Origin of the sequence: Paenibacillus sp., assembly GCF_035645235.1 — a bacterium.
In the GTDB taxonomy this organism is placed as follows: domain Bacteria; phylum Bacillota; class Bacilli; order Paenibacillales; family YIM-B00363; genus Paenibacillus_AE.
Map to the genome: position 1 here is coordinate 1 of NZ_DASQMZ010000075.1, position 57,671 is coordinate 57,671.

The 57,671-nt window shown below is 60.7% G+C and carries 51 protein-coding genes; 9 read left to right on the plus strand and 42 right to left on the minus strand.

The features are described from left to right. Nucleotides 1-1,293: DEAD/DEAH box helicase (locus tag VEZ38_RS06940; protein ID WP_324892618.1), on the minus strand; the 1,293-nt coding region annotated here is incomplete at its 3' end. Nucleotides 1,294-1,420: 127 nt separating this feature from the next. Here VEZ38_RS06940 and VEZ38_RS06945 point away from each other — a divergent pair. Continuing rightward, a complete protein-coding gene (locus VEZ38_RS06945; RefSeq protein ID WP_324892619.1) occupies nucleotides 1,421-1,804 on the plus strand; it encodes a hypothetical protein in 384 nt (127 codons plus the stop codon). Nucleotides 1,805-1,884: 80 nt separating this feature from the next. Here VEZ38_RS06945 and VEZ38_RS06950 read toward each other — a convergent pair whose 3' ends face one another. From VEZ38_RS06950 to VEZ38_RS06980, 7 genes are all read right to left on the minus strand, one after another. Further along, nucleotides 1,885-3,201: an ATP-binding protein gene (locus VEZ38_RS06950; RefSeq protein WP_324892620.1), complete on the minus strand. Its 1,317-nt coding sequence runs from the start codon at nucleotides 3,199-3,201 to the stop codon at nucleotides 1,885-1,887. Nucleotides 3,202-3,354: 153 nt separating this feature from the next. Beyond that, a complete protein-coding gene (locus VEZ38_RS06955; protein ID WP_138197935.1) occupies nucleotides 3,355-3,555 on the minus strand; it encodes a cold-shock protein in 201 nt (66 codons plus the stop codon). 206 nt (nucleotides 3,556-3,761) lie between these two features. Then, on the minus strand, nucleotides 3,762-4,670 hold the full coding sequence (hprK, locus tag VEZ38_RS06960) for an HPr(Ser) kinase/phosphatase (protein WP_324892664.1): 909 nt from the start codon (nucleotides 4,668-4,670) through the stop codon (nucleotides 3,762-3,764). Nucleotides 4,671-4,726: 56 nt separating this feature from the next. Continuing rightward, nucleotides 4,727-5,332, minus strand: coding sequence for a hypothetical protein (locus VEZ38_RS06965; protein ID WP_324892621.1), 606 nt, complete (start codon nucleotides 5,330-5,332; stop codon nucleotides 4,727-4,729). Nucleotides 5,333-5,424: 92 nt separating this feature from the next. Then, nucleotides 5,425-6,111: a queuosine precursor transporter gene (locus tag VEZ38_RS06970; RefSeq protein ID WP_324892622.1), complete on the minus strand. Its 687-nt coding sequence runs from the start codon at nucleotides 6,109-6,111 to the stop codon at nucleotides 5,425-5,427. Between the two features lie 198 nt (nucleotides 6,112-6,309). Then, complete coding sequence (locus VEZ38_RS06975) at nucleotides 6,310-6,534, minus strand: cold-shock protein (RefSeq protein ID WP_324892623.1); 225 nt, start codon at nucleotides 6,532-6,534, stop codon at nucleotides 6,310-6,312. 198 nt (nucleotides 6,535-6,732) lie between these two features. Then, the gene (locus tag VEZ38_RS06980) at nucleotides 6,733-7,704 is read right to left on the minus strand and encodes a YafY family protein (RefSeq protein WP_324892624.1); all 972 of its coding nucleotides are present in this window, start codon (nucleotides 7,702-7,704) and stop codon (nucleotides 6,733-6,735) included. 129 nt (nucleotides 7,705-7,833) lie between these two features. Between VEZ38_RS06980 and VEZ38_RS06985 the strand changes: the two genes are divergently transcribed. Next, nucleotides 7,834-8,454 carry a hypothetical protein gene (locus VEZ38_RS06985; RefSeq protein ID WP_324892625.1) on the plus strand — a complete coding sequence of 207 codons (621 nt, stop codon included), beginning with the start codon at nucleotides 7,834-7,836 and terminating at the stop codon, nucleotides 8,452-8,454. Nucleotides 8,455-8,523: 69 nt separating this feature from the next. Here the strand turns inward: VEZ38_RS06985 and VEZ38_RS06990 are convergent, their stop codons facing one another. The 3 genes from VEZ38_RS06990 to VEZ38_RS07000 all read right to left on the minus strand — a co-directional run bounded on the left by VEZ38_RS06990 (nucleotide 8,524) and on the right by VEZ38_RS07000 (nucleotide 10,861). Beyond that, entirely contained in the window at nucleotides 8,524-8,739 is a 216-nt protein-coding gene (locus VEZ38_RS06990) for a hypothetical protein (RefSeq protein WP_324892626.1), read from the minus strand. A 67-nt stretch (nucleotides 8,740-8,806) separates the two neighbouring features. Beyond that, nucleotides 8,807-9,517, minus strand: a complete 711-nt coding sequence (locus tag VEZ38_RS06995) for a DUF554 domain-containing protein (RefSeq protein WP_324892627.1) — start codon at nucleotides 9,515-9,517, stop codon at nucleotides 8,807-8,809. A 27-nt stretch (nucleotides 9,518-9,544) separates the two neighbouring features. After that, complete coding sequence (locus VEZ38_RS07000; RefSeq protein ID WP_324892628.1) at nucleotides 9,545-10,861, minus strand: MEDS domain-containing protein; 1,317 nt, start codon at nucleotides 10,859-10,861, stop codon at nucleotides 9,545-9,547. Nucleotides 10,862-11,021: 160 nt separating this feature from the next. On the opposite strand from VEZ38_RS07000, the gene VEZ38_RS07005 reads away from it, so the two are divergent. Beyond that, on the plus strand, nucleotides 11,022-12,005 hold the full coding sequence (locus tag VEZ38_RS07005) for a D-2-hydroxyacid dehydrogenase (protein ID WP_324892629.1): 984 nt from the start codon (nucleotides 11,022-11,024) through the stop codon (nucleotides 12,003-12,005). On the opposite strand, the gene VEZ38_RS07010 is transcribed toward VEZ38_RS07005, so the two are convergent. The 23 genes from VEZ38_RS07010 to VEZ38_RS07120 all read right to left on the minus strand — a co-directional run bounded on the left by VEZ38_RS07010 (nucleotide 12,002) and on the right by VEZ38_RS07120 (nucleotide 44,016). Further along, complete coding sequence (locus VEZ38_RS07010) at nucleotides 12,002-13,429, minus strand: DUF4832 domain-containing protein (protein ID WP_324892630.1); 1,428 nt, start codon at nucleotides 13,427-13,429, stop codon at nucleotides 12,002-12,004. The two genes, VEZ38_RS07005 and VEZ38_RS07010, sit on opposite strands and share 4 nt — an antisense overlap. A gap of 195 nt (nucleotides 13,430-13,624) precedes the next feature. Continuing rightward, nucleotides 13,625-15,778 (minus strand): heparinase II/III domain-containing protein, encoded by a 2,154-nt coding sequence (locus VEZ38_RS07015; RefSeq protein WP_324892631.1) that lies wholly within the window; start codon nucleotides 15,776-15,778, stop codon nucleotides 13,625-13,627. A gap of 17 nt (nucleotides 15,779-15,795) precedes the next feature. Next, nucleotides 15,796-16,584 (minus strand): carbohydrate ABC transporter permease, encoded by a 789-nt coding sequence (locus tag VEZ38_RS07020; protein WP_324892665.1) that lies wholly within the window; start codon nucleotides 16,582-16,584, stop codon nucleotides 15,796-15,798. Between the two features lie 135 nt (nucleotides 16,585-16,719). Further along, a complete protein-coding gene (locus VEZ38_RS07025; RefSeq protein WP_324892666.1) occupies nucleotides 16,720-17,604 on the minus strand; it encodes a sugar ABC transporter permease in 885 nt (294 codons plus the stop codon). A 182-nt stretch (nucleotides 17,605-17,786) separates the two neighbouring features. After that, the gene (locus VEZ38_RS07030) at nucleotides 17,787-19,211 is read right to left on the minus strand and encodes a sugar ABC transporter substrate-binding protein (protein ID WP_324892632.1); all 1,425 of its coding nucleotides are present in this window, start codon (nucleotides 19,209-19,211) and stop codon (nucleotides 17,787-17,789) included. Between the two features lie 159 nt (nucleotides 19,212-19,370). Beyond that, on the minus strand, nucleotides 19,371-20,993 hold the full coding sequence (locus VEZ38_RS07035; RefSeq protein ID WP_324892633.1) for a response regulator: 1,623 nt from the start codon (nucleotides 20,991-20,993) through the stop codon (nucleotides 19,371-19,373). Beyond that, nucleotides 20,974-22,761 (minus strand): sensor histidine kinase, encoded by a 1,788-nt coding sequence (locus VEZ38_RS07040; protein ID WP_324892634.1) that lies wholly within the window; start codon nucleotides 22,759-22,761, stop codon nucleotides 20,974-20,976. Before VEZ38_RS07040 ends, VEZ38_RS07035 begins: the two co-directional genes overlap by 20 nt. A gap of 30 nt (nucleotides 22,762-22,791) precedes the next feature. Continuing rightward, nucleotides 22,792-23,763, minus strand: coding sequence for a mannonate dehydratase (locus VEZ38_RS07045; RefSeq protein WP_324892635.1), 972 nt, complete (start codon nucleotides 23,761-23,763; stop codon nucleotides 22,792-22,794). 19 nt (nucleotides 23,764-23,782) lie between these two features. Continuing rightward, a complete protein-coding gene (locus tag VEZ38_RS07050; protein WP_324892636.1) occupies nucleotides 23,783-24,691 on the minus strand; it encodes an MBL fold metallo-hydrolase in 909 nt (302 codons plus the stop codon). A gap of 14 nt (nucleotides 24,692-24,705) precedes the next feature. Then, the gene (locus tag VEZ38_RS07055; RefSeq protein WP_324892637.1) at nucleotides 24,706-25,134 is read right to left on the minus strand and encodes a hypothetical protein; all 429 of its coding nucleotides are present in this window, start codon (nucleotides 25,132-25,134) and stop codon (nucleotides 24,706-24,708) included. Continuing rightward, a complete protein-coding gene (locus VEZ38_RS07060; protein WP_324892638.1) occupies nucleotides 25,131-25,907 on the minus strand; it encodes an HpcH/HpaI aldolase family protein in 777 nt (258 codons plus the stop codon). Before VEZ38_RS07060 ends, VEZ38_RS07055 begins: the two co-directional genes overlap by 4 nt. Continuing rightward, the gene (locus tag VEZ38_RS07065) at nucleotides 25,904-26,806 is read right to left on the minus strand and encodes a 2-hydroxy-3-oxopropionate reductase (RefSeq protein ID WP_324892639.1); all 903 of its coding nucleotides are present in this window, start codon (nucleotides 26,804-26,806) and stop codon (nucleotides 25,904-25,906) included. The genes VEZ38_RS07060 and VEZ38_RS07065 overlap by 4 nt, the downstream gene beginning before the upstream one ends. Nucleotides 26,807-26,853: 47 nt before the next feature. Continuing rightward, nucleotides 26,854-27,546: an SDR family oxidoreductase gene (locus tag VEZ38_RS07070; protein ID WP_324892640.1), complete on the minus strand. Its 693-nt coding sequence runs from the start codon at nucleotides 27,544-27,546 to the stop codon at nucleotides 26,854-26,856. A gap of 27 nt (nucleotides 27,547-27,573) precedes the next feature. After that, nucleotides 27,574-28,893, minus strand: coding sequence for an FAD-dependent oxidoreductase (locus VEZ38_RS07075; protein ID WP_324892641.1), 1,320 nt, complete (start codon nucleotides 28,891-28,893; stop codon nucleotides 27,574-27,576). A gap of 23 nt (nucleotides 28,894-28,916) precedes the next feature. Further along, nucleotides 28,917-29,693, minus strand: coding sequence for an SDR family oxidoreductase (locus tag VEZ38_RS07080; RefSeq protein WP_324892642.1), 777 nt, complete (start codon nucleotides 29,691-29,693; stop codon nucleotides 28,917-28,919). Nucleotides 29,694-29,703: 10 nt separating this feature from the next. Further along, nucleotides 29,704-31,398, minus strand: a complete 1,695-nt coding sequence (locus tag VEZ38_RS07085; protein ID WP_324892643.1) for a dihydroxy-acid dehydratase — start codon at nucleotides 31,396-31,398, stop codon at nucleotides 29,704-29,706. A 62-nt stretch (nucleotides 31,399-31,460) separates the two neighbouring features. Then, a complete protein-coding gene (locus tag VEZ38_RS07090; RefSeq protein WP_324892644.1) occupies nucleotides 31,461-32,351 on the minus strand; it encodes an AraC family transcriptional regulator in 891 nt (296 codons plus the stop codon). A 61-nt stretch (nucleotides 32,352-32,412) separates the two neighbouring features. Next, nucleotides 32,413-33,174, minus strand: coding sequence for a phytanoyl-CoA dioxygenase family protein (locus VEZ38_RS07095; RefSeq protein WP_324892645.1), 762 nt, complete (start codon nucleotides 33,172-33,174; stop codon nucleotides 32,413-32,415). 324 nt (nucleotides 33,175-33,498) lie between these two features. Then, the gene (locus VEZ38_RS07100; RefSeq protein WP_324892646.1) at nucleotides 33,499-33,810 is read right to left on the minus strand and encodes a TfoX/Sxy family protein; all 312 of its coding nucleotides are present in this window, start codon (nucleotides 33,808-33,810) and stop codon (nucleotides 33,499-33,501) included. A gap of 5 nt (nucleotides 33,811-33,815) precedes the next feature. After that, nucleotides 33,816-34,238 (minus strand): zinc ribbon domain-containing protein, encoded by a 423-nt coding sequence (locus VEZ38_RS07105; protein ID WP_324892647.1) that lies wholly within the window; start codon nucleotides 34,236-34,238, stop codon nucleotides 33,816-33,818. A gap of 242 nt (nucleotides 34,239-34,480) precedes the next feature. Then, on the minus strand, nucleotides 34,481-34,762 hold the full coding sequence (locus VEZ38_RS07110) for a hypothetical protein (protein WP_324892648.1): 282 nt from the start codon (nucleotides 34,760-34,762) through the stop codon (nucleotides 34,481-34,483). Nucleotides 34,763-35,237: 475 nt separating this feature from the next. Further along, the gene (locus VEZ38_RS07115; RefSeq protein ID WP_324892649.1) at nucleotides 35,238-43,532 is read right to left on the minus strand and encodes a GH36-type glycosyl hydrolase domain-containing protein; all 8,295 of its coding nucleotides are present in this window, start codon (nucleotides 43,530-43,532) and stop codon (nucleotides 35,238-35,240) included. A gap of 112 nt (nucleotides 43,533-43,644) precedes the next feature. Beyond that, complete coding sequence (locus tag VEZ38_RS07120) at nucleotides 43,645-44,016, minus strand: winged helix-turn-helix transcriptional regulator (protein ID WP_324892650.1); 372 nt, start codon at nucleotides 44,014-44,016, stop codon at nucleotides 43,645-43,647. A 179-nt stretch (nucleotides 44,017-44,195) separates the two neighbouring features. Here VEZ38_RS07120 and VEZ38_RS07125 point away from each other — a divergent pair, with 179 nt between their 5' ends. Further along, nucleotides 44,196-45,659, plus strand: coding sequence for an MFS transporter (locus VEZ38_RS07125; RefSeq protein WP_324892651.1), 1,464 nt, complete (start codon nucleotides 44,196-44,198; stop codon nucleotides 45,657-45,659). Nucleotides 45,660-45,745: 86 nt separating this feature from the next. Here VEZ38_RS07125 and wrbA read toward each other — a convergent pair whose 3' ends face one another. Further along, on the minus strand, nucleotides 45,746-46,360 hold the full coding sequence (gene wrbA / locus VEZ38_RS07130) for an NAD(P)H:quinone oxidoreductase (protein WP_324892652.1): 615 nt from the start codon (nucleotides 46,358-46,360) through the stop codon (nucleotides 45,746-45,748). A gap of 141 nt (nucleotides 46,361-46,501) precedes the next feature. On the opposite strand from wrbA, the gene VEZ38_RS07135 reads away from it, so the two are divergent. Then, complete coding sequence (locus VEZ38_RS07135) at nucleotides 46,502-46,831, plus strand: helix-turn-helix domain-containing protein (protein ID WP_324892653.1); 330 nt, start codon at nucleotides 46,502-46,504, stop codon at nucleotides 46,829-46,831. Between the two features lie 62 nt (nucleotides 46,832-46,893). Here VEZ38_RS07135 and VEZ38_RS07140 read toward each other — a convergent pair whose 3' ends face one another. After that, a complete protein-coding gene (locus tag VEZ38_RS07140) occupies nucleotides 46,894-48,921 on the minus strand; it encodes a LuxR family transcriptional regulator (RefSeq protein ID WP_324892654.1) in 2,028 nt (675 codons plus the stop codon). 142 nt (nucleotides 48,922-49,063) lie between these two features. Between VEZ38_RS07140 and VEZ38_RS07145 the strand changes: the two genes are divergently transcribed. The 3 genes from VEZ38_RS07145 to VEZ38_RS07155 are packed head-to-tail and all read left to right on the plus strand — an operon-like array spanning nucleotide 49,064 to nucleotide 50,774. Next, entirely contained in the window at nucleotides 49,064-49,525 is a 462-nt protein-coding gene (locus VEZ38_RS07145; RefSeq protein ID WP_324892655.1) for a cupin domain-containing protein, read from the plus strand. Between the two features lie 28 nt (nucleotides 49,526-49,553). Continuing rightward, nucleotides 49,554-50,267 carry a hypothetical protein gene (locus tag VEZ38_RS07150; RefSeq protein WP_324892656.1) on the plus strand — a complete coding sequence of 238 codons (714 nt, stop codon included), beginning with the start codon at nucleotides 49,554-49,556 and terminating at the stop codon, nucleotides 50,265-50,267. Nucleotides 50,268-50,294: 27 nt separating this feature from the next. Next, nucleotides 50,295-50,774, plus strand: coding sequence for a DUF2269 family protein (locus tag VEZ38_RS07155; protein ID WP_324892657.1), 480 nt, complete (start codon nucleotides 50,295-50,297; stop codon nucleotides 50,772-50,774). 63 nt (nucleotides 50,775-50,837) lie between these two features. Here VEZ38_RS07155 and VEZ38_RS07160 read toward each other — a convergent pair whose 3' ends face one another. From VEZ38_RS07160 to VEZ38_RS07175, 4 genes are all read right to left on the minus strand, one after another. After that, the gene (locus tag VEZ38_RS07160; RefSeq protein WP_324892658.1) at nucleotides 50,838-51,377 is read right to left on the minus strand and encodes a DUF1697 domain-containing protein; all 540 of its coding nucleotides are present in this window, start codon (nucleotides 51,375-51,377) and stop codon (nucleotides 50,838-50,840) included. 31 nt (nucleotides 51,378-51,408) lie between these two features. Next, nucleotides 51,409-52,380, minus strand: coding sequence for an ABC transporter permease (locus VEZ38_RS07165; protein ID WP_324892659.1), 972 nt, complete (start codon nucleotides 52,378-52,380; stop codon nucleotides 51,409-51,411). Continuing rightward, nucleotides 52,377-53,870 carry a sugar ABC transporter ATP-binding protein gene (locus VEZ38_RS07170; RefSeq protein ID WP_324892667.1) on the minus strand — a complete coding sequence of 498 codons (1,494 nt, stop codon included), beginning with the start codon at nucleotides 53,868-53,870 and terminating at the stop codon, nucleotides 52,377-52,379. Before VEZ38_RS07170 ends, VEZ38_RS07165 begins: the two co-directional genes overlap by 4 nt. A 128-nt stretch (nucleotides 53,871-53,998) precedes the next feature. Beyond that, entirely contained in the window at nucleotides 53,999-55,123 is a 1,125-nt protein-coding gene (locus tag VEZ38_RS07175) for a sugar ABC transporter substrate-binding protein (RefSeq protein WP_324892660.1), read from the minus strand. Nucleotides 55,124-55,399: 276 nt separating this feature from the next. Between VEZ38_RS07175 and VEZ38_RS07180 the strand changes: the two genes are divergently transcribed. Then, nucleotides 55,400-55,585 carry a DUF2524 domain-containing protein gene (locus tag VEZ38_RS07180; protein WP_324892661.1) on the plus strand — a complete coding sequence of 62 codons (186 nt, stop codon included), beginning with the start codon at nucleotides 55,400-55,402 and terminating at the stop codon, nucleotides 55,583-55,585. 168 nt (nucleotides 55,586-55,753) lie between these two features. Here the strand turns inward: VEZ38_RS07180 and VEZ38_RS07185 are convergent, their stop codons facing one another. Both VEZ38_RS07185 and VEZ38_RS07190 read right to left on the minus strand, forming a co-directional pair. After that, nucleotides 55,754-56,938, minus strand: coding sequence for an NAD(P)/FAD-dependent oxidoreductase (locus tag VEZ38_RS07185; protein WP_324892662.1), 1,185 nt, complete (start codon nucleotides 56,936-56,938; stop codon nucleotides 55,754-55,756). 14 nt (nucleotides 56,939-56,952) lie between these two features. After that, nucleotides 56,953-57,390 carry a DUF1641 domain-containing protein gene (locus VEZ38_RS07190; protein ID WP_324892663.1) on the minus strand — a complete coding sequence of 146 codons (438 nt, stop codon included), beginning with the start codon at nucleotides 57,388-57,390 and terminating at the stop codon, nucleotides 56,953-56,955. Between the last annotated feature and the right edge of the window lie 281 nt (nucleotides 57,391-57,671).

Consider the following 57,671-nt stretch of genomic DNA (forward strand, 5'->3'; position numbering starts at 1 on the left):
TGCGCCCCCGCGGTCCGCCGCCCCGCCGGGGCGGCTCGCGACGCGCGCCGGACGGCTGCCGACGTAGCCGTACGTCTTCGCCGACCGATTCGGCCCGCGCTCCTCGTCGCCGTCTTCCCCGTCGAAGTCGGCGTCGACGTCGGCGTCGCGATCCGCCAAGAGCGACACGTTGACGCCGAACTCCTCCATGCGCCGCCGCTCGAGCCGCTGCCCGATCGACTGCTCGATGCGAGCGATCGAATTCCGATCCCTCGACGACAGCAGCGTCACCGCGACGCCGGACTGCCCGGCGCGGCCCGTGCGGCCGATGCGGTGGATGTACGTCTCCGTGTCGATCGGCACGTCGTAGTTGAACACATGCGTCACGCCCTCGACGTCAAGCCCCCGCGCGGCGACGTCCGTCGCCACGAGCACTTGCAGCTTCGCCTCGCGGAACCGCTTCATGACCGCTTCCCGTTTCGCCTGCGTCAAGTCGCCGTGCAGCTCGTCCGATTCGAAGCCGTTCGCCAGCAGCGCCTCGTTCAGCTTCTTCGCCCGGATTTTCGTCCGGCAAAACACGACCGCCAAATACGGCCGATACGTCTCGATCAGCCGGAACAGCGTCGCCTGACGCGCGCGGTCGGTCGTCTCCACGGCGATCTGCCGGATGTCGTCGAGCGTCACGTTCGCCGTCTTGATGCGGATGTCGACCGGCTTCCTCATATACGTCGCCGCCAGCTGCTTCACCGGCCCCGGCATCGTCGCCGAAAACAGCATCGTCTGCCGCTGCGAAGCGCATTGGCGGATTATGTCCTCCACTTCGCTCAAGAAGCCCATCGTCAGCATCTGATCCGCCTCGTCGAGCACAAGCATCGAAATATGCCCGAGATGCAGCGTCTCCCGGCGCAGATGGTCGAGCAGCCGACCCGGCGTCGCGACGACGATATGGCTGTCGCCGCCCAGCTTGTGCACCTGCGCGGCGACGTCCTGACCGCCGTAGATGGCAAGGACGCCGGCGCCGACGACGGACGCCAGCTTCTTCGCCTCCGCGGTAATTTGGATCGCAAGCTCCCGCGTCGGCGTCAAGACGAGCGCCTGCACGGACGCTCTTCGCGGGTCGACGACCTCCAATATCGGCAACATGAACGCCAGCGTCTTCCCCGTACCCGTCTGCGCCTGCACGATCGCGTCGTGGCCCGACAGCAGCGCCGGAATGGCTTGCTCCTGCACCGGCGTCGGCGACGTGATGCCGCCCTTCCGCAATGCTTCCGCTAGGACGCTGCGTACGCCCAGCGCCTCAAATCGATTCGTCACATTCGTTCCTCGATTCCATAAATGAAAGATTTATCTCTAGTGTACCCGATTCTACGCCGATAATGAAACTTTTCCCAAGCAGCGGCGTTAGATGAACGGAGGGAATTCGGAAAAGGGAGGTCTCGTCATGGCTGCGATCGTAAGACATGAACCGACCGGACGCAACTTCGTCCTGCTCGGCACGGGGTACGGGGCGTATCAATCAACGATGCCGGGTCTTCTGGGAGGCGCGCTCTTCCCGGACGTCCAAGAAGGAGAAATTCCGCTCGCGGCCGTGTGCGACGCCCGCGGGGCGATCCATTGGCTGCTGACCGAGGAGCTGACCGTGCTCGAAATCGACGGCGTTCCGGTCGAGCGTTACCGGGACCGGCTCGAGCCTTCGGCGTTGCGGCAGGGCGATGCCGGCGAGACGGCGGAGGAGGAGGCTTGTCCCGCCTGCGGCGCGCCGACGGGCGCGGCCGACCGGGAATGTCCGTCCTGCGGGCTGACGCTCATCCTCGAGGAAAGCTGAAGACATGCTCGAACGCGCAAGAAGAGGCCGCCGGCGGCGCATGTACATGCCCGCCGGCGGCCTCGCCGCTTCTTACATCCTTAAAGCATCCGAATCGGGAACGAGATTCGAACGGTCGTGCCGACGCCCGGCGCGCTCTCGAGCGCGATGTCGCCTTCGAAGTGGTCGAGCAGCCGCTTCGCCATATATAAGCCGATCCCCTGCCCGCCCCGCTCCTCGTTCATCTTCTCGTACTTGCGGAACAAGCGGGACAGTTGATGCTCCGTCATGCCGACGCCCTCGTCCCGGATTTCGACATGCAAGCGGTCCTCACGAACGTCCGCGAGGCACGCCACGCGCCCTCCTTCCTCGCTGTATTTAATGGCATTGCCGAGCAGATTGGAGATAATCATCCGGAAACCGATCGCATTCGCAAACAGCGTCTCCCGACCGGTTAACGAAGAGACGTACGTCAAGGAGATCCCTTGCGTCCGAGCTTTCACTTCCATAATATCGACGACGTCCCGCAGCAGCTCCTGCGCCGAGACGAGCCGGCGATGCCAAAGCGCCTCGGACGACAGCAGCTCCTCCGTATTAATGATGTGAGAAATTTCATTGTCGATCAGATCGACGTAATCGACGATCGCCTGCAGCCGCTCCCGGTCCCGTTCCGCCTCGACGTTGGCGCCGACCATACGGGCGTACGCTTTAATGACGGTGAGCGGATTGCGCACTTCATGCGAGACGACGTGCACGAAGTCGAGCTTCTGCTTGTACAGATCCGCCTCCGTCTCGATCTCGGATTGCGCGGACAGCGTCGGAAACACAAGGCCGGCATTGCGCTTATGCCGATATAAATTCGAAAGCACGAGCGCATCGTCGGTCATTAAGTATTCATGCGATTTCATGAGTTCGTTCTGAATGGCCGCCGGCACCTCGAGCGCATCGTAAGCGCATACAGTCAAATAACCGAGCTCGTTGAGCGCGAGATCCGCCTTGCACTCGTATTCATACAGCCGCTTCGCGATATCTTGTTGCCCGCGCCGCCAATCGACATGCCCCCATAGACGAAGATCGAGTTGGGTACGCAGATGGGGCCGAATCAACTGGTCCAAGCTTTCTAACACATGCTCGAAGCGAAAATCCTCGGACGTGCGGTAAAATTCGTCGCGATCGATGAAGTGCAGCAGCGATTCCAGCCTCTCTTCGCCGCAAGCCTCGGTCACCCGGGCGCGGATCGGACCGAAATCCTCCTCCCGCTCGATGAACAATACGACCTGACCGAGCTCCAAGCCTTTGCTTATGAATGCCGCCGCATTATCGGCGTAACTTTGCTTCTCTGTATGAAAATATAAAATATGCGAACCCGACGGAACCGACCATTGGCTCGTCAGCGATATGCTCCTTTTCGCGCTCATGTTGTCAACTCGCCTCCAAGTCTCTCTCGTATCGGGGGTGTCGTCTAACCATTGTACCTTATCTTAAACAGGTTGAATACGGGGAGAACAGACCGGAAAGCAAAAAAACCGCCCGGCCGAGAAACGGCCGAACGGTTCCTGTCGAAACGAATATTACAATTTTACAACGTTCTCGGCTTGCGGTCCGCGGTTGCCTTGAACGACATTGAATTCTACGCGCTGGCCTTCGTCCAAGCTCTTGTAGCCGTCGCCGACGATTGCGCTGAAGTGAACGAATACGTCATTGCCGCCTTCCACTTCGATGAAGCCGTAGCCCTTCTCTGCGTTGAACCACTTTACTGTACCTGTTTGCATGTGCTGTACCTCCAAAATTGGTTTACCCTTAACTCTTATTTCATTCCTTGGAAAGAATAAAAAAATCACATTCCGATAGGGAGTCGTGCAACAATGATCCCCATACCGAAATGTGAATTAAGGTCTCATGTTTGACGTAATTCAATGTATCACATTTGTGAACAGAAAGCAACCATATTTTTGTAAGCGCTACCGATCGAGGGACGCTACCCGTTTTCCAACCGTTTCATGAAGTCCTCTACGGCGCTGTACCCTTGCTGACGTAAGTACCAATTGTTCGCCGCCGCCTCGACGAGGCCCGCGACGTCGCGCCCCGGCTGAAGCTGAATTTCGATATGCGGAATTTTCACGTCCATGTATTCGGTGAATTTCGGCTCCAGCTCCAGCTCGTTATGCAATGCGTCATGCTCCCACTTCTTCAGCTCGATGTCGAGCACGATGCGGGTCTCGTCCTGGAATGCGCTGCGCCCGTATAAACGGGATACGTTAATCAGTCCGATGCTGCGAAGGGCGAGAAATTCTTTCGTCTTTCCGTTGTGCGTACCTAGAATCGTCTCCGGATTAATGCGCTTGAGCACGACGAGATCGTCGGCGACCAGCCGATGGCCGCGCCGAATGAGCGTATGAGCGGTTTCGCTCTTGCCGACGCCGGACTTGCCGCGCAGCAGGACGCCGATGCCCGATACGTTCACGCACACGCCATGGATCGCGATTTCCTCCGCGAGCGCCTTGGACAAATACCCGTCGAGCAGCTCCTGAAACTTGGTCGTCGCGAGCGGGGTGCGCAGCAACGGTATGCCTTCTTCCTCGCAATATTTCGTCAAATATTTAAGCCCCTCTTGATTTCGAGTGACGATAAAGCATGGCGGATGATACTTCACGATATTGCCGATGTGCAAATTCCGCTCCTCTTCCGTGAGCCGGTGCAAATAGGTAATCTCGCGGCGCCCGAGCAGCTGCACGTGCGCTTGCGGGAAATACTCGAAGAACCCGACGAACTCGAGCCCCGGTCGGTGCACCCGATTTTTCGTGATCGCGCGATCCAGCTGCGCGCCCCCCGCCAACACCTCCAAAGTGAACCGATCCGCCAACTCCTTGACCGTTACCGACTTCAGCTTCGCCAACTCCCTTGGGAACGATTTCATCTTCCTCCAAGGTAAGCGGAAACCCGTTATTCGTCAACACGGTTCACAGAATATCCGACTTTGCCGCCGGCCGCGCGGTCCTTCGGGGCGTCCCCCGCCTCCAGACGTTTGAGTCCGTCGACGGCCCCTTTCGCGATCGCGCCCATCGCAAGCAAGCTCAGCATCGAGAAGTGCGCGTTCCATTCCTTCGTTAAGTAGATGCCCGCCCATTCCGCCAGCGGAAGCACCGCGTAGGAGACTATGGCGGAGAAGGCGGCCAGCCCCGCCAAGTAACCGCGCCAGCGGGGCAGACGCTGGTAAAGAATCGTCAAGGCGATCGGCACCGCGAACAGATTGGCGGGGAGCATCGTCGGGATGATCGGCTCGAGCTGCATGCGGTAATCGTACCAATCCATCGCCGTCGCCCAATCGTCCAAATTTTTATTTAGGACATAGATGGCGCCGTAATAGGCGACCGCCGAGACGAGCCCGCGGCGGCGAAGCAGGACGACGGCGAGCGCCGCGAACAGGACGCATACGGCAAGGAAGCACCACCATTGCCAAGTGAACAGCGTGTGCTTCTCCCAAAACTCCCACCGCAGCGCCGTCAGCTCGTTCGACAGCTTGTCGATTTCCTTGCCCATCTTCTCCATTCAAATCGCTCCTTGCCCGAAAATAAAAAAAATACCCTTGCCGACGATTGGCAAAGGTAGTATTCGTATCCATGCGGTTTTATACTCGCCCGTTACGTGTCGGGGGCCCGCAAGCCGCGAGCCCAATAGATGATCGGCGTCGAGGCGACGGAGACGATCAGCTTAATTCCATATGTCGTCAGCACGATTTGCCACCAGACGTCGAGCGGAAAGCCGGCGGCGCCGAGGAACGCGATCGAGCAGAAGACCAGCGTATCTAAGAGCTGGCTGATCGCCGTACTGCCGTTGTTCCGAATCCAAAGCTGACCGGGCTTCGGGAACGCCTTCTTGAGCATCGTGAAAATTTTGACGTCCAGCAGCTGGCTGACGAAGTAGGCGGCCAGGCTGCCCAGCGCGAGCCGCGGCAGCAAGCCGAAAATCGCCTCGAGCGAAGGCTGCGCCAAATTGGAGGCGTGCGGCTCGAAGACGAGCGCCATCTGCATGATAACCGTCGAGGCAATCAAAGTGAAAATTCCGACCCACACGGCTTTCTTCGCCGCCCGTTCGCCGAATTTTTCGTTCAGCAGATCGGTCGCGAGGAAGATTGTCGCGTAGATCGTGTTGCCTAGCGTCATGACGATTCCCCCGAATTCGATCGTCTTGACGACTTGCACGTTGGCTAGGATCGTCGCGACTCCCACCCATGCGTATAGTCCGCTTCGACCGAACAACCGATAGCACAGCAGAAACAACGCGAAGTTGACGACGACGAAGGCGCCGCCCCAGAGCACATTAAACATTCATACCGTTCCTCCCCTAGTTTTGTTGACGCGGGATGGTCTCGAACCGCGGCGCCTCGAAACGGCGCAAGCCCATTATACGGGAGGAACGGCGATCGCGCCAGCTTTGCTTCGCATCGCGAGGCGTATAGTGAAGGTCGTACCGCGAATCGCCGCCTTGTCGTAAAAAAAGAGCGCCTTGGCAGGCGCTCGTCGTCTTTAGGTGATGCTCTTCTTGCCGTACTTATGGTCGGACGTATAGTTCGACAGCTGCGGCAGCATCTTCGACCCCCGCTCCATCGTCGCGCCGCATTGGGCGCAGGCCGGTTCGTCCTGGAACGCGAAATTGTCTCTCATCCAACAGTTGCAGCCGTCGTTCGAGCACGTCCAGACGTCCGTCATTTCCTCCGGAATTTCGACCGGCTGCGGCTTGCGCGAATACATAGGACCCCTCCTTGGAACGCGATGCGTCTCGTTAGAAACAAAAATCACATACCGGGACGCAATCGGGTGCACCGATGGCCTTCGCGGTATGTGAATCGCGTGTGTGTTGGTTTCTTGTCATGTCTTTACATTAACATACTGCGCAGGGAAGATCAAGGAAGAAGGCGTCTCGGGCCGTCGCCTTCCAGGCGGCGAAGCTCACGAATAACGGCGATGCAGTTCGGTTAAGACGCGCCGCATCTCGCCGCGAAGCGCCTCGGGACCGTCGACGCGGACGTCCGCGCCGTAGCCGAGAAAGAACGCCGCCGCCCACGGCACGTAAGACGCCGGCAACGGCAGCCGAACCGTCGCCGCTCCGTCGGGACGCGCGACGAGCGCCTCGGACAGCCAAGGGTCGGAGGCCGCTCGGCGGGCGCCCGCGGGCGTAAATTCGGCTTCGAGCCACGGCGCGCCCGGATCGGCTTCGCCGGCGAGCGGCCACGGCTCGAACGGCAGGTCGACGTCGGGTTTGGACGACGCCGCCGAGGAAGGCGGACCGTCTGCGGGCGCCTCGACAATTCGCGCCGACATCACCCGATCCGCCCGGAAGACGCGATGCTGCTCGCTCCGCTCGCAATACGCCTGCACGTACCACAACCCGTTCATCGCATAGACGCCGCCCGGACGAATGCGCCGCACGGCGCGCCCCGACGCGCCGTCATACTCGATTTCGATCGCCCGATCGTCGAGCGCCGCCTGCAGCAGCGCGCGAAGATGCGGCGCTTCCGCGCGGCGCGGCGGCACCCAGAACGTCAACCGCCGCTTCAACCGCTCCAGCCGATCCCGAACGTCGCGGGGCAGCTTCGAAGTAAATTTCCGAAGCGCCGAGGCCGTCTCGAGCTCGAACGGAAGCGACGCGTACCGCTGCAGCGATTGGGCGGCGAAGAAGATCGCGAGCGCCTCGTTTTCCGTAAAGTAAATCGGAGGCAGCATCTTGTCGTGCAGCACCCGGTACCCGCCGGCCGCTCCGACTTCCGAATAGAGCGGTACGCCGAGCTGCTCGAGCTCGCCCAAATCCCGCAGCATCGTGCGTCTCGATACGCCCATCGCTTCCGCCAGCTCTCGAACCGTAAACCGTCGGCGCTCGTTGACCAGCATCATCAGCTGGACGAGCCGCTGCGCCTTTTGCATCCGAATCCCCCTATTCGAATTTATATAAAATCAGTGTGCCTTCAAATTACGCCAGAAGTTGTCACTATTATGAGATACGATCGGGTTGCAAGCAAATGATTTCGTCAGCGAAAAAAGGAGAATGATCGTATGTCCGCATCCCCCGTCCTTGAACTTTGCTTCTGTACTCCAAAGCCCGGCGTTACGGACTCCGATTTCGCCGCGGCGCTGCGTGCCGCCGATGCGTATTTGGCCGGCTGCGCCGGCTTCGACCTGCGCAGAACTTTACACGCGAGCGAACCGGCGCAATGGATCGATCTCGTCTACTGGCGTTCGATCGAGACGGCCCAGGCAGCGCTGGCCGGCAGCGAGAAGGCCGAAGCGATGGCGCCGCTCGGCGCCGCGCTGGGCGACGTCTCGATGGGGCTGTACCGCCGCATCGACGAGTTGTCCGTCGGGAACGCCGCCGTACACGACGACCTTCAGCGATACGAGATTTTGACGTATCGCCTGAAGCCGACGGCATCGCCGGTCGCATACCGCGGCTTGCTTGCGCGTTACGGCGAGGAGGCCGCCGGCCTTGACGGATTCCTCGGCCGGGAGGTATACCTCGACGAGACCGAAGGCACTTGGGTGGAAATTCTACGTTTCAAGGATTCGGAAGCGATGGAGCGGCTCGCCCCGATCGTCATGGCGCTCCCGGTCGTATCGGAGATGCTGGCCGCCATCGACGAGTCCAGCGTCGTCCTGCGGGTCGGCTCGGCGGTATAACGCAAAGCAAGAAAAGGCCGTTCCCGGTCGCTTGTCGCTACCGGGAACGGCCCTTCTTCGCGTTCCGTCCTACATCTCCTTCACGGCTTGCAGCTTGCCGACCTCGAACAAGCCGATCGCTTCCGTGTACAGCATATCCGTCCATCCGGACGTAATCAGGCCGTCCTTCGTCCGCGCCACGTACGCGACGGACTCGATGCCTTCCTCCGAAATCGCGGACAGCAAATTTTTCACCAAGTATTCCGGGGTGACCGGATGATCGATTTCTACCGGATGCTTGCTCACGACGCCGCCTCCTTCCGCCGATTTCCACCGTTAATATGAGTGGACGGCGGCGGATTTATGCATGAGATCAGCTTCCGAACGCCAGCAGCGCCGACATCGCCGCGCCCATCACGACGACGGCCGGCAGCAGATTGGCGACGCGAATGCGCTGCAGCTCGAGCAGGTTGATGCCGATCCCCACGATCAGCACGCCGCCGACCGCCGACACTTCCGCCGTGACGGCCTCGATCGCCGCGGGCGCGAACTGCCCGGCGAAGCCGGCGGCGCCGAGGGCGATCGCCCCTTGGTACAGCAAGACGGGCACCGCCGAGAACAACACCCCGATGCCAAGCGTCGACGCGAAGGCGATCGAAAGAAAGCCGTCCATGATCGATTTCGCGTATAAGACGTCATGATCGTGCCGCACCCCGCTGTCGATCGAGCCGAGAATGGCCATCGCGCCGACGCAATAGACGAGGGACGCCGTCACGAACGCTTTCCCGACCGGCGACGCGCCGGGGCGCGTCGGCACGCGGCGCTCCAGCCAAGCGCCGACCTGCTCGAACCGCCGCTCGATCTGCAGCCACTCCCCGATCGCTCCGCCGGCGACGAGGCTGACGACCATCCAAACATAATGCGTCGTCTTCATCGCCATCGACAGCCCCAACACGCAAAGCGCGATCGCCATTCCCTGCACGACCGTCCGCTGAAACCGTTCGTTCATCGAAGGCAGCAGGACGCCTAAGACGGCGCCTCCGACGATCGCCGCGGCGTTGACGAAACTTCCCAAAAGCACCATCGCGTTCTTCCTCTCGTTTCCCGGCGGCTAAGCGCTCGCGGCGGCGTCGCACAGCGGCAGGGAAACCGTAACGGTCGTGCCGCGATTCGGCTCGCTGCGCACGTCGATTTCGCCCTCGAAGTAATCCGTCAGTTTCTTTACCATAAACAGACCGATGCCCTGCCCGCTCTTCTCATCGTTCATCTTCTCGTATTTTCGGAACAGCTTGCCGGTCTGCTCCGCCGTCATGCCGATGCCTTCGTCCCGCACGACGAACGTCAGCCGCCCTTCGCTCGCCTCGGCGCGCACCTCGACGCGCCCGGCCTCGCGGCTGTATTTAATCGCGTTGCTCACGAGGTTCGACAAAATCAGCTTCATCCCGACGGCGTTGGCGAACACCGTTTCATCGTTCAGCGCGATCCGTCCTACGCATTCGATGCCTTGCGTACGCGCTTTCGTGCTCATCATTTCCATCGTCTCGTCCACGACCGGACGCGCCGCCACGACGGACTTCGCCCATAGCGCATCCGTAGAGAGCATCTGCTCGGTGTTGATAATATGCGCCATCTCGTGATCGATGACGTCGACGTAATCGACGATGGACCGGAGCTTGCTCTTGCCGTCCTCGTCCAGCGCCTTCTTGCCGAGCAGCAGCGCCGCGTACGCCCGGATGACCGTGAGCGGATTGCGCACCTCGTGCGAGATGACGTGGGCGAAGTCGAGCTTTTGCTTGTACCAATCGACCTCCGATTGCAGCGCCGCGTGGACGGACAGCGACGGAAAGACGACCTTGCGCTCCTTCTTCTCGTAAAACATGGACTTGGTCAGCGTCGTATCGGTCATAAAATACTCGTGCGTTCGCAGCATCTCGTTTTGGATCGAAGCGGGCACCCTGCGCCCGTCGTAAACGCACACCCCGAGGATGCCGATCTCGTTCACGGCCGTATCGCAACGACGCTCGTATTGCTCCAATTGCTCGTAGATATCGGCCTGCGACTCCCAATGCACATGTCCCCAGGACCGCACCGTCGCCCCCGCCTCCATCAACGGAGCGAATACGCCGTCGAAGCTGCGCAGCACGTCTTTGACGTGCAGGGTGCCATGCTCGCAATAAAATGCTTTCGAATCGAAAGCGCGGACGCGCTCGAACGCCTCGGACGGCACGCGCTCGGCCAGCCGCTCGAGAATTTCGCGACGGTGCGACTCCCGCTCGATCAGCACGACATGCTGCCCTTGCATCAGCCCGGCGTACGCGAAAGCGACCGCGTTCGCGATATACCCCTCTTCGGAGTTATAAAAATATAAAATATGAGCGCCGTTCGTCACATCGATTTGATCCGTCAAGGATATTGTGTTTATCGCCATGCTGCAGCATCCTCTTTTTCCTCTGACTTCGCATATTTATATATTCAACGAAAATCGAAGGAATCCTTTGTATTTGAACGAAAAGGGCGCCTTCGCCGCGCGCGCGATTTCGCGTTATAATGGGGCAAACCGGATTGCCATGAGAAAGAGGGGCTGGGGAATGATTCGTTCGCGAAGCAACATCGTCGTCTTGGACGGGTATGCGCTCAATCCCGGAGATTTGTCTTGGGACGAGCTGCGCCGCATAGGAAAGGTCGACATCCATGACCGTACGCCGCCGGAGCTCGTCGTAGAGCGGGCGCGCGGCGCGGAGATCGTGCTGACGAATAAGACGCCGCTGCCCGCGGCGACGCTGGAGATGCTGCCGGAACTGCGATACGTCGGCGTGCTTGCGACCGGCTACGACGTGGTCGACGTCGACGCGGCGGCTTCCCGGGGCGTCGCCGTGGCGAACGTGCCCTCGTACGGCACCGCCTCGGTCGCGCAATACACGATCGGCTTGCTGCTCGAGCTGTGCCATCGCGTCGGCGCGCACGCCGAATCGACCCGCTCCGGCGATTGGTCCCGTTCGCCGGATTGGACCTATTGGCGCCATCCGCAGACGGAGCTCGAGGGCAAGACGCTCGGGCTGATCGGCGCGGGCCGCATCGGCGTGCAGGTGGGGCGCATCGCCTCGGCGCTCGGCATGAACGTCCTCGCTTATCATTATCGAAGAGAGCCCGGCGGGAGGTCGGAGGACGGATTCGAATGGGCGTCGCTCGAGGATCTGCTGCGCCGCGCCGACGTCGTCAGCCTGCATTGTCCCTTGACCGCCGACACGCGGGAGCTGATCGATCGGGAGCGGCTGGCGCTCATGAAGCCGTCCGCCTTCCTGATCAACACGGCCCGCGGCAAGCTGCTGAACGAACGGGACGTCGCGGACGCGCTCAACGAAGGGCGGCTGGCGGGCGCGGCGCTCGACGTGCTGTCCGAAGAGCCGCCCGCACCCGACCATCCGCTGCTCTCGGCGCGCCATTGCCTCGTCACGCCGCATCTCGCGTGGGCGTCGGTCGAAGCGCGGCGGCGGCTGCTCGATGCGGCCGTCGCCAACGTCCGCGCCTTCTTGTCGGGCCGTCCGACGAACCTCGTGAACCGGCCGCGTTAAGGCGCGGCGGCGCCGCCGACCGCGAGGACCGTCCCGAGCGAATACCGGCCGTCGCCCCGCCGCCCCGCCATCGCCCAGTCGACGCCGGGCCGGTCGGTCGCCGGATCGAGTATCGCAATCGTCAGCGTGTAGGCGCCCGTCGGAAGGCCAGCCGGCACGGCGAGCCGCTCCCGGAACGAACGGCTGCCCGGCATCCACTCCCGGATGTCCTCCGACGCGAGATGACGGTGGGCGATTCGTCCCTGCGCGTCGACGAGCGCCAGCTCGAGCGGCCAATCGTAATAAAACGGCGCGATGCCGTCGTTCCGGACGTCGATCTCGACCTCGGCTTCGCCGCCCGGGGTCCAAAGCGCCGGGTACGCGGCGGCTGCGACGGCGAACCGGTAGCCGATCGTCTTCAGGAAGACGTCGAGGTTGCGTCGCTCGGCGGCGTCCAGCTCCTCGATGTCGGTGCTCGGGCCGATCCAGCTCAGGTGGCTGCGCCGCGCCATGTCCAGCGTCCCGGCGAACCGGCTCGGGTCGAAATACATCCGGTCTTCGTTCGCGTAGCCGAATTCGCCGCCGCTCGGCCCGCGCCGCCAAAACTCGGGCATCGCCGGTATGAAGGCGTCCGCGAGTTGGGAGCGGTAGCCGTTTTCGAACCAATCGATAAAATCGTACGTTCCCCGCTCCGCGCCGAAGACGTCGTTATAGAGCCCTATGCCCCGCTCCGCCGCGATCGGATACGGCCTTCGCATCAGCAGCTTCTTGTCCGGGAACGCCGCGAGGTAATGCTCGACGTAAATATCCGACTCCGGCAAGGCCGGGAACGGAATTTGGAGTTCTTCGTCCATATAGGTGTGCCATTCGCCCCAATGGCCGAGGCTGCCCAGGGCGACGAACGCGACCCGCGGGTCGTCGTTGTAGCGGTCGCCCAGCGCGCGCAGCAGCCGCTCGTGGTGCCGCTGCAGCGTGACGTTCGAGTAGTTCGGGCTGAAGCCCTTGCCTACGTCCGCGTCGTACCAGACGCCGTCCCCGCCGATCTCGTCGTACAGCCAGTCCGGAATGTCCATATGGCGCTCGTCCGTACCGTAATCGAGCACGACGCGCAGGATGAAACGGACGCCCTTCGACGCGAATTCATCCATGCGGTACTTGCGCTCGACCTCTTCGAAGGCGTACGCGCCCCGTTCCGGCTCCAGCTCGCGCCACGTCAGCACCTTGTAGACCAAGCGGTGCGGCATCGGGAAATCCCCGTAGCCCGCGCTCGGGGCGAGACCCATGAACGGATTGTTCAGCACTTCGTCGCTCGCCTTCGGCGCGACGCGGATGACGGCGTCCGCGGACGCGGACAGCGTCGTCATGAGCGAACCCGAGGCTCCCGGCGACCCGAACAGCATCATCGACAAGACTAGGAGCCAAGGCAGCGAAAATAACCCTTGCACGTACGATCGCACCCTTTCCGTAACGGTTCCCGCTCATTATATCACCCGGCGCGCTTCGCCGCCGCTAGGGTTTCCCGGTCCGGGGCTCGATTTTCTCCCGCGACGACGTTCGCGAGCGACCGAAAACCATGTCATGCCCCCGGCAAAAGAAAAAAAGCCGACGCCTCATGCGCGGCTTCCTCTCGAGCGATCATCTTACGGACGGATCGAACGTACGACGGTATGGCCCGAAGCTTTCCCTCCTTCATGGAACCGGCACTTTACAAGCTTCGCGGCTTCAGCCCGCAAGTCGAGCGAATAGGTGCCGCTTGCGCCGGAGCCATCGATCCGAATGTCGTATAATCCGTCACTTCTATCGTTTACTTCCAATGCCCCTTCCGGTTCGATTTCTCCATCTGCGGAAACATACGTAAATGCCTGGATGAAAAGGACGTCGGTCCGGGAAGGCACGCGGAAGATCACGGTTTGACGATCGGATGTCGGCGGGTTGTCCGGCGTACGGGCAGAATAGGCTGTCGCGGGCTGCGAACACCAGATTCGATGCACGAGACGGCCTTGCCGAAGTTTGTAGCTCATGGCGGAAGGCCGGTCCGCAAGGATCCGTTTGTCGTTGAACCATCTCTGATCCAGCCTGCCGAACATGTCATTCGTAGGCTGCCAGTATGCATTGCCGCCCAAGCTCAACTCCCCGCTGATATGGGAAGCAAGCTCGATGTCCCGGCTTTCGGGCAATCGTACTTCGAAAATATCAAGAAGAAGCTCCTCCGTCAGCAGGTTGATGCGTCGATACGAAGCGCCATGATAGGCGGCATGATCCCATGGGCACATCTCCGGCGGAAGCGCGATGCGATCCTGCATTTTGTAATTGCCGCTCTTCCAGTCAACGGCCGTCTCCGACCAGATGCCCCAGTCCCGTTCATGGAATTGCACCAGCACGCCATCCCGGGGAGGCTGATCGGCTCCGTTCAATACGATCGTATTATGGGAATAGGTATGCTTAAACCATCCGTAATGCGCAGGCACGCCGTACGCCACCGTTCCCGGATCCTCAAGCACCGGTACGGCGCCGCAGCGGAACGATAAGCCCAGCCTGTCCATATGGTCGTGCTCGCCTCCGAAGATGCTGTGCTTAATGATCGCCTGCCACCCTTTGCGATTGGTAAGCTTCGTATAACCGCTGGCAGGAAATGAACGGCTCGCGGATGCCTTCGCCGCAAGCTGTCCCGCCGTATCGCCACCCTCGGCGAGGTCCTTCCCATACAGCAAAGCGTACAGGGAATCCCGGCTCGCAGCCGTCGTATCGTACGGGTACGCCGCTCCCCTCTCCATTCCGTACGCCGATCGAAGAAGGGCGCGATACGACTCGTCGCCGAAGCGGTCAAGCGCTATTTCATAAAAGGGAGCGTATGTGCCGATGGCTGTCGCGCTGCTTGCATCGTTCCACATCGGAAAGGAGCCATCCGGCTGAATGAAGTTCAGCGGAAAATCGAACATGCGCTTCAACACATTTCGTTGCCACAGGTCCGAAGCCGTTCCTTCGACCAGATAAGCATAATGCAGCAGAGCCTCGAGGGCATAAAAATGATAGTGAATATTCCCCTCGTACCATAAGCCTTCCTCCGAGACGCCGCGCAAAAGCTGGTCATACAAGCCGTACTCCTCCGTCAAACCGGCCGTCTGGATCGCCGGATCCTCCAGTATTACGCCAAGCGAAGCGATCGCGGACGTAATCAGAACGGCATGGTTATGAATCTGCTTTTCTTTCCGTTCGATCAGAAACCGCGCGCACGGCAAAAACAAGCCGGTTCGGATGTCCGAATCCTGTTCGGGCGTTAGATTCTTCCGAAGCAGGCTGTAGCCGACAGCCAAATCCATGATCCAATGCGCTTCGTCGAGCGTTTGGGCAAACAGCTTGCCCGGTCCATTATAAGGGATGCCGCCATGCTCCTTGTATCCTTCGTAATGCCGCGCGTACGCAAGCAAAACGCGTACGGCCTTTTCCAAACGCGCATGATCGGGATCGATCGCGTGAAGATAAGCCGTATAATAAACGCCGCGACCGATTTGGGTGTGAGCAAAGGTGACCCAGGCGCCGTTATACGGGCTGCCGGTCCACTCGGCGCTGCAGCACGAACAGCGATGCGACCGCGGCGCGCTCCAGTCGAAGCTCAATTTAGTCCCGTCATGCGGACAATAGTAGTAATGTCCCCAATCCCCTTCTTCTTGCGGACCTATCGCATAGGGGATGGCTTCCGCCTCTGCCGCTTGCCGGTACAGCCGATCGAGCGCTTCTTTGAATTGCGGGAGACCGGCGTTGCGGATGAACCTATCTTTTCTGTCCGTATTCATGAACCGTGTTCCGCCTCCTACCCTTTAATCGACCCTGCCGTCATCTGCATGAAAGATTTATTGGCAAATACGTAAATGACCAGAATCGGCAGAATGGACAGGCACGCGCCGGCCATCATGTAGTGGGTTTGCGCCGCCGCCGAGGCGCCGTAACGCAGGTTGGCAAGGCCCACCGTCAGCGTCTGAAGATCGACCTGGCTCATGGTAAATACCAGCGGAAGAATATATTCGTTCCAAGCCGCCCGGAAGGTAAATAAAGCTGCTACCCCAAGACCGGGCGCCAGAAGCGGCAGAATGATTCGCCAGTAGGTGCCGAACAGCGAGCTCCCGTCGATTTTGGCGGCTTCATCCATTTCTCTTGGAATCGTGCTGAAAAAGGCCAAGAGGATGAAAAAAATATAAGCATGCCCGCTGACAAGCAAGATCACGACGCCCCAAAGCGACGTTTGGAGGTTCAGGGACACCATCAGCTTGAATTGGGGATGCAGGACCAAGGGACCGACCGAGATAAACATCGTAGATGCCTGAATCGCGACAAATAGCTTTTTACCGGGGAAACTCAATCGGTTCACGGCGTATGCGGCCATCGAGGCTACCAGCAATGTGCCGAACGTCGTCGCCAGGCTGACGAAAAGACTGTTCCAGGTGAAACGGGAAAAGCCCGCCTGCTTCCATGCCTCTACGTAATTCGATACATGCCAGGTCGACGGAAGAATCGTAGCTCCCGCCGTAAGCTCGGCATTCGATTTAAAGGAACCCAGTAACGCGATCAGAACCGGAAAAATCGTAAATAGAACCAGAACCATCAGGAATATCCAAAGGATCAGCCTGCCCGGGCGAAATGATCCGGACAGGAATGACGCCGGTTTTTTCGTTGTTGCCAATGCCCATTCTCTCATCCCGTCTTCCTCCTATTCGTGGCGCCGCCGAGTAGCCGATCCTCAATAGATACGGTTCAGCCTCCTGGACAGATAGAAATAGCCGAACGTAATGGCTCCTACGATCAAGCCGGAGACGAAGCCGACTGCGCTCCCGTATCCGATTTGCTGCAGCAGAACCGTGCTTGCGGAAGGTGTAGGGAACAACAAACGGTATAGGTAGAGGAACATGACCTCGGTTTTCCCGATGGGTCCGCCGTCCGTCAACAGCATGATGCTTTCGTAACTTTTTAAGGAATTGATAATCAAAAGCATAATAACCATCTGAAGAACAGGTCCAAGCATTGGAATGGTGATGTACCAGAATCGCTGAATCGCATTTGCGCCGTCCAATGAAGCGCTTTCGTTCACTTCGTTCGAAATGCCCTGGAGCCCGGCAAGAAACAACAGCATATAATTGCCGAGCGCACCCCACACCGCAATGATGATAGCGGTCAACATGGCATAATCCGGTCCGAGCCAATTTATACCTTTGGAAACGATATGAAATTTGAGAAGAAACTGATTCAAAATCCCGTTATACGAGTTGAAAATAATGAAGAATACTACGGCAATCACGGAGGAACTTATGATCGTGGGCATAAAATAGATGGCCCGGAGCAATTGTCTGCCCTTCAGCGCTTGATTCAGGATCACGGCCATGATGAGCGAAAGCGGCAAGGTGACGATCATTTTCCCGCCCGCATAAACGAAGGTGTTGCTTACCGAATGCCAGAATAACTGATCCGAAGCCAACGTGCGGAAGTTGTCCAAGCCGATAAACCGGGGCACGCCGAAGCCTTTGTAATCGTAAAACATGTAGCGCATCACCCAGAATAACGGATATACCGTAAACATAAGGGTGAGCAGCAGGCTTGGGAACGCGAAGAGCGTCCCGGACAACTTCATTTTCCATTGCTTCAAATTAATCCACCTTTCCCTCATGCGACGTTAGTACCTTCATTGTAATCCAGTTATCCTTTCGGGATAATGCGGCAAGCCCAACTTGAAGGGCAACTATTATGCGTTATTTGCATCGGAACGGGGAAAGGGCCAGGAGTTGCTCCTGACCCTTCCCCCGCCGAATCGGCTTACTTGACATACATCTTTTGTAGATTTTTCGGATCGAAGGTCGGATCGGCCTTAATCTTGACTTCTCCCGATGCGATCGCCGCGTCGAGCGCCTCGTTGTAACGCTTATTGAGATCCTCGACAATTTTGTCCAGGTCTCCGCCCTCAAGCATGTATCGGAAGAAGGCTTCCTGATAAGTCGTGCCTTGTACGGCGACGGTCGGCTGGATCGGCCAAGTTCCGTCGTACTGCGTCGGGAGGAAGCCTTCGATCCCGTAAATATCCGCGGATTTGGCCTTCTCCAGAATGGAAGGGACCATAGAGAAACCGAAACCGTTCTCCTGGAAATCTTGCAGTATCTGGTCTCCGTAAATAAAGTTCAGAAATTTCCAGGCCTCTTCCTTGTGTTTGCTTTCGCTGCTGATACCGAGCCATTGACCGCCTAGGAAACCGGTTGCGCCTTTAACCGTGCCGTCCGTTGTCGGAACCGGTGCGGCAGCCCACTCGATTTTGGCGGGGAATTGGTTCTTGTAAACGCCCGGCTCGGCGGAATAGGAAATGTACATCCCTATTTTTCCTTCCGCGAATTGTGCGCGCAGCGGGTCGATATCGAGCGACTCCATGCCGGGCAGCGTGCTGCCGTCGTCCACCATTTGCTTGAAGGCTTCGATCGCCGGCTTGAAACCGCTTACGTCGAATCGGCCGGTTTTAAAATCAAAACCGTAACCGCCGTATCCGTTCGCTTCAGTGATAACGCGCGCCGAGCGGTCGATCGCACTGGCCGGACTTTTAAAGTTAAGCGCAAACCCGTAAGCTCCGCTATCCTTGCCCGCCTCGGTCAGTTTCTTCGCTACCTCGACCATTTCATCCAGCGTGGCAGGGGGCTTGCTGATGCCCGCTTTCTCAAACAGGTCTTTGTTATAAACCAATCTCATGGTAGAACCGTAATTCGGAAGGCTGTAAATCTTACCGTCAAACCGATTCAGATTGTCCAAGATCGGGAACTTTGCCTTCTGCTCCTCGCTCAAATACCCGTCGAGCGACTCGAGATACCCTTTCTTGTAGAACGTCTGGATCGTATTTTCCTTTACCCGAAGAATGTCGGGGGATTGGGCGCTGGCAAAGGAAAGGTCGATCGCTTGGTTATAATCTTCCGTCTTGACCACGTACTCCACTTCGATATCAGGGTTGGCCGCATTGAACTCCGCGATCTTCCCCTTCATGTAATCGGCATCCGGACGATCGTTCGTCCAGAAGACCAGCTTCGTCTTCTCTTTCGGCTCCTTCGCGTCGGTTGCAGCCGTATCCGTATTCTTGCCGCCTTCGTTATTTGCCGGCGCGGCATTGTCCTTCCCGTCATCTCCGCCGCTGCCCGAATTGCCGCAGGCGGACAGGACGATCGCGAGAGTGATGCATAACCAGAGAATTCCATACTTTCTCAACATGCTTAGTACCCTCCTCTATAATGTCTATCGGCTCTTGATCGATGAACCGAACGGGATCGCATAGCCGTCTTTCGGTTCATGCCCCCAGTATGAGGGATGCGGCCCGACCTGTACATGCGGCAACACGAAGAATAAGGGCAACTATTCGCTTCACTTTCGTTACCGCCCGGCCTTGCCCAGGAAGGATTCCTTGAACTCCGACGGCGTCATGCCCGTCTGCTTCTTAAAAACCTCGCTGAAATAACGGCGGTGCTCATAGCTTAACTCCTCGGCGATTTCCTGGACCTGATAGTTTTCGACGAGCATCACTTTGGCCCTCTCGATGCGCTCCTGGGTGACGTATTGTTGGAATGTCGTGCCCGTCACCTTCTTGAACAAATTCGAAAAGTAGCCGATGCTCAGATTTACTTGCTTCGCGCAGATTTCGACAGTCAATGCCTTGCCCAAATTCGACTGGATATAGGCGATTGCTTGACGAATTACTTGCTTCGACTCGCTGACTCGCTCTTTCTCCATCCACTCGCAGCCCTGTCGGCACAAATCGACCAGCAGCTCCCTGAGCTCCTGCATGGAGAGTTCTCCGTTCCTTCCTTCCCGAAGCCTATGTTCGAGCTCGGAAAGACGGGTGTCGGACAGCTGCTCCAACAGTACCCGGTACATCATGAAAGCCAATTCCTGGCATACGCTTCTCACATATTCCGGTTTATGATAAGACGAACCGAACAGATCGCCGATCAGCTGCTCTAACAGCGCCATACTTTTCTCCCGATTCCCCGATCGCATGGCGAAAAGCAGCTCGCGTTCCGTTTCCAAGGAATATTTGGGGAGCCCCTTCGCGTCCTTGGCGGTCTGATCGAAGCTAAGGACGCCGTTGCCTCCCGTGTAGAAATGGTAGGAGAGCGCGTTTAAAGCCTGCAGGAAGGAATCCGGAAGCTGCCCGAGCTCTTCCACCTTTCTGCCGATTCCGATCGAAATCGTGAATCGCGTATATTTGGCGATATGCGCACAGCAAGCTTCCGCGATCCTGGAGGCGAGGTCGACGTCTTCGCAATTCAGCACGCACACATGTCGGTTCGTACCTTCGCGAAATACGATTCCTGCCGTAAAGCTATTTATGGTTTCCTCCAGAATATTTTGAAGCGCAAATCGGACCAGTTCCACCTCTTGCGTAGGCAGCATTCCGAAATTTTCCGCAAACCGGTCGATCTCTACAATCATGACGACAAGATTTTCCGGCTTCAGCGGAATCTTGAGGAATGCCCATCTTTTCTCATTGCTTTGAGCATTGCCGCTTCGATGATGGATGAGCATGTTCATGTATTCCTGCCTCAGCAGCGGTAAGCTCTCTTTGAGGCGTTTCTCCATAGCGTCGACCTCCAGCCTGCCCTTCCGCTCCTCCAGCCACACGTCTCGGGCCCCCACTACGACCCGGATAATTTCCGCAATGGAAAACGGCTTCTGGAGGAAATCGTACGCGCCCAACCGGATCGCCTGCTGCGCATAGGTAAATTCGGAGTACCCGCTGAGCATAATTACCTTACTGTGTGGCAGCGCTTCCAACACGCGACGCATCATTTCCAACCCGTCCAGCTTCGGCATGCGTACGTCCGTCATGACGATGTCGGGTTGTACCCTTCTAATCAGCTCGAGGCCTTCCTGACCGTTAATCGCGGTTCCGGCGACTTCGATGCCGTAGGCCTCCCAATCGATTTTGGTCGAGATCATATCGATAACGCTGCGAATATCGTCTATGACGCATAGCTTAATCTTGTCCTCCCGCATCGGTATCCTCCTCTTTACTTATAGGCAGATACAGTACGACTTCCGTCCCGATTCCCGCCTCGCCATGCAACTCCATCTTCGCTTCGCCGTTGTAATACAGCTGTAGACGCGCGGTAATGTTCCGCAAGGCGTACCCGCGCTTCCTCTCGCCTGCCGTCCGCATGACGCGTTCTACCTCTTGGGTATCCATTCCGCAGCCATTGTCCTTGACGGAAACGATCAGCAAGCCCTCGAGCCCGGTTATGGTGATGTCTATCAACCCGCCGGTATTGAGATCCCCGAAGCCATGCAGGATCGAATTCTCGACCAACGGTTGAAAAATTAATTTCAACACGCGCGTATTCATTCGTACCTCGTCCCCGATACGAATCTTGCAATCGAACAGCTGCTCATAGCACACCTGCTGAATCGCTATATATTGCTTTACGTGCGCGAGTTCGTCCTCGAGCGTGACCATGTCTCTGCCGCTGCTGAGCCCCAATTGGAACATTTGGGATAACGAGAGAATCATTTCGTTCACCTGGTCATTGTGGCCGAGCACCGACTTGCAATAAACGGTGTTAAGGGCGTTATAAAGAAAGTGGGGGTCCATTTGCGCGGTCAGCGCTTTGATCTCGGCCTTCCGCTTCTCGTTCTCATTGTGCTTGAGATTATGAATCAATACGTTGATCTCATCCAGCATGCGATTGAACCTCATGCCGACCTGGGCGACTTCGTCCTGATATTTGGTCTCAAAGCGCATGGCAAGATCGGAATTCTCGACCTTCTTAATGACATTACTGAGTTCGTAGAGGGGCCTTAACAGCAGCTTAGTCAGGCGATTGGAGAAAAGAAAGGAAAGCAAAAGCGCAACCAGAAGCGCATAGAGCGTCGATCGCTGGATTCCCTTCATATCCTCCAGCAGTTGTTGCTTGGACTGCATGCCAAGCAGCTTCCATTCTTCCCCGACATCGAGTCCGACGTGGTTTACAAGATAATCTTGACCATTCAATTCGTAGAAAAAATAACCTCTATCATCCGAACGCAGCCGGTCGAAGAACGATGGTTTATGTTCCAACCCCTGCCCCGCATACCAGTCGGAGTGAAATATTTCCTGACCCTTATCGTTGACGAACATATAATGCATACCCGTTGCGGAAGCATTGCCGGTAGTTAACTGCTGCAAATCGGACCCCTTCACATTGACTACGATATACACGCCGCTTTCCTGGCTCGGGACTTCGCCGATCGTCCCGAAGACGAGGGACACCACCTGCTCGCGGCCGGAAAAAAACGGGTCCTCATGCAGCGGCACCCAGATGGCGCGGTTCGCTTGATCGACGTCCCGGTACATTCCGCTATCGAAGAAAGAATTTTCTGACTTTCGAAAGTAGGTGGTCGGATAGAAGTCTCCTATCGGCGTGGCGACGAGGATCGACTGAATGAAGGCATCGTTAAATTTAATTTGCGAGAAGACCAGCTGAAGCGCCGACAAGTGCTGATAATAACGGCTCCTGTCGGCTGCGGCGACGTCTGTCATCATCCGCTTGAACGGATCGCTGATGGTTAGCGACATCATGGACATGGTGATGCTTTTCAGCCGTTGATCCAAAACCCTAGCCGTCTTGTTTACCGTATCCTCGCTAAGGCGAAAAGCGTTCCGCTGGATAACCTGGGAGGCGATGAAATAGGAGATGGTGCCGTTGGCGGATACCGTCAGTGTAATTAGAAGCACGAAGGATAACCAAATTCTTCTCTGAAAGGAAAGACCGTAAATCCATGCCTTCATAGGTCTCCTCTTCTCCTGCGCATCGGGCTCCTACAAGCCGTCAGCGGCGTTGATCAGTGCCTTAATATATCCGACCGCATAAGCCCAGGCCATCATTTGGCCGGCATCGTCTCCTGTCAGCCGGGGCACATGATCCGGATTGATGCATCCGTCGTAGCCGGTCTTTCGGAGTTCCATCAAAATCCTGAACATATTCATATCGCCGTCGTCCAACATAGACTCTTCGAACCCGCCGACCGTCGGAAGACTCCCCCTCACATTGCGAAAGTGAACGCTGAAGATTCTGCCCTTGCGCCCAAACTGGCGAATCTCGTCCAGGACAAGCGACGATCCGCCGGCCTGCGCACGGGTTCCTACGCAATAGATGAAGCCGACGGACTTGCTTGGGAACGCGTCGATAATCCGGTGGAACCCGAGACTATTAAACGGGGTTTCCGGGTTCGGCGTGTCCGACGGGTGCATGGCCAGCTGGAGATCGTATGCCTCGGCGAGAGGAACGAGCTCGCGGTACGCCTCGCAAAACCGTTCCCAATAGAAGGAGAGCTCTTCATGCGTAGGAACCGCAGGGTTTTTCCGAAGGCGCTCTCCCCGGGCTACGGAGCCTCCTCTATGCAGCGCATCGTATGGCTCCATGATGCCCGTGAAGCTATCCCCGGCAAATCGCTGACGAACGACCGGAATGCGCGCTTCACCGAACACCTTCACGGCATTGCACGCATTCTCCAGCTCCTTCTCGCAGCCGGGACGGTTCAACATGAACGCCTCCGTAAGGTCCGGCAGGGTGACCCGATTCAATTGCAAGCCGTAAGCGGCGATTCTCCGTTTAATGCGCAGTACCTCGTCCAGATCCGGGTACCCCTGCTCCCGAACGCCGGGCCAGACCGACCCGCTTGTGATATCGATACAGTCGACGCCGAGTTGCGACAGCTGCGTCAGGTACAATTCATCGGGCTTGCCGTCCCTGAGGAAATGCCCGGGTGCCGTGAGCGATACTTTTAACATATCTCAACCTTCTTCCCCGTTATCTTAGCGCGTTCAGGTCCGTCCTGCGCAAGCTCCAGCCTTTACCGCCGGGGGCTTGTGCGACCGCTCCCCGCTCCTTCAGCCGGTGTAATCCCGCATGGAAGCACGCCTGAAGCGCCTGATCCGCTTCCTCTTTCCAGCGGCCGAGCCTGCCGCGCGATTGCAGGATGAGCGCGGGAATATCCAGAAAGCCATCCGCCCGCTCCAGCTTCTCGAGCAAATAACTTTCGACCCGGTATACGAAATCGCGGCTGCCGTCCAGAAAGCCGGCTACTTGCTCTTTCCCGGCAATCAGCGGAAAATGCGAGGCCATCAACACCTCCGCGTCCAAGCCGCGGATTTTCTCGATCGTCCGCAGATAGGCTTCGGCATCGAAATAAATCGGAGGCAGCGACGGTTCGCCGCCGACATCCGGAATCCATTCGCCAAGCGCCGCATCCGTAATGATCGCGGTACGCTGAAGAGGCAGATGAACGATGAGATGGCCGGCGGAATGGCCGGGGGCGTGGTACAGATGAACCGGTATATTGTCGTTCCTCATACCCGAAGGGAAGCCGAACCTTAGCTCGCCGTCGAATGTCACATCGATGGCGGGCATGCCCTCGATGGCGCGGAGCGGCTCGAGTTCCTGCTTCTGGGCGATCAACAACGCTTCGGGCGCCCGCCTTTTAATGGCGATTGTGCCCCCGCGATGATCGTAATCGGCGTGGGTGACGATAATGGCGCCGATCGCCGACGGATGCAGCCCATGCTCCTCCATGTACGGAAAAAGCAGCGATTCCGGCGTATCTGGCGCGCCCGTATCGACTAGGAGCATGCGGCCATTGCGCTCAATGATATGCTGATATAAATTTCTGCCTTTGTACGTGGTATGGATCCGATGTACGTTCGGTACGATCTTCGCCACGATTCCGCCTCCTCCTATGCCGGTTTCTGAAACATTCCGATATCCAAAAGGGCCGGCAGCGGGAAAGTTTCCGACTCCATCCGATCGTTCTCGGTAATTTTGACCACCGCTCGCTCCGACAATGCGATGACCGAATGCCACGTATTTCGGTGGAGGCAGACGGGCGCGTCGAGTAAGAAGGCTTCCATCCTCTCAGGCGTCTCATATTGCGCGACCAGGATTACGCATATGCCCGAAAGCGGCTCGAACGATTCTCTGGAATTGGCATGAGCGCCGAGACAATCGACCGGCCTCCTGGTCAGTTGACTGACGGCGATGCGCCACCCGAGTTCATCCGGCTCGCGAATAACGACCTGAAACGCTCCCTCTGCCGGATCGGGAGCGATAAGATCGCCGTAAGGAGCAAACGCGGCGCGGGATAAATTCCGAATTTCCAATGTCATGCCCTGTTTCCCCCTCCTTTTACCTGGGACAAAAACTGCCTGCTCCATTCCGCCATGGCCGGAGTAACCGCGGTGACCAAATAGTGTGCGCCCCATTCGATCGCCAGCCGCGTACGCTCCGCCGTTCCTACATAGGTCCCGGCGATTTTCCCCCGGGCCGCGATGGTCCGTATACATTTCTCGATAACCGACAAAACTTCGGGATGATTGGGGTGATGGGCGTAACCCATGGATATCGCCAAATCTCCGGGCCCTACGAAATATACGTCCGCCCCCTCCGTCTCCAGCATATCGTCCAAATTTGCGACGGCCTCCACGGTTTCGACGTGCACCGTTACGACGCCTTCCCGGTTGGATCGAGCGAGATAGTCCGCCTTATCCGGATGCAGTCCATAGGCGGCGGCCCGGGGCAGGAATGCGACTCCCCTGTGTCCTGCAGGCGGAAACAGAGCCGAACGCACGACCTCCTCGACCTCCCGCCTCGTGTTCGTCATCGGGACCTGAACGCCGTTCGCTCCGCTGTCCAGCGCTTTCTGAATGTACTCCGGCCTGTTTCTCGGCACTCTAGCGACGGCGGGCACTCCGGCGCAGTGGGCTGCCCGGATCATATCCTCTTGTATGCCTTGATCTATCGCGCCGTGCTCATTATCGATCAGGATGAAATCGAATCCCATCGAAGCGATATATTCGGTCAGGGAAGACGATGGAAATGTCGCGAAGCAGCCGATAAGCGGCTCTTCTATCAACCGTTCCTTCCAGCCGTTTCGCATCATGATTTTCGTGCCCCGTTAATTTCGACGTTGGCCAACCGTTCCGTAACCCGCACAATGCTGGAGTGATCGTCCTCCCCCAGCCCCTGCGCGATACAGCTCTTGTACATCTCGTGTACAAGGCCGGAGATCGCGAGCGGAACGTCCAAGGATTTGCTAAGCTCCAGCGCGAGCCCCAAATCTTTGTACTGCAGCTTGCTTTTAAACCCGGGCCTGAAATCCCGCTTAAGCACCTGCGGCGCGCGGACATCCAGCGCCCAGCATCGCGCAGCGCCCATAGACAGCACGTCGACGATTTTCTGCGGATCGACGCCGGCCTTCGTGCCGAGGACCAAGGCCTCGCCCATGGCCGCAAGGGTAGAAGCCGCCAAAATTTGGTTGCACGCTTTCACGACTTGGCCGGCGGAATGATGACCTACATGCACCACATTCTTGCCCAGCACTTCGAAAATAGGAAGACACCGCTCGAACGTCTCCGCTTCGCCTCCGACCATAATGGAAAGCGTCCCCTCTACGGCGCCTTTCTCCCCCCCGCTGACGGGCGCGTCCAGCATGCGCGCTCCCGTCTCCCCGATGCGTTCCGCCAGCTCCAGCGTTGCCTGCGGGGAGATGGTACTCATATCGACCGCAATTTTCCCCGGTCTGAGGGAGTGGATTATGCCTTTCGGCCCGAGAATCACTTCCTGGACGTCTGCGGTATTCGATACCATGGTAATGACGATATCCGCCCGGTCCGCGGCGTCCGCCGGCGTTTCGCAGACCGATGCTCCTTCCCCCGCCAGCTCCTCTACCGCCTGACGACTGCGGTTATATACGTGTACGGAATACCCTGCCGCAAGCAGGTTGCGAACCATGGGTCTGCCCATAATGCCCAGACCGATAAACCCGATTATCGGCTTCATTGGAATCCCCCTGCCTTCTGTTTGTTGTTCCTTGAAAGGTTCGCCGCCTAAGACACCGGACGGATATTGCGCGATACCGAGTAACCGCCATCCACGACGATCGTCGAGCCGTTGGCCGCCCGATGGAGCGGATTGCATAGGAAGACGCACATTTCGGCGATTTCACGGTCGGTTATATAAGGCAGCAGCGGGGCATGATCGTCCCGGTGCGCTTCTCTCAGCTGCTCCACGTAAGCCTGTTCCTCCGGCGTTTCCCTCCAGCCGAACACTACATTGTTGACCTGGATGCCGGATGACGCCCATTCCAGGGCCGCCACTCTGGACAAATTGTTCAGCGCAGCCTGCCCCGAGGAGCAATAGGAGAATCGGCCAGTCGGAACGATCGAGGTAATGTGCGACAGAACGACGATGCGTCCCGGGATCCGCGCTCCGAGCATCGCCGCGCCTACCGTCCGCAGCCAGCGCATGCCCCCCTCCAGTTCCTCTCGGATGTCGTGAAACAAATCGTCATCGCCGAGGATGGCGGTCGCCGCGACGGGCTTGGGCATATAGAAGAATACGCCGATACCGCCATGGTCGGCGACGGACGCCGACACCGCATCGCGGATTTCCTCTTCCCCCGCCGCTTCACTTACCAACACGCCGCCGCCGCGCGCCTCGAACGCATGGGTAAGCGCGCCGGTCAGCCCGGGTTGCCGCTTCCCGTAAGCGATCATCACCTGTTGCCATTCTTTATCCACACCCATCCTCCTCTGCGCCGTACCGCGTCATAAGTTCGCCCCATGCGCCACCATAAATTTCCTGATCTCACCGACGTCAACCTGTTTCGGGGCGACCCGCTCCCTAATCGCGGAATACGCCGCGTAACCGGCTGCGAAGCCTTCCTCGAAGCATTGGGCCGTTACCCGCGCCGAAGCCAGCGCTTCATGCTCCGCGGAAATACACCGGCCGACCGTAAGCAGCTGCTCGACCCCTCTGGGAAGCATGACCTCATACGGAATCTCGTAGTAATCGTCATTCAGATACGCGATCTTCACCTCTTCGCCGTGGGCTTCGATCGGCCAGGCGCTTCGGGCGATCGCCGTCCTGAACTTGCGTGCGTTCAGAATATCGTCGTTCTTCAGGACATATTCGCCGAGAATCGTACGAGTCTGTCGGATCCCGATCTGCACGGCGCTATCAATGATATAGGACTCTTTGAAGCCCGGGACGAGATCCCGCAGGAAGCGTTCATATTCCCGGATCTGGCGTCTGCCTTCAAATTCGCTCCATGTGAGGTCCTCCGTCACGGTCCCGTTAACGACGCCGTTCCCGGGCTTGGCGATTCGAGTGGCGTTGATCAACGCTTCGTTCCTGCGAGGCATGGGCAGCAGGTATACGTGACGTCGGGGAAGCTCGTAGTTGCCGCTCGATACCTGCTCGCCGATAAGCGCTTCCACCTCGGCCGGAGACATGCGGGAAGCGAGCTTCCAATCGACTCCGCCCATGCGAAAGATCATGGTCGGGAACTGAACGAACCCGTCCTTGCCGAACAGGCAGGGCGCTCCGGCCCTGGCGGCGACATCCCCGTCTCCCGTGGCGTCGATGAACACCTTGCCGCGAATCGCCCTTCTCCCCTCTTTGTTCTCGATGACGATGCCGCTAAGCCGGCCTTCGTCCATGATGACATCGGCAAACCAAGTGTGGAAAAGGACGTGCACGCCAGCTCCCCGGATCAACGCATCCGCCGTTTCCTTCCAGGACAGGGGATCGTGCACGCAGAGCGCGGTATGTCCGAAGGGTACAGGTTCGGCGATTCCGTCCTTGCTCTTCAGGAGGTTGACGAATCGTCCTGCAAAACCGTCCACGATCTGCTCCAGTCTGTTCGTCCGGGAGGAGCTGTACAGTCCGCACACCGTCCCCGACAAGCCGGCAACGCTCATGCCCCCGAAAAACCCGTAGCGCTCGATCACCATCGTGCGCATTCCCTGCTCCGCTGCCGTCACCGCCGCCGCTACGCCGGAAGGGCCGCCGCCGATTACGACGACGTCCATTTCCGCGATTACGGGAATCGCTCTGGCTGTTTCCATGTGCAGCTTTGACCCCATGCGATTCTCTCCTTTCCGGCTGACTATAGGAGACACTTGATAAACGCGCCGGCATCCACCTTGATGAACGCTCCGGTAATTGCCCTGCCGCTTTCCCCGCACAGATAACTTACGGCCTGCCCTACATCCCTCGGCGTCGCCTGGAACCCGAGCGGAAGCGTCTCCAGCGCCTTGCGCCTGCCTTCCTCGCTCTGCTGCCCCGGCTTGGACAAATTAATGTCCGTATCGATCCATCCCGGCAGCACCTGATTGACTGTGATACCGTATGGGGCGAGCTCCAGCGCCATGGACTGGGTGAGGTGGTCCATTCCCGCTTTCGTGGCGGAATAGATACCCATAGTTAGCGAAGGGCGCTTGGACTGCAGGGAGGAAATCTGGATGATCCGCCCTCCCTCTCCGCGAAGCCGCATCGCCCGGGCAGCGCGCCTGCTGCAGGCCAGCGTCGCTCCAAGATTCAGGTTGATCATAGCCTGGAAGTTCTCGTCCGTAATTTCGGCCACGCGTTCCCAGTAACATACCCCTGCATTATTCACTAGAATATCGATCCGGCCGAATGCCGCTTCGGCCTCATCCATGAAGCGCTCGACCTGAGTCGGCTGGCCGAGGTCGGCCTGAATGGCGCAGGCCCTTCTTCCCATGAGCCTCAACTCTTCAGCAATCTGAAGGGCTTCGGCTTCCTTGGAGCGATAATGCAGAACGATATCGGCGCCGTCCTCCGCCAGCGACTCCACAATGCCTCTGCCGATCCCGCGCAGATTGCCGGAACCCGTTACGACAGCTACTTTACCGGCCAGTTTCATGCTTCCCCTCCTACCCATTGCTTCCGATTTCCGGCTTGATCCGACGCTTCCCGAGCACGGCGCCGCCGGAAATCGGTTGTACGAGCTGCGCGTAAAGCGCAAGCCAACCGGTCTGAATCGGGTTGATCTCCGGCTTCCAAGCCGAGAGCCGGCTGCGAAGCTCCTCTTCGCTCACCTGCATGGTCAGCGTCCGGTTCGCGAGGTCGATGGTGATCGTATCGCCTTGGGATACGACGGCAAGCGGTCCGCCCTCCGCCGCTTCCGGCATAATTTGACCGACGACGATGCCCCGATTGAGGCCGGAGAGCTCTCCATCGGTCAGAACCGCTACCTCGTGAGCCATGCCGGCGCCGTTAAGCGCCGCCACGAAGCTTGCGGCGAATACGGTACCCGGACCGCCCTTCGGTCCCATCCCTCGGAGAACGATGACCTCTCCTGCGCGAATTTTTCCGTTGCCGAGCGCTTCGATCGCCTCGTCTTCCGTGTCGAAAATATTCGCGGGTCCCTCGAATCGATCGAGATCGGAAGCGATGGCCGACAGCTTGACGATCGAGCCCTCGGGCGCGAGATTTCCCCTGAAAATAGCGATGCCCGGCCTCAAGCTGTGCGGCTTCTGCAGCGGACGGATCACCTCGGGGTTTCCGACCTCCATTCCCTCGAGATTCTCGCCGACCGTCCTTCCGGTCGATGTCCTGGCGTCGAGGTGAAGCTTATCCGCCAATCGCTTCATCAGTGCCGGCGTTCCGCCGGCGGCCTCCAGGTCCTCCGTACGGTACGGGCCGTTCGGGCGCACGGTAACCAGCAGCGGGATATCCTTCGCCAGTTCTTCGAACAACTCCACCACTTGAAGGTCCAGCTCCGCTTCCGTGGCGACCGCCGCCAGATGGCGGACGGAATTGACCGATCCGCCGAGCGCCAGATCGACGGTAACGACATTCTCGAAGGCTTCCCGCGTGAGAATCTGACGCGGGCGCAAATCTTCCTGCACCATCGCGACGATTCGCTCGCCGGATTTGCGGGCATATTCGTACAGCTTGCGGCTGCCCGCGAGTACGGGCGAGTTGCCCGGCAAAGTCATCCCCAGCGCTTCCGCCAAGATATGCATGGTGTTCGCGGTGCCGAGCCCCGCGCACACGCCGGGAGTCTGGATGGCGGCGTCCGCCATTTCCGTCAGTTGCTCGAGCGACATTTTGCCGGCCTCGACGGCGCCGATCGATTCGTATACGTCGTCGATATCGACTTCTTTGCCGTGGCACAGCCCTCCGATTTGGTATCCGCATGTGAGCAGCAGCGTCGGAATATTGAGCCTGCCGGCCGCCATCAGGTGAGCCGGGGTCGTCTTGTCGCAGGAAGATAGACAGATCATCCCGTCCAGGAGCGCCCCTTCGACGGTCACTTCGATTTCGTTGACGATGAGGTCGCGCGTGGGCATCAGGTAACGGGCTTTTTTTCCGGCACTGGTCACGAAATCGCTGGACGCCACCGTACGCACCTCGAATGGCAGCCCCCCTGCGTCGCGAATCGCCTGCTGAACGACCTTCGAAACATCGTCCAAGTGTATGAAACAGCTCGACAGCGTCGAGGACGAATTGATTACGGCGATTTTGGGCTTCTCGAAATCCGCTTCCCGAATCCCCATGCTCTTCCACTGCGCTCTCCGAACGGCCCATCTGGTCGTACCCGGTTCGAAATTACTGCGAAGCATCGGATCAGCTCCTATAATGAATTATCTCTTGCTGCGAAACAGCCGCGATTCGTGACCGAGTCTTATCCTGGATCCGAGTCGGAGGATATCCCCTTTTTATCCGCGGCGTGTTTGCGGTAGTCCCTTGGAGAAATGCCGGTTTTTTTCTTGAAAGCCTTTTCAAAATGAGGTACTGTTCCGAACCCCGATGCGTAACAAACCTCCGTAATAGGCAGTTGCGTCGTTGACAGCAGCGATTTGGCAAACTGGAGTCGAAGCTCCTGGACGTATAGTTTGAATGTCGTTCCGGTTTGTTTCGAAAAGCATTCGCTGAAATAATTGTGCGACAGTCCCGAATACGAGGCCACATCCGCAAGCGCAAGCGTTTCGCGGAAATGGATCTGGATGTAAATCAACGCTTTGCGGACGGACGGATGGATGGAGCTGCCCGCGGGAATCAGCTCCGTTTCCGAACGGGAGCGGCTCCGGCGAAACAGATCGATCAACAAACGCTCAATGCAGCCCTGAACGACATAAGCCGAGCCGGCCTGGCGCGTCTGCGATTCCTCCCACAGCCTGTTATATTCCAGTTCGATAAGGGAAGCGCTTGGTTCGTCGAACTTGCACGTATGGGTCGTCTCGTGTTCGAAGAGAAGCTCGAACAGTTCGTTCCGAAGGAAGGGCAGGGCGAAAATCAGGTTGTACACATGCATCGTTAGACCTGGATCGGGGATTAGGTTATGGAAATCGGCAGGCGTAAGAAGGAATGCGTCTCCGCGGGAAATCCGGTGAGAAACGCCGTTCAGCACGTGGGTCCCCGTTCCCGAGATGATAAAGGCCATTTCATAAAATTCATGCCAGTGCGTCGAAATCGTCTTGCCGGCGACCAGTTCCTGTCTAAACAGCCGGTAAGGCGCCGACAACGTCAGGTATTGTTCATTCATCAGTCGATCCGGCGTATTGTATGCACTCACCATGTAACCCCCTAGTCGGGCTGCCTAGCGGCTACCTGCGACCGTTCGATCCGGACGGCTTCTAATTATTCAACGACTGGACGTTGGCAAACGGATTTCCCGCTATATCTTTTCCCCGGGCCAGCCAGATCTTATGGTTCGGGTTCATTTCCGGATATACCTTTAATTCCGTCGAGAAGTAACGCATGGTATATCCGCAGCGTCTGTAAGGACTTTTGTTCGGCGCGGCGCCATGAATGATCCGGGAGTCGTGCAAGGAGCATTCGCCGGGCTCGAGTTCAAAATAGACGGCTTTGCTTTCGTCCGCGCTCTTAATTTCGGTGCTGAAAATATTATCATTCTCGTCTACCTGTTCATATTCGGAGAACCCGTTAGTGTGCGTACCGGGAATCACGCGCATGCATCCGTTCTCTTTCCAGCTGCGATCGATCGCCAGCCATACGGTCACAATCTTGTCAAAGCTGCTGACCCGACCGTTCCAGTAGGCGGAATCCTCATGCCAGGGCGTTTGCTTGCCGATGTAAGGCTCCTTGCAGATAAAATGGCTTGACCATAGACCGATATTGGGCCCGATCAGCGGCTCGACCAAGTCGAGCACTTCCTCGCTGAGCAGAAATTTCAGGAGCCTCTCGTCGCGGAAGTGCGGCGTATCCAACTCGCTGTTCAATCGTCTTCCGACCTGTTCCCACTGTTCCTCGAAAATGCTCGTTAGCTCCCTTAATTTCTCCGGTCCGAACAATTGTTTTCTGTATAACAGATATCCATCCTGCCAATATCGGTCCGCTTCCTCCGCCGACAGCCTGCTTTCCGTTCCCTGCGACACAGCTGATGTCCCCCTTCGAATACAGGATGGTAGGTCTACAACCATTGTATATGGGAGGCCAATTCATTACTTCTCTCGATTACGGAATAAGTATGCTTTTTTTCCGGTCTGATCTCCGATCGATTGTCCGGGGGCCCCCCGATTTTTGAAAACGCAAAAAAACCCGCAAAATGGTCACTTTTCTCAAAGTGTCCGTTTTGCGGGTTTCGCATGAAGAAAATAACATACGACGAGGCTGTTCGGGTGCCCCGGTTGTTGTCGAGGCGGCCGATGATCGCGGACGCGTTCCCTTCGAGCGGACGCGTTCCCTTCGAGCGGACGCGCCTACATCCGGGATGTCCCGTCCGGTCTAGACCCGACCTTCGTTCGCTTCGTCTTCGGCCGATAGCCGACCTGCTCGTGCAGCGCGTCTTTCACCTCCGGCGGAAGCTCGTTCCAATGCATGTCGAGCAGCGCCCCTTCCATCGCGTACAAGGCGACGATGTTGACGCCGTCGTGCTTCTCCCGGATACGCCAATACGCCTCGACCGATCCGACCGCCGCCAACTCCTCCAGCGTCGTTATGCCGACGCTCGCGAGCCACCGGGCGCCGACGTCGCCCATATTCCGAATTCGCTTGCCGTTCGCTCCGATCATGCCGTCTACCTCGCGCCGGCGCCTACGCCGCCTTCCGGACCGGCGTCCGCGTCGAGCTCGATCACGTCGCGCGATTCGTGAACTTGCGGGCGGCCGCACGCCGGGCAAAAGCGTGCGTCGACCGGCACCGCCTTGCCGCAGACGCACGCCTTCTCGTTGCGCAGGTAGCGCATCTGCCGCTCCAGCGTCGCGATCGTCTCCTTCAGGTCGCGGACGACGCCGCACCACTCCGCCACGCGCGCCTCCGCGAGGGACGGATCGCCGGCCGCGCGCGCTTCGTACACTTCCTGCCCGATCAAATTCAAATATTTATCGATCTCCCGCTTGCGGACCGTCACCTGCGCGGCGAGCTTCGTCATCTCGACCGTCTGCTGCGCGACGTCGGCCGCCTTGGACGCGCCCGACTTCAACTTCTTCAGTAAGTCCATCGGCCTCGCTCCTCATTCGCTCTTTCCTCCATTATCGGAAGGCGGGCAGGCCGTTGTCAATCGGACCTCGGTCTAGGCGCCGAAACACCCCATACGCCTCCGCCGCCGGCGGCGGGACGATGGGGTGCTCCGAGTTTTTTGCGGGAGCGCCTGTTTTGCGGGACGACTTGGCCGCGTAACGCGGCGCCGGGCCAGCCGTTCCGCGGGACGCCCGCCGCGTCCATCCGCCGGCGCCGGGCCGTTTACGCGGGACGCCCGCCGCTTTGCCGGACGATCTGGTCGGCGATGCTCTTCACCATCGGGCAGCCGATAAGCTGCGGCTTCTTTAGACAAGTTAACTTCAGCGCGCCGGTCGTTTGGTTCCACGTAAAGTGAAACTGTACCGTCACGCCCGCTTTGCGGATCGAAAACTCGCCGGACGGCGCATTCGGGATATGAAAACCTTCCTTCTGCGCCATTGAACGGAGCGTTCGGAATACCTCCGGGGTCACGCTCGTATACTTCCACGGGTCGCACGCTGCCAACGTCGTACCTCCTCTTCTTCGTTGCATCGGGTACTACAAGGTATTCCGGCGCCCGGCGTTTCATGTACGGATGAGGCAAGGTCGGGGCGTTTCTGCCGACGTACCGGAGTTCTCCGCTAACTCCCCCCGTTACCGCCGTTTTTCCCCCGACATACCGGAGTTCTCCGCTAACTCGCCCCGTTACCGCCGTTTTTCCGCCGACTTACCGGAATTCTCCGCTAACTCGCCCCGTTACCGCCGTTTTTCCGCTGACTTACCGGAGTTCTCCGCTAACTCCCCCCGTTTCCGCCGTCTTTCCGCCGACTTACCGGAGTTCTCCGCTAACTCCCCCCGTTTCCGCCCGACGTACCGGAAGGCCCCGGCGATTGGGAACCTACGACCTGCACTAGAGGAGGCGCGCCCATACCGACGACCCTACCGAAATAAAAGACGACCCCCGCCCGGCGTTCCGGTCGAAGGTCGTCCCTATTGCACGCTAAATAATTAACACGACGTCGCGCTCGATGCCGTCGTCCCGCAGCTCGACGAACGGCTCGTCCGACGGCGCGGCCGGATGGCCGTCGACCGTCAGCTGCGGAGCCGCCGCCGGCTCCCCGGCTGGGCGGCGCCGCACCGCGATGCGATACCGCGTCTCCCCGAACCGGTACGTCGCCTCGTAGCCCGGCCATTCGGACGGGATTTGCGGGTCGAGGTATAACCGATCGCCCCGGCGGCGGATGCCGAGGATCCACTCGACGCCCACCTGATACATCCAGCCGGAGGCGCCGGTATACCAGGTCCATCCGGCATGCCCCTCATGCGGCGGGGCCGTGTATACGTCGGCCGCCACCGCGTACGGCTCCCCGACATATCGGCGCACCTCTTGCTCCGTGCGCGTATGGTTGATCGGGTTCAGCATATGGAACAGCTCGAACGCCTTGTCGCCCTTCCCGAGCTGCGCCCACGCCATAATGCTCCACAAGACGCCGTGGGTATACTGGGCGCCGTTCTCCCGGATGCCGGGCGGATACCCTTGGATATAGCCCGGGCTCGGCTCCGTGTTGTCGAACGCCGGCGTCAATAACCGCACGACGGCCAACTCCCGGTCGACGAGCTCGCGGTCGAAGGAAGCCATCGCCTGCGCCGCCCGCTCCCGCGGCGCGGCGCCCGAGATGACCGACCACGATTGCGCGATCGCGTCGATGCGGCATTCGTCGTTTTCGATCGAGCCCAGCCACGTGCCTTCGTCCGTGCTCGCCCGGCGGAACCACTGCCCGTCCCAGCCGTGCGACGAGGCCGCTTCGGCCAATCTTTCGCGGGCCGCGCGATACGCCTCGGCGCGCTCCGTTTCGCCGCGGGAGGCCGCCATCGGCTCGAAGCGCCGCAGCACGTCGCATAAGAACCATGCCAGCCACACGCTCTCGCCGCGTCCTTCGTCGCCGACGAGATTCATGCCGTCGTTCCAGTCGCCGACGCCGATGAGCGGCAGGCCGTGCGTGCCGACGCGGGACAGCGCCTTTTCGATCGCTCGAACGCAATGCTCGTACACCGTCCCTACGTTGCCGGAGCGGCGCGTCTCCTCGTACCGCTCGTGCTCCCCTTCCCGCAGCGGCTCGCTCGTCAGGAACGGCGCGGTCTCCGCGAGCAGCGTCTCGTCGCCGGTATGCTCGACGTACCGGGAGACGACGTACGGAAGCCACAAGAGGTCGTCCGAAAACAGCGTTCGAATGCCGCGCTCCGTCTCCTCGTGCCACCAATGCTGCACGTCGCCCTCTTCATATTGATGGGCGGCGTGAATGAGCACCTGCTTGCGGGTCAGCTCCGGCATCGTATGCAGCATCGCGAGCGAATCCTGCAGCTGATCGCGGAAGCCGTACGCCCCGCCGGCTTGATAAAACGCCGTCCGCGCCCACATCCGGCACGCGAGCGACTGATACAGCAGCCATCCGTTCAGCATCGTATCCATCTCCGGCGAAGGCGTGCGAACCTCGATTTGCCCGAGCGTCCGGTCCCAGAACGAGGCCGCCTCCGCGAAGGCGTGCTCGCAGACGGCCGGGTCCGCGTATTTCGTCGCCAGCGCGGCCGCTTCCTCGGCGGACGCCGCGCAGCCGAGCAGGACGTACATGTCCCGCGACTCGCCGGCGTCGAGCTCGAATTTCCGCTGCACGGCGCCGCAAGAAGCGTAGCTGACGCCCGTGCGGCCGGAAAGCCGCTTCCGCTCCAGCGCCGCCGGACGCTCCGCGCCGCGGACGCGCCCGACGAATTCGAGCTGGTCGCCCGTCCACGACAGCTCCGGTTCGGCCGGCGGCGCCGGCTTCCGCGCCGCGGTCGAGGCGCCCTCGAAGACGCCGAGGAACGCGGTCGCCTCGCGGAACGTCTCTTGATACGCGTTGCGCGCCGTCAAAATTTGCGCTTCCGCGTCCCAATCCGTGACGATGTACGTCGCGTTGGCGTGGCGCTGCACGCCGAGCACCCATTCCGCGTAATACGTCAGCGAGAGGCGGCGCGGCGCGGCGCCTTCGTTGCGAACGCGCACCTTTACGATCTTCACCGGATCCTCGAGCGGCACGAAGACGGTCGTCTCCTGACGCAGCCCGTCGCGCGCATGATCGAAGCGGCTGAAGCCCCGGCCGTGCGTAGCGACGTACGGCGGCGGCGGGGACCCGTCGGCTGGTCGAAAGCCCGCGGCCGGCGTCGCCGTCCAGCTGCTCCCGGTTTCCTCGTCCCGCACGTAAGCGAGCTCCGTCGGCGGGTCCAGCACCGGGTCGTTCGACCACGGCGTCAGCTTGCATTCCCGGCTGTTCCGCCACCAGGTATAGCCGGTCCCGAGCTCGGAAACCAAGGTGCCGAAGCGCGGGTTCGCCAAGACGTTGATCCACGGCGCCGGCAAGTAGTTGCCGTTCTTGAGCACGATCCGGTACGCCTTCCCGTCCTCGGTGAAGCCGCCCCACCCGTTGGCAAAGCGAAGCTGCTCCGCCCGCGGCTCCGCGGGCGGCGCGGCGCGTTCGGCCGGCCGGGCGCGGCCGGCGGCTTCGACCGGCAGCGGCTCGAGGGGCGCCGGCCACGCGTCGGCCGGCTCCGTCCGCGGCAGCCGCAGCTGCGCGGCGAGGCTCGGCCCGCCGGCTCGCAGCGCGACGCGGGCGACGGCGAACAACAGCGTGCGGCCCTCTTCCGGCAGCGTGCTCGCCGGGATGACATGAATGCCGGCGGCGCCGGCGCCGAACCGGTCGACGCCGTGCTTGACAGCGCGTTGGAGCGCATCCTGCAGCTCTTGGTAATAGCCGCCGGCCGATTCGTTCAGCAGCACCAGGTCGAACGAAAGTCCGAGCCGGCGCAAATATTCGTGGCCCGTGAGCAAATGCAGAACGAACGGCAGCTGGCTGCGGTTGTCGATGCTCGCCAGCGCCACCGGACGATCCCCGGAGACGCCGAACGCCCAGAGGCCGGATTGTCCTTTCGCGTTGCCGCGAATGCGCTCCGCCCGATCGCCCCGAAGCGGCGGCGTATACAACACCTGCCCCGCCAGCTTCTGAAACAGCACCGCTTCCTTATGCGATAGATGCAAGTTGCGCAGCTCGATGCGCGTGCGGTTCCATGCCATTCGGAAGGCGCGGTCGGCTTCCGGCCCTCCGGCCAGGCGCACCGCGGCGCTCGTCGCGCCTCCCCTCGTCCCGTCGACGGCGGTGATCGCGATCAGGCGCACCGGCTTGCCCGGCTCGACGCGGACGCGGCGGCGCATCACGAACGCCGGATCGGCCACCGAGCCCGCCTTTCCGGCGAGACGCGTGCGAATCGCTTGCGGTTCCGCGAGGCCGTGTCCGCGGCCGACGAAGGCGGCGCGGTCGGTTTCGAACTCGACCGGCCCGAGCGAGGCGCCTTCCGCGACGGCGAGCGTATGCGCGGCCCACAGCGTCTTATCCTTCGCTTCGCGCGGACGGCGCCCGGCGACCAGACAGCCCGTCGCCTCGTCGAACGCCGTGCGAACGAACAGCTTGCTGAACGCCGGATGCGCGTCGTCGGCGATCGGATGGGCAAGCGACAGCTCCGCGAACGTCGTCACCTCGAGCACCTTCGCTTCGTCGCCGAGGCAGGCGAGCGTCAGCCGGCGCACCTCCGCGTTCGCCTCCGGCGAGACGCAAATTTCCATCGTCGTGCGCACGTCCCCGTCGACCCGGACGAACGACGCCCGCTCCAGCTCGAAGGAGACGAGCATCTCGTCCGGCTCCGTCCTGCACGGCTGGTAAGAGGCGGACCACAACCGATCCGAAGCGACGTCCCGAACGTAGACGTAGGAACCCCAAGGATCTTTGACCGGGTCTTCGCGCCAACGCGTCACGGCCCGCTCCTCATACCGGCTGAAGCCGGTGCCAGCGTTGGTGACGACGGTCGTGAAGGTGCCGTTGGACAGCACGCACGCCTCGGGCGTCCGCGTCAGCGCGGTCGTATACTCGCGCACCTCCGCCGGATCCGGGGCGAGCCGTTCGTGCGGCTCGTGCACCCGGCGCAGCGCCGGATGCTTGATGAGCGCCGGCTTCGCCGGCAGCCGCTCCTGCAGCAGCAGCTCCGCCGCGCGCACCTCTTTGTCGCGATGAAACCGGTCGATCATCGTGCGCTTGAGCAGAAGATTCGACAGCGTTAGGAAGCTCATGCCTTGGTGGTGCGCCATGAAGCTTTGGATCACCACATGCTTCTTGCCCTCGGGCATGCGCTTCGGCGTAAAGTCGAGCGCCTCGTAGTAGCCGTACTTCCCGCGCGCCCCGAGCGCCTCCATGCGCTTCAGCGACGCGAGGCTTTCCCGCTTCGCGTACGGCATCGCCATGACCGTCGCGTACGGCGCCAGCACCAAATCTTCCTCGAGGCCCCGCTTAAAACCGAGGCCCGGCACGCCGAACGCGCGGTACTGGTAATTGAGCTGATGGTCGTACGCGAAGAAGCCGGACTCCGAAATGCCGAACGGCACGTTCCGCTGCCGCGCGTACTCGATCTGCCGCCCGACGACCGCCTTGTAAGTGCTGTCCCATACCGTATTCCGATACGTGCGCATCAGCAGCCACGGCATCAAATACTCGAACATCGTGCCGGACCAGGACAGCAGCGTCGGCCGGCCGGCGGCTTTCGTCATCGTGCGGCCGAGCGCGTTCCAATGCGAGACGGATACTTGGCCGAGGGCGATCGCCACGAAGCTCGCCTGCCGCGCCTCGGACGCCATCAAGTCGTAGAGCACTGTGTCCCGCTCTTGGCGGGAGACGTGATACCCGAGCGAAAATAAATTCGACTTCGCGTCGAACAGCGGCCGGAAGTTCGTGCAATGCGCGAGCGCGTTCAGCCGCGCGGCCAAGCGGCCGCCGCGCTCCGCCAGCGCCTCGCTCTTCTTGCCGCCGCGCGCGCCCGCGTTCGGCGCGATCTCTTCGGCGAACGCCACGCGGAACGCGTCGTCGCGCAGCCGCTGGCCGCCCCCCGCCGCGTCCGTCGTCCCGCCCCCGGCGAGCTCGGCTTGCAGCCATTCCGTAAGCCCCTCCCGCACCGCCATCAAACAGGCGACGAAGTTGCCGGAGTCGACCGTGGAAACGTAAATCGGGTGCAGCGGCGCGAGCGTCTCGGTGTCGTACCAGTTGTACAAGTGGCCTTCCCACTTCTCCATCCGCTCCAGCGTCTCGACCGTCCGCTCCAACCGCTCGACGAGCCCTTCGGTGTCGATGAAGCCGAAATCCCGCGCCGCGACCGCGCACGTCATGTACAGCCCGATGTTCGTCGGCGACGTCCGGTGCGCGATGCCATTGGCCGGCTCGATCTGCACGTTGTCCGGCGGCAGCCAGTTGTCCCCCGCCGTCACGTAGTCCTCATAGAACGTCCAGATATCCCGGGCGAGCGCGCGGAGCTCTTCCTCCTCCGCGTCGGTGAACGCCACCGTCTCTTGCGAGAGCGGACGATCGAGCCAGCGGACGACGAGCGGCGCGGCCAGCCAGAGCGCCGTAAGCGCGAAGCCGGCCGCGACGACCGTCCCGCCGCCGCCCCAGACGGCCGCCGCCCCCGTCGCGAGCGCGACCGCGGCGCCGGCGCCGAGCCCGACCAGCGGCGAAGCGCCGCGGGCGGCGCTCCGCTCCACCTCGGCTTGGCTCACCCATTCGAGCAGACGCCGCTTCGAGACGAACAGCCGATAGAGCGTGCGCACGATCGCATCCAGCATGAGCACGCCTTGATACGGGAGCGTGATCAAGGCGACCGCCGCGTGACCGAAGGCGACCCCGAGGCTGCTGGGCCGGCGAACGATCGCGAGCGGCGCGAGCAGCTGCCGGAAGACCGGCAGGAGCAGCGTCGCGAGCACCGCCGCGTACCAGCGGAGCGTCGAGCCCGGCAAGGCCGGCGCCAAGAGCAGGACCGCGGACAACCCGGGCGCGACGAGGCTGCGGCGGAGGTTATCGACGATCTGCCAGCGCGTGAGCGCCGACAGGTCGATCGGGACGAGCTCGCCGCGCCGGTCGAAGCCCTTCGCCCGGAGCCACGGCAGCAGCTGCCAGTCGCCGCGCACCCAGCGGTGAAGCCGCTTCTGATGCGCGCGGAACGTGGCGGGATGGTCGTCGATCAGCTCGATGTCGGAAAGAAGACCCGCCCGCAGAAAGCCCCCCTCGAGCAAGTCGTGGCTTAAGACCCGATTTTCGGGAATGCGATCGCACAGAACGGCGTGGAACGCCTCCAGGTCGAAAATGCCTTTGCCGGTAAAGATGCCTTGCCCGAGCGCGTCCTGATACGGATCCGATACCGCGAACGCGTACGGATCGATGCCGGGGTCGCCCGACCAGAGCGCGGCCAACCGGGAGCGCTGCACGCTCTCGTGGCTCATGCCGATGCGAGGCTGCAGCACGCCGTACCCTTCGACGACGCGCGTGCCGGTATTGTTCAGGCGCGGCCGGTTATACGGCAGGTGCATCGCGCCGATCATGCGCTTGGCGCTTTCGAGCGGAAGCTGCGTGTCCGCGTCCAGCGTAATGACGTAGCGGACGCCTTCGAGGGCGGCGACGTCGCCGACGACGAAGCTGTACGTCGTATCCTTGCGGCCCTTCAAGAGCTCGACGAATTCGACCAGCTTGCCTCGCTTGCGCTCCCAGCCCATCCATACCCGTTCGATGTCGTTCCAGATGCGCCGGCGATGGAACAAATAAAACGACGTTTCGGCATACGTCCGGTTCAGCCGTTCGATCTCGGCTTGCGCCGCCTTAAGCACGAGCCGGTCCTGCGGCTCCTCTTCCGCCGCGCCGTCCTTAAAGTCGCTGAGCACGGCGAATCGAAGATTCGGATCGCGGTTCGCCAAGTAATGCAGCTCGAGCCGATCGACGATCCCCTTCACCTCTTCGATCGTCGACCAGATGACGGGGATGACGACGATCGTCGACGCCTCCGCCGGCACGCCTTGAGAGAAGTCGTATCGAAGCATGCGCACCGGCCGCTTCGCCCGTTCGATCAGCCAATGCGCCGCCGCGACGGCCCACTCGCTCGCGGGCAGCGCCAGCGCGAGCAGCGCCGCCGCCCAGGCGAGCGGCGTCCACCCGGCGCCGCCGGCGCTCGTCCAAACGGCGAGCAGCGCCAGCGCCGCCGCGAACGTCGCCCCGAGCAGGCGGAAGTACGTCCGCGTCGGACGGCGCAGCAGCCGGTGCTCCGGCAGGGAGCCGGTCTTGCCGCAAGCCTTGAGCGCCTCGCGCAGCTCCGCGATCCCGTCCGCCTCGAGCAAATAATACGCGGCGTTCGTTCGGCGAGAGCGCGGCCGCGCCTCGGAGCCCGGACCCTCCGCCTCGTATGCGGCGTTCGCCAGCTCGACCGCCTGCGTCGCGGCCAAGTTTTCCGGGACGCGCAGCCGGAGCGCCAGCTTCTCGACGCGCCGGCGCAGCGTATCCCGGCTCGCGTCGTCCATGCGGGGGTAGTCGCCCGCCTTCTCGCCCCGAAGCGTATGATCCACGAGGCACAGCCGCTCGAACATCTCGTTGCCGCGCAGGCGGGACAGCTGCCGCAGGCTGCCCATCAGATTTCCGGTCGTCACTTGATACGCCGCTTGCAGCTGGAATTCGTAAGAGAGGATCGAATCCAAGCTGTCCGGGCCGTTTTCGAGCTTGCAGACGAGCCACTCGCCGACGTTGGCCATATCCTCCGCGTGCTCGCGCAAATGCTGCACGAGGTGCACGGTCATCGCGCCGGACAGCGGCATCTGCTGACCGGCGTCCTCGAGCGCCGTCTTCAAGCGTTCGGCCGTCAGCTCGGACGGCTTGATGCCGGCGAGCACCCGCTCGACGAGCTTGCAGATCGCCCGCCGCTCGCGTACGGTCTCCATCAGCTCCGCCAGCCGGCGAATGATTTCGATTTTCAAAAACAGCGGAATCGCCCACGCCTCGGCGATTTTCAGGACGGACACTTCCTGATACGAATTTACGAACGACACGAACGATTCCTCGTTCCATTGTCCGTCCGTGTGCTCCAAATAGGCGGAGCAAATCGCGGAAACTCGCAGCTGACCCTTCTTGCTTATGTACGGTAACGCCCTTACGAGCGAGGAGGAGCGTTCCTCCCGGATCGACAGCGCTTCGGCTTCGATAAATTCCGCATGGTCGAGCAGCCACTCCTCGGCCGGCTGGGTGCAGGTGCCTCGGTCCTCATGCAATGTTTTGACGAAGTCGCGCAGCCGGTCGAGATCCGACTCGATGCCGTCCCACACGCGAGAGGACGAGGTGCGCTTCATGAAGGGGTCGTGTTGTAGGGCGAGCTTATGCGATTCTTGCCTCATCTGTTCGTCGTTCAAAAACATGCAGACCTCCAAACGAGCAGGATGGTAAAAAAGTGAACTTCATTACCATTCCTCATTTGGAGGCATTTTATGACAAGAATATGGAAAAAAATCGTCGAACGCCGGCGAAACGCTAATTCCCTTCCCTATCCCGATCGGGTTCGGAGCCGCAGGCTCCGCCGTTCGCATGGTCGATGCCCCAGCGGCACATGACCGCCAGCACCGGCTCCAGCGTCCGCCCGTAGTCGGTTACCGAATACTCCACCCTCGGGGGAACCTCGGGGTATGCGATGCGCTCGACGAGCCGCTCGCCCTCCAGCTCCCGGAGCTGTACCGACAGCGTGCCGTGCGTTACCCCGGGAAGCCTGCGCTTCAGCTCGCCGAAGCGCATCGTTCCTTCCCGGATGAGAAAATGCAAAATCAGCGGCTTCCACTTCCCGCCGATCGCCTGCAGCGTCGCCACGATGCCGTTCGTCTCCAACGAATTCCCGCCTTGTTGCGGCATGCGTCCATCCCCTTCTCTCCGTTCGCATTCTTATATCGTTATTATTCCAAAATCGCCGTCGAAAAGGTAGAGTCCCTTTTTTCGTACTAAGGACGAAAAAAGAGCGTACTTTTCAGCCCCCCGCGCCTAACGGATAATCGAACAGAAATCCTATATAGAACCGAAAGGGGAAGAAAAACATGACAACACAGCGTCATCGCCGCACCGCGGCGTTAGCCTTGTTGTGCGCGGCCCAAACGATGATTTTGACGGACACGTCGATCGTGAACGTCGCGCTGCCGGCGATCGAAAGCGACATGGGCGCTTCGACCATGGAACTGCAATGGGTCGTGACGGCGTACACGTTATTATTCGGCGGCTTTATGCTGCTCGGAGGGCGAGCGGGCGACTTATGGGGGATGCGCAACCTGCTGATCGTCGGCATGAGCGTCTTTACGCTGGCTTCGATCCTCGGGGGCCTCGCGACTACGACCGGGACGCTCATCGCCGCCCGGGCGCTGCAAGGGCTGGGAGCGGCGCTGACCGCGCCGTCGATCATCTCGCTCGTCTCCGTCTTATACCCGGAAGACAGGGAGCGAAATAAGGCGCTCAGCATCGTCGGCGCCGTCAACGCGGTCGGGTTTTCGCTCGGCCTGATCTTGGGCGGCGTACTGACGGACAGCCTCGGGTGGCAGGCGGTCTTCTACGTCAACGTGCCCATCGGCGTCGCCTTCCTCGCGCTTGCGCCGGTGCTGCTTCCGCGCAACGAACGGCTTCGTCAGCCGCTCGACGTCCCGGGGGCGATCACCGCGACCGCAGGCTTGTCGCTGTTCGTGCTGGCGCTGTCGCTCGCGGAGCGCTACGGCCTGTACTCTCCGCCCGTGCTCGGGCTGCTGGCCGCCGCGGCGCTCGTACTCGCCGCCTTCGTTCGCATCGAGGGGCGGTCCGCGCATCCGCTCGTGCCGCTCCGCTTCTTCCGCAATCGTACCGCGGCCGGCGCGAACCTCGCCACCGCCGTATTCGGCGCCATCATCGCCCCGATGTTTTTCTTCCTGACGCTGTATTTGCAAAACGCGCTCGGCCTCGGCTCGCTGCTGACGGGCCTCGCGTTCCTGCCGCACTCGCTGGTCGTCTTGTTCGCCGCGGGCGCGACGGAGAAGCTGGTTCGCCGATACGGCGCTAAGTCGGTATTGATCGGCGGCATGCTTTCGTTCGGGGCCGGCTTCGCGCTGCTGACGGGCATCGGACCGGAGGGCGGATATTGGACCGCGGTGCTGCCCGGCACGTTGCTCGTCGGGCTCGGCGTCGCGACGATCATCGTCGCGGCCGTCATCGCGGCGACGTCAGGGGCGGCGCCGCAAGAGCAAGGCCTCGCTTCGGGCGTGTGGAACACCGCCATTCCCGTCGGTTCGGCGATCGGCATGGCAAGCCTGACGCTCGTCGCGCAGATGCGCGTCTCCGACTTGGCGGGGAGCGGCGTCGACGCGGCGCTCGCCGAGGTGGAGGGGTTCCGAGCAGCGTTCTTCGGCTCGTTCGCCTTCCTCGCGCTCGGCTTCGCGGCCGTCGCGCTGCTGATGAAGCGCCAGGCGGCAGAGCCGCAGCCGGGGCCCCAGCGGGAGCCGCACGCCGGAACGACGCCGGCGAACGCGGCGGAACGCGGTTGAACCGAGCGGAACGCGGTTGAACCGAGCGGAACGCGCAACGGAAAAGCCCTCGACTTCCGGAAGGAAGTCGAGGGCTTTCGTTCGCGTTATCGGCCGAGGCCTTGCTTGACCCAGCGGGCGACCTCGACGGTGCGCCGCGCTTGATGCAGTACGCCCGCCTTCACATCGTCGATCATCTTGTTGTTCTGATCGACGGTGACGCTCGTCCCGTACGGGTTGCCGCCGGAGGCGAACACCGAGCTGTCCGTGTATCCCGGCGCCGCGACGATCGCGCCCCAATGGTACATCGTCGTGTAGAGCGACAAGATCGTCGCCTCTTGGCCGCCGTGCGGGTTTTGCGCGGAGCTCATCGCGCTGACGACTTTATTCGCCGTCTTCCCCTGGAACCACAGTCCGCCGGTCGTATCGAGGAACTGCTTCATCTGCGCGGGCAGGTTGCCGAAGCGCGTCGGCACGCTGAAGATAATCGCGTCCGCCCACTCGATGTCCGACAAGGCGACCTCGGGCACGTCCTTCGTCGCCTCCAGATGCGAAGCCCAAGCCGGATTCGATTGCACGACCGAGCTCGGCGCCAGCTCCGGCACCTTCACGATTTTCGCTTCGGCTCCCGCCTCGCGCGCGCCTTCGGCCGCCCACTGGGCCAAGGTATAATTCGTGCCGGTGGAGCTGTAATAAATGACCGCAAGATTAATGTTGGACATGAAAACCGCACCTCTTCATCAAATATTTTTTATGGAGCACAAGGTGTATTATGAAGATCGAAAAAAAGCTTGAAAAGTACGCACTTTAAAGTGGTATAGTATCCTCAAGGAAACCATCGACAGGAAAGAAGGGACATCGCGATGGAGCGAATGGGGCAATGCGAGGGCGCGAAATCGGCCTTGGACGTCATCAGCGGCAAGTGGAAGCCGTCGATCTTGTATTTGTTGTCACAGCATGAGACGATCCGCTTCAACGAGTTGATGCGGCTCATCCCCGATATTACGCAAAAGATGCTCACCGCCAACCTGCGGGAGCTCGAAGAACATCATCTTGTCGAGCGAACCGTCTACGCGGAGGTTCCGCCTCGGGTAGAATATGCGCTGACGGAGCACGGCCGCAGCGCGATTCCGCTCGTCGATTCGCTTCAGCAATGGGGGAATCGCCATCGGAGCGGGCTGGAAGCGCGATAATTTTCATCAAACAACGAAGAAGAGCAGGCTGCCGTTCTCGGTAGCCTGCTCTTCTTCGTCGTTCACTCGCGGTCGAACAGCTTGCTTACGAGCTGCGTTCGATTCGAGACGCCCAGCTTGTGGAAGATCGAAGTAAGATGCTTCTTTACGGTAATTTCGCTGAGGAACAGCCGCGAGGCGACGTCCGCGTTCTTCAGCCCTTTGCCGATGAGCGCGACGATCTCGGCTTCCCGCTCCGTGAGCATGGACAAGTCGGCCTCGGTTCGAGGACCCGGCTCGGGCGGCGCGTCGAGCCCGAGCTGCGCCATCGTCTTGCGAAGATATTCATGCAGCCGCGGCCCCCTCGTGTCCAGGTAATAGGTGTACGCGGGCGTACGGCCGTCGTAATCGGTATGGACCGCCTCCGCGGTCTCGCAGCCGAGCCGGCGATGCACCTCGCGGAAGAACGGCAGCGGCGGCGGCGAACCGGCGATAAAGCCGCCGGTCAGCATGAGCGTAATGAAATGCAGGCCCGCGTCCGCCCGCAGCGCCTCGTCGCCGAAATCCGCGACGTCGATGCCGTAGACGAACAAGCCGTATTGGGAGTCGGCCGGCACGCGCATGGCGTCCAGTTGCCCTTTGTCCAAGCTGCGGAAATACGCAGAGGACAACGGTTTATCCAGCAAGAAATCCAACGTCTTCTCGTGGATCGGAATGACGACGGACAGGCCGACCAGCTCGCCCGACGGCTTTCGCAGCAGCCGAATCTGTACGCGATGCAGCGCGCGCAGCTCCGCCAGATGCAGATGTTTGACCGGAAACAAGCTCTGCTCGGGGGTAATGACGAATTCTTTCGGCGCGCCCGTCTCCGGGTCCGCGTACGGAATGCGGGCTTCCTTCGGAGACGCCTTGCGTCGAGCCAAATACGCCTCCGCCTCTGCCGCGTTCGACTCGTCCAGCGGCTCGAACGCATGCGGGGAAGCCGTCTGATAAAAAAATTTGCGGATTAAGTGATCGCCCACATAATAAAACGCCTCCGCGGCTTCCCAGCCCGCTCCCCGAGTCAAGCCCGCGCTCCGCCCGACGGCCCGATAGAAATAAGCTGCCCCTCGTCTCCAGACGGCGTTGAACGTCTCCGGCGCCCGCGTCCGAAGCTCTTCGGAAACCGCCGCGCGGACGAGATCGTGCAGCATCCACCCGCGGGACACCCGCCGCACGAACGAGAGCGAGACCAGCTCGTGGAACTGCTCCGCCGTCACCGGTCGATCCGCCGCAAAGCTAAGGATTTCTTGGTTGAAGTGCCGGAGCACCGCGGCGGCTTCGACGAGCGAACGAAGCTCGGGCCCGGGCACTTCCCGAAGCCATTCGCCGGCGACGAACGGGAACACCTCCTCGTCCTGCAATCGTACTTCCTCTCCGACCGTCGCGGCGTGCGCGGCGAGCGACAGCGACAGCGGGTGGCCTCTCGTCTTGTTCCAGATCGCCCGGATTCGCGCGTCGTCCCGAATGCCGTGGCTCTCCAAATACGACTTCGCGTCGTCGAACGCGAGCTCGGTCAGCGGCGTCCATAGGATCATCTGGCGCCAGGCCGGCGACAGCTTCCAAGCGCCCTGCAATGGATACCGCCCCGCTACGGCGAACAAGACGGAAGCGTCGATCCGCGGCAAAAATTGCTCGCGAATCCATTCGTCGAGCGCCCCGAGCTCCTCATACGTATCGAAGGCGAGCACCGTCGGCCGGTCGGCCGCGGCGGCGTTCAGGCGGCGAATCGCATCGGCCGCCGAACGCGCCGCGTCCTCCTCCACCTCGAGAGGCCCGGCGTCCGGACCCTCCAGCAGCCTGCTCAGCCGGGCGCACAGCGACTGCGGCGTATGCAGAAAATCCCGGCTGTCCAGCAAGAGATAGCGGAAGCCGGATTCTTCGGCGATCCGGCGGTATTCGTCCAGCAGGAAGCTCTTCCCCATCCCGCCGATACCGTAAATATTAATTAATCGCTTCTCGGGCGACGCCCCGGACAACAGCCGGCGGAATCGATCGATTTCTTCTCGCCTGCCCGCCATGAACTTCCGTTCGAAGGCGCCGATCTGAAAGCCCGTGCCGGTTTCGGACATGCCTCTGTCCCCCTTGAATCGACGAATTATACAAAAGTATAGGGTCGTTTTATATTATAGGATAATTTCACCGCCCCCGGAAGGATGGTACCTTGAGGAACGGAACGAAATTCCGACGACTTTTTCCGAGGAGGTATGGGATTTGAAAAGCCACGCAAGAAGAGAGGCCGGCAATACGTATTTTTCGCTCGGCACCCGAGCGACGTTCTTGCTGCAGGGCGCGGATACGGGGAACCGGTTTTCGCTGATCGAGTTTTTGCTCGTGAAAGGGGCCGACACGCCGCCGCACACGCATCTGAACGAGGACGAACATTACTATGTCCTGGAAGGCGACATCACGGTGCAGGTCGGCGACGAGACGATTCGCGCCACGGCGGGCACGTACGTGTACCTGCCGAAGGACGTAAAGCACGCCTACCGCGTCGAGTCGGAGCAGGCTAGGCTGCTGGTAGGCATCTTCCCGGCCGGATTCGAGCAATTTTTCCTCGCGAACGGGACGCCGGCCGATCCGGACGCGGTGCCGCCCGCGCCGCAAGGGCCGCCGAGCGAAGAACAAATTCGCGCCATGGTCGAGGAAGCGGCGAAGTACGGCATCGTATTTTAATTTTTAAAAGAGAGGGAGAGAAACAATCATGATGAAAAAGTGGCTTATCGCATCTATCGCGTTATTCGGTGTTTGGAGCGGCGGCGCATCCGCCCACGGCACGGTTCCCCAGGCCGCCGCGGCGAAGCACGAGACGCTGACGGTCGTCGTCAACGGCGTCGAGGTATCGTCGGAGGCGAATCACGTCACGGCGGACGGAAAGATGTACGTGTCGATCCAGGCGTTCGCCGGGCTGTTCGACGCTTCGTTCGAGCTGAAGAACGGGAACAAAGAGGCTGTATTGTTCGGGAAAACCGTTCCGAACGTACGCATGGCGCAGGGCGTGCCGACCGCATGGGTGCGGGACTTGGCCGCGGCCGTCGGCGCGCAGCAGGTCACGCACGACGCATCCCGCAACGAAATTTACGTCCTGGCGCTGCCGGCCGGGTCGATCAAGGTATCCGATACGGTGCCGGCGATGGGCGAGCATTGGGGCAACCCGCAGGCGGGCGAGCTGCCGATCGGGCCGTTCTACGGCGTCCATAACGGCAGGCTCGTATTCCTCGAGTACATGATCGATCAGAACGATTTCGAATCGGGTAAAAACCACGTGAACTTGAAGGGCATGAAGGGCGTGCCTTCGCCGTCGGTCGTACAGGTCGACGTCGAATTCCAGCCGGCCGGACATCCGGGCTTCGAGACGCCTCATTACGATATTCACCTCTACTTCATCTCCGACGCGGAGCAGCAGCAGATCCAGTAAGAGGTACAGGAGAGGGGATCGTCAAACATGTTTTGGTTGCAAACGCTCGTCGCGATCCATGTACTGTCCGCGCTGATCGGCATCGGGCCGACCTTCCTGCTGCACGCGCTCATTCGCGCCGGGCAGACGCCGGCGCAGCTGCGCCACTCGCTGGCGCTCATGAGCGTCGCCGAGCGGTTCCCGAAGGTCGGCGGCCCCTTGGCGGTACTCAGCGGCATATTGCTCGTCGCGTTATACGATTACGGCGGGTTCGGGCAGCTGTGGCTGGCCGGTTCGCTCGCCTTGTTCGTGCTCATCCAAATCGTCGTCGTCGGCGTCGCCGGACGGCAGCTGAAGCCCGCGGTCGAGTGGAAACGCGGCGACGGCGACGGGCGGAGCGGCTCGGACGTCCCCCCGTCGATCGAAGCGTCGCTTCGGAGCGCCCGCGGGTCGCTGTGGGTCGCCCACGCGTTGGCCGTCGCGCTGTTCCTGCTTATGATCTTAAAGCCGACGACGCCGCTCTGGTAGCCGGACGGCAAACAAACCCCCGCTCGCACCTTTCGCGAGCGGGGGTTTCCGCATGAGGGCCGCTTATTCCCTCGACAGCTCCAACAGCTTGTTCATCGTATTCCAATTCCGCGTCGTCGTCCGCTTGCCGCCCAGCTTCATCATGCGCTCGCCGAGCGGCGACTCCAGCACGTTGCCTCGAAAACGAAAATACACGTCCCGCCCCCGCGCCTCGTATTCGTCGTCCGTCTCGACGCCGCCGAGCGCCGCCGCCAGCGCGTCCGCCGCGAGCGGCTCCTGCAGGAGGGCGAACATGACGCGCTTGCCCTCCTCCGGCGCGTCGACCGGGTACGGGCATTCCGCCATCAGCCGCTCCAGCTCCGCGAACGACCGCACGACCGCGTCCATCGGCTTGCCGCCGAGCATCCGCGAGACGACGGCTTCGACCCGCTCCCGCACGCGCGCCTCGTCCTCGTCCGCCTCCAGCAAGACGTTCCCGCTCTGAATGTACGTGCGCACCCGCGCGAAGCCGTCCTGCGCCAGCGCGTCCCGCAGCTCCGCCATCTTCACGACGTTATTTCCTCCGACGTTGATGCCCCGCAATAGCGCGATGTACCCGGTCATGCGTGGGAGCCCCCTTTTCCGGAAAACGTTCCTAATGTCTTCGCTTGTAATACGTGATCGCGAGCGCGACCGCCAGCACGGAGCCCTTCACGATGTCCATCGCGTAATACGGCACGGACAGCATGATCAGTCCGTTGGACAAGATGCCGATCAGCACCGCGCCGGCGAACGTGCCGAACGCGTTCGGCTTGCCCGCGCCGAGGACGGAGAAGCCGATGAAGGCGGCGGCGACGGCGTCCATCAAGTACGGACCGCCCGCGTTCACCTCGGCGTTCATGACGCGCGCGCCGAGCACGATGCCGCCGATACCGGCGAACAGCGCCGAGATCAGGTAAGCGACAAGGCGGTACTTGCCGACCGCGATGCCCGACAGCTTCGCCGCTTCGGGGTTGCCGCCGATCATGTACAGGTAGCGGCCATGCTTCGTATAGGTAAGGAACAGATGCACCGTAAGCACGGCGAGCAGCATAATCAGGATGATCCACGGCACCTGCCCGAGCTTGCCGAACGCATCCGGGATGTCGCCGGTCGCGAAGTCGCCGCTCGGCAAAATCATATTCTCCGAGATCGTGGCCCCTCTCGAATACGTGAGCGCCACGCCCTGGAACACGAACATCGTCGCTAGCGTCATCAGCATGTCCTGAATTTTAAAGTTAATGACGAGGAACGCGTTCACGAGTCCGACGACGAGACAGAACAGCAGCGCGACGGCGATGCCGACGCCCGTCATCTGGCCGTACCAGACGAACATCGAGATGACGATCGCGTTCGCGAGCGACGCCGTCGAGCCGACGGATAAGTCGAAGCCGCCGACCGCGAGCGAGACGGTGAGTCCGATCGCGATAATCGTGACGATCGAGATCGATCGAAGGATCGTTACGATGTTAGAGCCGCTAAGGAAATTGTCCGTCGCCGCGCCGAACACGGCGATCAGCAGCAGGATCGTGACCAGCGTCCCGTATTTATAAAGCCATTCGAAAAAGCGATGTCCCGCCGTACTCATGATAGCGTCCCTCCCGTGCTGTACAGCATTAACTCTTCCTCGCCCGCCTGCCGCATGTCCAGCTCCTTCACGATCGCGCCGTCGTACATGACGTACGCCCGATCGGTCAGCCCAACGATCTCCGACATCTCGCTAGAGGCGTATAGAATGCACTTTCCGCGCGCGGCGAGCGCCGCGATGAGCTCGTAGATGTCCCGCTTCGCCCCGACGTCGACCCCTTTCGTCGGTTCGTCGAAGACGTACACCTCGGCATCCGCGAGCAGCCACTTGCCGATCGCGATCTTCTGCTGATTGCCGCCCGACAAGTTGCGCACCTTCGCCTGCTCGTTCGGCGTCTTGACGCCCAGCCGCTCGATCAGGCCGCGGGCGGCTTCTTTCACTTTGCGCGCGCTCACCCATAGGCCGCCCGACGTGAAGCGGGACAGCGTCGCCGCGGTCAAGTTCGCCGCGACCGACTCGTCCACGAACACGCCTTCCCGGCGGCGCTCCTCCGGCACGAGCGCGAGGCCTGCCTTCACCGCCTCGTGCGGCGAGCGGACGTGCAGCTTGCGCCCGTTTAGCGTCATATCGCCGGACGAGGAGTCGGAAGCGCCGAACAGCGCGCGGCACAGCTCCGTCTTCCCGGCGCCGACGAGCCCGGCGATGCCGACGATTTCGCCCGCGCGCACCGCAAGGTCGACGCCCTTCACCTTGTCGCCGTCCCGAACGCCCTTCGCTTCGAACCGCACGTCGCCGACCGTTCGGGTGTTTTTTTTCGGAAACTGCCCGCCGAGCTTGGCGCCGAGCATATGCTCCACGACTTGCGCTTGCGTCAGGTTCCGAATTTCGTCGCGCAGGACGAGCTTGCCGTCGCGCATGATCGTGATATCCTCGCAGATCTCGTAAAGCTCCGGCAGCCGGTGCGAGATGAAGACGATGCCGACGCCCTCGGCCTTCAGCTGCCGCACGAGCGCGAACAGCCGCTCCGTCTCCGCGCCGCTGAGCGGCGCCGTCGGCTCGTCCAGCACGAGAAATCGGCACTTCCTCGATAACGCGCGCGCGATCAACACCATCTGCTTTTCCGCGAGCGTCAGCTCTTGCACGAGCCTGCGCGTCGGCATGCGAACGCGCAGCCGCTCTAGGACGGCTCCCGCGTCGCGGTGCAGCGCCGCCCAATCGACGATTTGCCGCCCGTCCATGTCGTGCGCGAGACGCTCAAGCATGACGTTCTCGCCGACGGAGAGGCTCGGTACGAGCGCGGTGTCCACCTCTTGATAGACGATCTGTACGCCGAGCTCCTTCGCGTCCTTCGGGGATCGGATGCGAGCGACGGTCCCGTCGATGCGGATGTCGCCCGCGTAATGGTTGTATGCGCCGGAGAGCACCTTCATCAGCGTCGACTTGCCGGCCCCGTTCGCGCCGATAAGCGCATGGGCGCGGCCGGTCTCCGCGCGAAAGTCGACGTCCTGCAGCGCCTGTACGCCGGGGAACGCGATCGAGATGCCGGTCATCTCTAAGATGCTAGACTTCGAGTCTTTCAAGGATATACACCTACCGCTCCGAACAGGATAGAGCGCCCTCATCCGCAGGGACAAGGGCGCTTCGATATTCAATGCTCTATTATATCATGATTCTATCGTTATTTGGCGTTCGCTTCTTTTAGCGATTTCATCCAATCCTCGAGGAACGCGTCCGTCGTGCCCCAGCCCGGAATAATATCCGCGAGGGTAACCATGTTGACCGGCTCGGCGGACTTGTTCAGCGTCTCTTGGTCGATCAGCGCCGCTTCGAGGTTGTACGTCGCAGGCGTCTCCTCGCCGGCCAGCTTCTTGGCGAGCAGGCGGAGGTTTACCGCGCCGATCATCTTCGGATCGACCGCGGCCGTGGCGACCCACGGGCTGTTTTCTTCCTGCATCAGCTGCAGGTCGGCGTTCGAGACGTCGATGCCGTAAATCTTAATTTCCGTCCGGCCCGCCTCGACGAGCGCCCGCGCCGCGCCGCTCGCGAACGCGTCCCACGTCGCGAAGATCGCGTCGATCTCGCCCTTCGGATATTTCGCCAGCATCGCGGCGACCGCGTTCTGCGTCTCTACGGACGTGTTCGCGTTCGCGACGCCGAAGCGTTCGAGTTCTTTGATGCCCGGGTATTTCGCCAGCGTCGCTTGATACACCGTATTGCGGCGCACCATCGGCGGGAAGCCGTCGACCCACAGGTAGACGATCTTCGCTTCTTCGCCTTGCTCCTTCACGAGCTGATCGAGCGCGAATTGCGCGAGCGCCTCGTCGTCCTGCGACGTAAGCGTGACGCCCTCGACCGACGACAAGTCGCCGACGGAGTCGAACGCGACGACCGGGATGCCCTTGTCCGTCAGCTTCTTCACCGCTTCGACCGTCGCCGGGTCGTCGCCGTGCGAGATGACGACGCCGTCGTAGTCGCCGTTCGCCGCTTGGTCGAGCGCGTCGAGGAACTTCGCCGTGTCGCCGTTCGCCGTGAACGTGTCGACCGTAAAGCCGAGCGATTCGCCCTCTTGCTTGGCGCCCGCGAGGAACTGCGCCGTATGATCGTCGCCGCCGATTTTGCGGATGACGTTAATTTTGATGTCGCCCTTCTCGGCGAGCGCCGCCGGAAGATTGTCGACCGCTGCGTTGCCGCCCGAAGCTGCGCCGCCCGATCCGCTCGTGCCGTCTTGGCCGCAGGCGGTCAAAGCGATGCTGGATGCGAGGACGATCGTCGTCAAATACCCGAACTTTCTCTTGATGTTCATACTCTCTTTACCCCCATGTTTTTCAATTACGAGTAATCCTATCGGATTTTCAAAAAATCGTCAATAGATTTATAGGAACGCGTTTTCGAAGTCGTTTTCGCGACTGCATAGCCCTTTTCCGATTCACGAACAATACAGGTATCCCGACGGGAAGGAGGGATGCCGCGATGGCCAAGCAGCAAGGCACGCCTTGCAAAACACGCGCACGCGCACGTCGGACCGGAAGAGCCATACCCCGAAGAGCAAATAATCCGAAATCCGCGAGGAGGATGCTGCATGCTTGACCAATTGGAAAGCAATTACGATTGCGCGAACGCCGGCGACGACTTGCCGAGGCTGCTCGCCGAGCTGGACCGAATGAAGTCGGGCGCCGGGGACGAACCGTCGAAGGGCGATATCGAGGCGATGAACCGGCTGGAAAATCAAATCGCCTTCATCCGCAACAAATGCGCCATCCGCTGACGCGATGACGCGAGGGGTTGTCCGAACGCAGCGATCCGAGACCGCTAGCTGCTTTCGGGCGGCCCCTTTCTTTCCTTCCACGCGCACGGGAAGAGCCGCTCCGCGTCGCAGTCGCGACGACGGATGCGGCTCTTCGCTTGCCGAGAAAGCAGGGTGCTGTTATGCCGATTAGTACGCTAGAGCAAACAAACCGTCGATATGCGACAAGTACCGCGCGTTGCTCGCCTTCTTCATGAGCGACGCGGGCGCGCCCTTCAGCTCGATGCCGTTCTCGCCGACGGCGCCGATGCCGTCCTTGCGGCCGAGGCTCGCGAGCGTGCCGGAGAAGACCGGCGCGAACGGGCGCATCGAGGTTCCGCGGAAGCTCGCCGCGATGTTGGCGCCGACGAGCTCGCCCATCTGCCACGCGAGCTGCGCCGTCGGCGGATACGGCCGTCCCTCGGGTCCGAACACGACCGCGCAATCGCCGGCGAGAAATACGTCCGGATGCGAAACCGATTGGAGGTATTCGTTGACCGATGCGCGGCCGCGATTCACCTCGATGCCGCAATTCGCGACGAGCGTATGCCCCTGCACGCCACCGGTCCATACGAGCGTATTGGTTTCGATCGTGCGGCCGTCCTTCAGCGTGACGACGGAGCCGTTCACCTCGGTGATCGGCAGGCTCGTCAGAAACTTAACGCCCCTGTTTTCCAAGCTGGTCACCGCGCGCTGGATCAGCTCCGGCGAAAACATCGGGAGAATCGTCGGCATCGCCTCGACGAGATATAACGAGACGTCCTCGAAGTCGACGCCCGCCTCCCGGCAGTAGCCCGGCAGTTCGTCCGCGAGCTCGCCCACGAGCTCGGTGCCCGTCAGCCCTCCGCCGCCGATGACGAACGTGACGTCCGCCTTGTTTTTGGAGACGCGGTACGCGCGAAGCCGCTCTTTCACATGCGCGAAGATGCGGTTCGCCTCCGCCGCCGACTTCAGCGTAAAGCTGTTTTCCTTCAGGCCCGGAATGCCGAAGAAATTCGTCTCGCTCCCGAGGGCGAGCACGAGAACGTCATAGCCGTACGACGTTCCGTCTTCCAAGGCCACCTTGCGGTTATCCGGATCGATCGATTCCACGGCGCCGATCTTCACGTCGATCGCTTTGCCCTTGAACAGCTTCGAAAGCGGCAGCGCGACGGCCTTCTCGGACACGTTGCCCGCCGCGAGGCGATGCAGCTCGGTAATGATCTGATGCGAATCGAATTTGTTGACGACCGTAATCTTCGCTTCTTCCGCGGTCAGACGCTCGCGGGCCGACAACGCGCTCAGCAAGCCGCCGTAGCCGGCTCCGAGAATGACGATATGCTTCTGTTTGCTCATAGTCTCTTCGCCCCCTACCCCTGTCTCTTTCGCTCGCCGACGATGTCCAAGTACGCTTGGCCGATGCGCAGCATCCGCTGCAGCTCGGGATCCTTCAGCAGCTTCAAGAGACCGAACACGCCGATCGTCTCGGTTTGCGTCTCCGCCCGATCGGTCGCCTCGATGGCCGCCGACGCGATAAACTTCGCCTTCTCTTCGATCGGCTTCAACACCTCTTGCAGGCCGCCGATCGTATCTTGGATCAGCACCCGGTCGGTAGCGACCTTCTGCGCCAAGTCGTATGTTTTGGTCAGCAACGTCGACAGCTCCGCCAGCTTCGGCAAGTTGTCTGCGAGCGCGACGAGCGCATCCTGCACCTCCGGTCTCGACAACCGCTCCAATACGTCCGGCCGAAGCGCGAATTCCGGCTTCGATGCCGCCGCCTGCTCCGCGTTGAGCACGCTTGTTTCCATGGCTACTCCACTCCCTTGTTGTATGTAGATCCGCCGCCTCGCCGTTCGTTCGACCGCCCCTGTAAAGTTTTGTTTGTTTGTGAAAAACTTCACATTCCTGCGCCCTCGAATGCGCCGAATCTTTGCTTTCTCAAGCCTGAGGTTATTCTATTACAGAACTGCTGCGCTCGCATTAGTTATGTGAAAATTATCACATAAATCATTTTTATAGGGGTGAGAAGGAATATCGTTCCCGGGGCCCTCCATGGCCGGCGGCGGCGAGATAGTCGGAGTTTCTCCGA

Bases quoted from the DNA above. Each gene is read 5' to 3' on its own strand.
- VEZ38_RS06945 (WP_324892619.1), top strand. From the start codon at position 1,421: ATGGCTGCGATCGTAAGACATGAACCGACCGGACGCAACTTCGTCCTG.
- VEZ38_RS06950 (WP_324892620.1), bottom strand. From the start codon at position 3,201: ATGAGCGCGAAAAGGAGCATATCGCTGACGAGCCAATGGTCGGTTCCG.
- VEZ38_RS06955 (WP_138197935.1), bottom strand. From the start codon at position 3,555: ATGCAAACAGGTACAGTAAAGTGGTTCAACGCAGAGAAGGGCTACGGC.
- VEZ38_RS06965 (WP_324892621.1), bottom strand. From the start codon at position 5,332: ATGGAGAAGATGGGCAAGGAAATCGACAAGCTGTCGAACGAGCTGACG.
- VEZ38_RS06970 (WP_324892622.1), bottom strand. From the start codon at position 6,111: ATGTTTAATGTGCTCTGGGGCGGCGCCTTCGTCGTCGTCAACTTCGCG.
- VEZ38_RS06975 (WP_324892623.1), bottom strand. From the start codon at position 6,534: ATGTATTCGCGCAAGCCGCAGCCGGTCGAAATTCCGGAGGAAATGACG.
- VEZ38_RS06980 (WP_324892624.1), bottom strand. From the start codon at position 7,704: ATGCAAAAGGCGCAGCGGCTCGTCCAGCTGATGATGCTGGTCAACGAG.
- VEZ38_RS06985 (WP_324892625.1), top strand. From the start codon at position 7,834: ATGTCCGCATCCCCCGTCCTTGAACTTTGCTTCTGTACTCCAAAGCCC.
- VEZ38_RS06995 (WP_324892627.1), bottom strand. From the start codon at position 9,517: ATGGTGCTTTTGGGAAGTTTCGTCAACGCCGCGGCGATCGTCGGAGGC.
- VEZ38_RS07000 (WP_324892628.1), bottom strand. From the start codon at position 10,861: ATGGCGATAAACACAATATCCTTGACGGATCAAATCGATGTGACGAAC.
- VEZ38_RS07005 (WP_324892629.1), top strand. From the start codon at position 11,022: ATGATTCGTTCGCGAAGCAACATCGTCGTCTTGGACGGGTATGCGCTC.
- VEZ38_RS07015 (WP_324892631.1), bottom strand. From the start codon at position 15,778: ATGAATACGGACAGAAAAGATAGGTTCATCCGCAACGCCGGTCTCCCG.
- VEZ38_RS07020 (WP_324892665.1), bottom strand. From the start codon at position 16,584: ATGGTTCTGGTTCTATTTACGATTTTTCCGGTTCTGATCGCGTTACTG.
- VEZ38_RS07025 (WP_324892666.1), bottom strand. From the start codon at position 17,604: ATGAAGTTGTCCGGGACGCTCTTCGCGTTCCCAAGCCTGCTGCTCACC.
- VEZ38_RS07030 (WP_324892632.1), bottom strand. From the start codon at position 19,211: ATGTTGAGAAAGTATGGAATTCTCTGGTTATGCATCACTCTCGCGATC.
- VEZ38_RS07035 (WP_324892633.1), bottom strand. From the start codon at position 20,993: ATGCGGGAGGACAAGATTAAGCTATGCGTCATAGACGATATTCGCAGC.
- VEZ38_RS07040 (WP_324892634.1), bottom strand. From the start codon at position 22,761: ATGAAGGCATGGATTTACGGTCTTTCCTTTCAGAGAAGAATTTGGTTA.
- VEZ38_RS07045 (WP_324892635.1), bottom strand. From the start codon at position 23,763: ATGTTAAAAGTATCGCTCACGGCACCCGGGCATTTCCTCAGGGACGGC.
- VEZ38_RS07055 (WP_324892637.1), bottom strand. From the start codon at position 25,134: ATGACATTGGAAATTCGGAATTTATCCCGCGCCGCGTTTGCTCCTTAC.
- VEZ38_RS07060 (WP_324892638.1), bottom strand. From the start codon at position 25,907: ATGATGCGAAACGGCTGGAAGGAACGGTTGATAGAAGAGCCGCTTATC.
- VEZ38_RS07065 (WP_324892639.1), bottom strand. From the start codon at position 26,806: ATGAAGCCGATAATCGGGTTTATCGGTCTGGGCATTATGGGCAGACCC.
- VEZ38_RS07075 (WP_324892641.1), bottom strand. From the start codon at position 28,893: ATGGGGTCAAAGCTGCACATGGAAACAGCCAGAGCGATTCCCGTAATC.
- VEZ38_RS07080 (WP_324892642.1), bottom strand. From the start codon at position 29,693: ATGAAACTGGCCGGTAAAGTAGCTGTCGTAACGGGTTCCGGCAATCTG.
- VEZ38_RS07085 (WP_324892643.1), bottom strand. From the start codon at position 31,398: ATGCTTCGCAGTAATTTCGAACCGGGTACGACCAGATGGGCCGTTCGG.
- VEZ38_RS07100 (WP_324892646.1), bottom strand. From the start codon at position 33,810: ATGATCGGAGCGAACGGCAAGCGAATTCGGAATATGGGCGACGTCGGC.
- VEZ38_RS07105 (WP_324892647.1), bottom strand. From the start codon at position 34,238: ATGGACTTACTGAAGAAGTTGAAGTCGGGCGCGTCCAAGGCGGCCGAC.
- VEZ38_RS07115 (WP_324892649.1), bottom strand. From the start codon at position 43,532: ATGTTTTTGAACGACGAACAGATGAGGCAAGAATCGCATAAGCTCGCC.
- VEZ38_RS07120 (WP_324892650.1), bottom strand. From the start codon at position 44,016: ATGCCGCAACAAGGCGGGAATTCGTTGGAGACGAACGGCATCGTGGCG.
- VEZ38_RS07125 (WP_324892651.1), top strand. From the start codon at position 44,196: ATGACAACACAGCGTCATCGCCGCACCGCGGCGTTAGCCTTGTTGTGC.
- wrbA (WP_324892652.1), bottom strand. From the start codon at position 46,360: ATGTCCAACATTAATCTTGCGGTCATTTATTACAGCTCCACCGGCACG.
- VEZ38_RS07135 (WP_324892653.1), top strand. From the start codon at position 46,502: ATGGAGCGAATGGGGCAATGCGAGGGCGCGAAATCGGCCTTGGACGTC.
- VEZ38_RS07140 (WP_324892654.1), bottom strand. From the start codon at position 48,921: ATGTCCGAAACCGGCACGGGCTTTCAGATCGGCGCCTTCGAACGGAAG.
- VEZ38_RS07150 (WP_324892656.1), top strand. From the start codon at position 49,554: ATGATGAAAAAGTGGCTTATCGCATCTATCGCGTTATTCGGTGTTTGG.
- VEZ38_RS07155 (WP_324892657.1), top strand. From the start codon at position 50,295: ATGTTTTGGTTGCAAACGCTCGTCGCGATCCATGTACTGTCCGCGCTG.
- VEZ38_RS07160 (WP_324892658.1), bottom strand. From the start codon at position 51,377: ATGACCGGGTACATCGCGCTATTGCGGGGCATCAACGTCGGAGGAAAT.
- VEZ38_RS07165 (WP_324892659.1), bottom strand. From the start codon at position 52,380: ATGAGTACGGCGGGACATCGCTTTTTCGAATGGCTTTATAAATACGGG.
- VEZ38_RS07170 (WP_324892667.1), bottom strand. From the start codon at position 53,870: ATGACCGGCATCTCGATCGCGTTCCCCGGCGTACAGGCGCTGCAGGAC.
- VEZ38_RS07175 (WP_324892660.1), bottom strand. From the start codon at position 55,123: ATGAACATCAAGAGAAAGTTCGGGTATTTGACGACGATCGTCCTCGCA.
- VEZ38_RS07180 (WP_324892661.1), top strand. From the start codon at position 55,400: ATGCTTGACCAATTGGAAAGCAATTACGATTGCGCGAACGCCGGCGAC.
- VEZ38_RS07185 (WP_324892662.1), bottom strand. From the start codon at position 56,938: ATGAGCAAACAGAAGCATATCGTCATTCTCGGAGCCGGCTACGGCGGC.
- VEZ38_RS07190 (WP_324892663.1), bottom strand. From the start codon at position 57,390: ATGGAAACAAGCGTGCTCAACGCGGAGCAGGCGGCGGCATCGAAGCCG.